The sequence below is a fragment of the Streptomyces angustmyceticus genome (assembly GCF_040701845.1).
Lineage (GTDB): Bacteria > Actinomycetota > Actinomycetes > Streptomycetales > Streptomycetaceae > Streptomyces > Streptomyces angustmyceticus_A.
In genome coordinates, this window is the sequence record NZ_JBFBHQ010000005.1 from 284,458 (window position 1) to 342,128 (window position 57,671).

At 73.4% G+C, this 57,671-nt stretch carries 41 protein-coding genes (2 of these 41 only partly in view); 26 read left to right on the top strand and 15 right to left on the bottom strand.

The features are described from left to right. Window positions 1-1,107: the 3' portion of a S28 family serine protease gene (locus AB0411_RS14500; protein WP_366417612.1), read on the top strand. The gene continues 312 nt to the left of window position 1, outside the view; only the last 1,107 of its 1,419 coding nucleotides appear in the window; the start codon falls outside the window, past its left edge; the stop codon is at window positions 1,105-1,107. Window positions 1,108-1,220: 113 nt separating this feature from the next. Here the strand turns inward: AB0411_RS14500 and AB0411_RS14505 are convergent, their stop codons facing one another. From AB0411_RS14505 to AB0411_RS14515, 3 genes are all read right to left on the bottom strand, one after another. Next, window positions 1,221-3,053: a glycoside hydrolase family 3 protein gene (locus AB0411_RS14505; RefSeq protein WP_366417613.1), complete on the bottom strand. Its 1,833-nt coding sequence runs from the start codon at window positions 3,051-3,053 to the stop codon at window positions 1,221-1,223. A 162-nt stretch (window positions 3,054-3,215) separates the two neighbouring features. Further along, window positions 3,216-4,118, bottom strand: a complete 903-nt coding sequence (locus AB0411_RS14510; RefSeq protein ID WP_366417614.1) for a sugar phosphate isomerase/epimerase family protein — start codon at window positions 4,116-4,118, stop codon at window positions 3,216-3,218. A gap of 183 nt (window positions 4,119-4,301) precedes the next feature. Beyond that, window positions 4,302-5,342: a bifunctional helix-turn-helix transcriptional regulator/GNAT family N-acetyltransferase gene (locus tag AB0411_RS14515; protein ID WP_366417615.1), complete on the bottom strand. Its 1,041-nt coding sequence runs from the start codon at window positions 5,340-5,342 to the stop codon at window positions 4,302-4,304. Window positions 5,343-5,566: 224 nt separating this feature from the next. On the opposite strand from AB0411_RS14515, the gene AB0411_RS14520 reads away from it, so the two are divergent. The 5 genes from AB0411_RS14520 (at window position 5,567) to AB0411_RS14540 (ending at window position 12,838) form a co-directional block, all read left to right on the top strand. Further along, window positions 5,567-6,718: a Gfo/Idh/MocA family protein gene (locus tag AB0411_RS14520; protein WP_366417616.1), complete on the top strand. Its 1,152-nt coding sequence runs from the start codon at window positions 5,567-5,569 to the stop codon at window positions 6,716-6,718. Beyond that, window positions 6,715-7,920 (top strand): dihydrodipicolinate synthase family protein, encoded by a 1,206-nt coding sequence (locus AB0411_RS14525; RefSeq protein ID WP_366417617.1) that lies wholly within the window; start codon window positions 6,715-6,717, stop codon window positions 7,918-7,920. The genes AB0411_RS14520 and AB0411_RS14525 overlap by 4 nt, the downstream gene beginning before the upstream one ends. Next, entirely contained in the window at window positions 7,917-8,774 is an 858-nt protein-coding gene (locus AB0411_RS14530) for a sugar phosphate isomerase/epimerase family protein (protein ID WP_366417618.1), read from the top strand. Before AB0411_RS14525 ends, AB0411_RS14530 begins: the two co-directional genes overlap by 4 nt. Before the next feature lie 310 nt (window positions 8,775-9,084). Beyond that, window positions 9,085-11,370, top strand: coding sequence for an SF1B family DNA helicase RecD2 (recD2, locus tag AB0411_RS14535; protein ID WP_366417619.1), 2,286 nt, complete (start codon window positions 9,085-9,087; stop codon window positions 11,368-11,370). A gap of 178 nt (window positions 11,371-11,548) precedes the next feature. Beyond that, entirely contained in the window at window positions 11,549-12,838 is a 1,290-nt protein-coding gene (locus tag AB0411_RS14540) for a citrate synthase (RefSeq protein WP_086721535.1), read from the top strand. Window positions 12,839-13,321: 483 nt separating this feature from the next. Here the strand turns inward: AB0411_RS14540 and AB0411_RS14545 are convergent, their stop codons facing one another. Then, entirely contained in the window at window positions 13,322-13,609 is a 288-nt protein-coding gene (locus tag AB0411_RS14545) for a heavy-metal-associated domain-containing protein (protein ID WP_366417620.1), read from the bottom strand. A gap of 230 nt (window positions 13,610-13,839) precedes the next feature. On the opposite strand from AB0411_RS14545, the gene AB0411_RS14550 reads away from it, so the two are divergent. Both AB0411_RS14550 and AB0411_RS14555 read left to right on the top strand, forming a co-directional pair. Next, window positions 13,840-14,559 carry a DedA family protein gene (locus tag AB0411_RS14550; protein WP_366417621.1) on the top strand — a complete coding sequence of 240 codons (720 nt, stop codon included), beginning with the start codon at window positions 13,840-13,842 and terminating at the stop codon, window positions 14,557-14,559. After that, the gene (locus AB0411_RS14555; RefSeq protein WP_366417622.1) at window positions 14,556-15,122 is read left to right on the top strand and encodes a GNAT family N-acetyltransferase; all 567 of its coding nucleotides are present in this window, start codon (window positions 14,556-14,558) and stop codon (window positions 15,120-15,122) included. Before AB0411_RS14550 ends, AB0411_RS14555 begins: the two co-directional genes overlap by 4 nt. A 105-nt stretch (window positions 15,123-15,227) precedes the next feature. Here AB0411_RS14555 and AB0411_RS14560 read toward each other — a convergent pair whose 3' ends face one another. Next, window positions 15,228-16,259: a Gfo/Idh/MocA family protein gene (locus AB0411_RS14560; protein ID WP_366417623.1), complete on the bottom strand. Its 1,032-nt coding sequence runs from the start codon at window positions 16,257-16,259 to the stop codon at window positions 15,228-15,230. A gap of 207 nt (window positions 16,260-16,466) precedes the next feature. Here AB0411_RS14560 and AB0411_RS14565 point away from each other — a divergent pair, with 207 nt between their 5' ends. Beyond that, window positions 16,467-17,696, top strand: a complete 1,230-nt coding sequence (locus tag AB0411_RS14565; protein ID WP_437042055.1) for a LacI family DNA-binding transcriptional regulator — start codon at window positions 16,467-16,469, stop codon at window positions 17,694-17,696. A gap of 55 nt (window positions 17,697-17,751) precedes the next feature. Here AB0411_RS14565 and AB0411_RS14570 read toward each other — a convergent pair whose 3' ends face one another. The 6 genes from AB0411_RS14570 to AB0411_RS14595 all read right to left on the bottom strand — a co-directional run bounded on the left by AB0411_RS14570 (window position 17,752) and on the right by AB0411_RS14595 (window position 23,943). Next, the gene (locus tag AB0411_RS14570; RefSeq protein ID WP_366417625.1) at window positions 17,752-18,696 is read right to left on the bottom strand and encodes a 2-dehydropantoate 2-reductase; all 945 of its coding nucleotides are present in this window, start codon (window positions 18,694-18,696) and stop codon (window positions 17,752-17,754) included. Between the two features lie 120 nt (window positions 18,697-18,816). Then, on the bottom strand, window positions 18,817-19,011 hold the full coding sequence (locus tag AB0411_RS14575; RefSeq protein WP_086721239.1) for a helix-turn-helix transcriptional regulator: 195 nt from the start codon (window positions 19,009-19,011) through the stop codon (window positions 18,817-18,819). Between the two features lie 503 nt (window positions 19,012-19,514). Then, window positions 19,515-19,880: a peptidoglycan-binding domain-containing protein gene (locus tag AB0411_RS14580; RefSeq protein WP_366417626.1), complete on the bottom strand. Its 366-nt coding sequence runs from the start codon at window positions 19,878-19,880 to the stop codon at window positions 19,515-19,517. 190 nt (window positions 19,881-20,070) lie between these two features. Beyond that, window positions 20,071-21,486 carry a sugar porter family MFS transporter gene (locus AB0411_RS14585; protein WP_366417627.1) on the bottom strand — a complete coding sequence of 472 codons (1,416 nt, stop codon included), beginning with the start codon at window positions 21,484-21,486 and terminating at the stop codon, window positions 20,071-20,073. 301 nt (window positions 21,487-21,787) lie between these two features. Continuing rightward, window positions 21,788-22,807 (bottom strand): Gfo/Idh/MocA family protein, encoded by a 1,020-nt coding sequence (locus tag AB0411_RS14590; RefSeq protein WP_366417629.1) that lies wholly within the window; start codon window positions 22,805-22,807, stop codon window positions 21,788-21,790. 215 nt (window positions 22,808-23,022) lie between these two features. Further along, window positions 23,023-23,943 (bottom strand): sugar phosphate isomerase/epimerase family protein, encoded by a 921-nt coding sequence (locus tag AB0411_RS14595; RefSeq protein WP_366417630.1) that lies wholly within the window; start codon window positions 23,941-23,943, stop codon window positions 23,023-23,025. Between the two features lie 346 nt (window positions 23,944-24,289). Here AB0411_RS14595 and iolC point away from each other — a divergent pair, with 346 nt between their 5' ends. The 8 genes from iolC (at window position 24,290) to AB0411_RS14635 (ending at window position 35,746) form a co-directional block, all read left to right on the top strand. Beyond that, on the top strand, window positions 24,290-25,282 hold the full coding sequence (gene iolC, locus AB0411_RS14600; protein ID WP_366417631.1) for a 5-dehydro-2-deoxygluconokinase: 993 nt from the start codon (window positions 24,290-24,292) through the stop codon (window positions 25,280-25,282). 181 nt (window positions 25,283-25,463) lie between these two features. Continuing rightward, window positions 25,464-26,351: a Cgl0159 family (beta/alpha)8-fold protein gene (locus tag AB0411_RS14605; RefSeq protein ID WP_366417632.1), complete on the top strand. Its 888-nt coding sequence runs from the start codon at window positions 25,464-25,466 to the stop codon at window positions 26,349-26,351. A gap of 30 nt (window positions 26,352-26,381) precedes the next feature. After that, window positions 26,382-27,275: a 5-deoxy-glucuronate isomerase gene (gene iolB / locus AB0411_RS14610; protein WP_366417634.1), complete on the top strand. Its 894-nt coding sequence runs from the start codon at window positions 26,382-26,384 to the stop codon at window positions 27,273-27,275. Beyond that, window positions 27,272-29,155: a 3D-(3,5/4)-trihydroxycyclohexane-1,2-dione acylhydrolase (decyclizing) gene (iolD, locus tag AB0411_RS14615; protein WP_366417635.1), complete on the top strand. Its 1,884-nt coding sequence runs from the start codon at window positions 27,272-27,274 to the stop codon at window positions 29,153-29,155. Before iolB ends, iolD begins: the two co-directional genes overlap by 4 nt. A gap of 36 nt (window positions 29,156-29,191) precedes the next feature. Continuing rightward, on the top strand, window positions 29,192-30,685 hold the full coding sequence (locus AB0411_RS14620; protein WP_366417636.1) for a CoA-acylating methylmalonate-semialdehyde dehydrogenase: 1,494 nt from the start codon (window positions 29,192-29,194) through the stop codon (window positions 30,683-30,685). 166 nt (window positions 30,686-30,851) lie between these two features. Beyond that, a complete protein-coding gene (locus AB0411_RS14625; protein ID WP_366417637.1) occupies window positions 30,852-32,054 on the top strand; it encodes a hypothetical protein in 1,203 nt (400 codons plus the stop codon). Window positions 32,055-32,192: 138 nt separating this feature from the next. Then, on the top strand, window positions 32,193-34,889 hold the full coding sequence (locus AB0411_RS14630; protein ID WP_366417638.1) for an alpha/beta fold hydrolase: 2,697 nt from the start codon (window positions 32,193-32,195) through the stop codon (window positions 34,887-34,889). Then, entirely contained in the window at window positions 34,886-35,746 is an 861-nt protein-coding gene (locus AB0411_RS14635) for an ABC transporter permease (protein ID WP_366417639.1), read from the top strand. The genes AB0411_RS14630 and AB0411_RS14635 overlap by 4 nt, the downstream gene beginning before the upstream one ends. A 49-nt stretch (window positions 35,747-35,795) precedes the next feature. Here the strand turns inward: AB0411_RS14635 and AB0411_RS14640 are convergent, their stop codons facing one another. After that, window positions 35,796-36,815 carry an alpha/beta hydrolase gene (locus AB0411_RS14640; protein ID WP_366417640.1) on the bottom strand — a complete coding sequence of 340 codons (1,020 nt, stop codon included), beginning with the start codon at window positions 36,813-36,815 and terminating at the stop codon, window positions 35,796-35,798. Between the two features lie 265 nt (window positions 36,816-37,080). On the opposite strand from AB0411_RS14640, the gene AB0411_RS14645 reads away from it, so the two are divergent. From AB0411_RS14645 to AB0411_RS14655, 3 genes are all read left to right on the top strand, one after another. Further along, a complete protein-coding gene (locus AB0411_RS14645; RefSeq protein ID WP_366417641.1) occupies window positions 37,081-39,195 on the top strand; it encodes an FUSC family protein in 2,115 nt (704 codons plus the stop codon). Between the two features lie 234 nt (window positions 39,196-39,429). After that, window positions 39,430-40,509, top strand: a complete 1,080-nt coding sequence (locus AB0411_RS14650) for a rod shape-determining protein (protein WP_366417643.1) — start codon at window positions 39,430-39,432, stop codon at window positions 40,507-40,509. Between the two features lie 200 nt (window positions 40,510-40,709). Then, on the top strand, window positions 40,710-41,792 hold the full coding sequence (locus AB0411_RS14655) for an alpha/beta fold hydrolase (protein ID WP_366417644.1): 1,083 nt from the start codon (window positions 40,710-40,712) through the stop codon (window positions 41,790-41,792). Here AB0411_RS14655 and AB0411_RS14660 read toward each other — a convergent pair. Continuing rightward, a complete protein-coding gene (locus tag AB0411_RS14660) occupies window positions 41,789-42,568 on the bottom strand; it encodes a TetR/AcrR family transcriptional regulator (protein ID WP_366417645.1) in 780 nt (259 codons plus the stop codon). The two genes, AB0411_RS14655 and AB0411_RS14660, sit on opposite strands and share 4 nt — an antisense overlap. A 112-nt stretch (window positions 42,569-42,680) precedes the next feature. On the opposite strand from AB0411_RS14660, the gene AB0411_RS14665 reads away from it, so the two are divergent. Next, window positions 42,681-44,051, top strand: a complete 1,371-nt coding sequence (locus tag AB0411_RS14665) for an FAD-dependent monooxygenase (protein ID WP_366417646.1) — start codon at window positions 42,681-42,683, stop codon at window positions 44,049-44,051. Between the two features lie 339 nt (window positions 44,052-44,390). Further along, the gene (locus tag AB0411_RS14670; protein WP_366417647.1) at window positions 44,391-45,203 is read left to right on the top strand and encodes an IPT/TIG domain-containing protein; all 813 of its coding nucleotides are present in this window, start codon (window positions 44,391-44,393) and stop codon (window positions 45,201-45,203) included. A gap of 92 nt (window positions 45,204-45,295) precedes the next feature. On the opposite strand, the gene AB0411_RS14675 is transcribed toward AB0411_RS14670, so the two are convergent. Continuing rightward, window positions 45,296-46,345, bottom strand: coding sequence for a tyrosine-type recombinase/integrase (locus tag AB0411_RS14675; protein WP_366417648.1), 1,050 nt, complete (start codon window positions 46,343-46,345; stop codon window positions 45,296-45,298). Window positions 46,346-47,776: 1,431 nt separating this feature from the next. Between AB0411_RS14675 and AB0411_RS14680 the strand changes: the two genes are divergently transcribed. The 4 genes from AB0411_RS14680 to AB0411_RS14695 all read left to right on the top strand — a co-directional run bounded on the left by AB0411_RS14680 (window position 47,777) and on the right by AB0411_RS14695 (window position 56,776). After that, complete coding sequence (locus AB0411_RS14680; RefSeq protein ID WP_366417649.1) at window positions 47,777-47,983, top strand: DUF5988 family protein; 207 nt, start codon at window positions 47,777-47,779, stop codon at window positions 47,981-47,983. 79 nt (window positions 47,984-48,062) lie between these two features. Further along, a complete protein-coding gene (locus AB0411_RS14685; protein ID WP_366417650.1) occupies window positions 48,063-49,394 on the top strand; it encodes a beta-ketoacyl-[acyl-carrier-protein] synthase family protein in 1,332 nt (443 codons plus the stop codon). Window positions 49,395-49,429: 35 nt separating this feature from the next. Continuing rightward, window positions 49,430-55,783 (top strand): type I polyketide synthase, encoded by a 6,354-nt coding sequence (locus tag AB0411_RS14690; RefSeq protein WP_366417651.1) that lies wholly within the window; start codon window positions 49,430-49,432, stop codon window positions 55,781-55,783. Between the two features lie 468 nt (window positions 55,784-56,251). Continuing rightward, window positions 56,252-56,776 carry an ATP-binding protein gene (locus tag AB0411_RS14695; protein WP_366417652.1) on the top strand — a complete coding sequence of 175 codons (525 nt, stop codon included), beginning with the start codon at window positions 56,252-56,254 and terminating at the stop codon, window positions 56,774-56,776. A 150-nt stretch (window positions 56,777-56,926) separates the two neighbouring features. Here the strand turns inward: AB0411_RS14695 and AB0411_RS14700 are convergent, their stop codons facing one another. Then, window positions 56,927-57,671, bottom strand: the 3' portion of a protein-coding gene (locus AB0411_RS14700; RefSeq protein WP_366417653.1) for a transcriptional regulator. The gene runs 650 nt beyond the window's last position; 745 of the gene's 1,395 nt are visible here — the last part of the coding sequence; its start codon lies beyond the right edge, outside the window — the gene reads right to left on this strand; its stop codon occupies window positions 56,927-56,929.

Here is a 57,671-nt window from a genome sequence, read left to right on the forward strand (position 1 = left end):
AACACCACGCCGTCCCGCAGCGAACCCACCAAGATCATCGACGGCAACCAGGTGTCCCTGGAGTACCGCTACTTCACCCCGTCGCGGCCGTCGCCCGCCGACTGGAAGAAGCTGGACATCCGGCAGGCCGCCGACGACCAGCACCGCCTCTTCACCGCGTTGCACCGGATCTACGACAAGAACTGGATCGACACCGGCGGCAGCAAGGGCGGCATGACGGCGACGTACTACCGCCGCTTCCACCCGCACGACATGAACGGCACCGTCGCCTACGTCGCGCCCAACGACGTGCGCAACGACGAGGACTCGGCGTACGACCGGTTCTTCAAGACCGTCGGCACCGCGCAGTGCCGCGTCGACCTCGCCGCCATCGAGCGCGAGGCGCTGGTGCGCCGCAAGGAGATGGTCGCCCGCTTCCAGGCCTGGGCCGACAAGGAGAAGCAGACCTTCCGGACCGTCGGCAGCGCCGACCGGGCCTATGAAGTCATGGTCACGGACCTGGTGTTCGGGTTCTGGCAGTACCAGCCGGCCGAGACCGCCTGCGCCGAGGTGCCCAAGCCGACCGTCTCCACCGACGACCTGTGGAAGTGGATGGACAAGGTCGGCGGCTTCGACAGCTACACCGACCAGGGCATGGAGCCGTACACGCCGTACTACTACCAGGCGGGCACCCAGCTCGGTGAGCCCGGCTACCGCTATCCGCAGCTGGCCGGCCTGCTGAAGTACCCCGGGATCAACAACTCCCGGTCGTTCGTGCCGAAGGACATCCCGATGCGCTTCGACAAGCGCGCGATGCCCGACATCGACCACTGGGTGCGCCACCACGCGAACCGGATGATGTTCGTCAACGGCCAGTGGGACCCGTGGAGTTCGGAGCACTTCGAGGTCGGCAGGGGTGCCCGGGACTCGTATGTCTTCACCGTGCCCGGCGGCAACCACGGCTCGAACATCGCGAAGCTGCCGGAGGCCGACCGCACCAAGGCCACCGCCGAGCTCCTGGACTGGGCCGGCGTCCAGGCCCCCGGCGGCCGGGCCACGTCACTGGCGCCGTACGACAAGCAGCTGGACAAGCAGGAGGTCCGGCGGATGCCGATGCTGCGGCCGTGAGGCCGTGAGGCCGTACGTCGCCGCCGGGCCGGAGCGCCCGGTGGCCGCGGTGCGGTGATGCGGGGCGGCGCGCTCCCCGGGGACCAGGGGAGCGCGCCGTGTCCGTCCGCCGGTCAGTACGTCAGGCCGTGGCCGATCCGGTAGAGCTCCTGTGCCGGGGCGTCGGCGCGCGGTATCGCGACGGGCAGCCGGCCCGCCGGATTGCGCCGGCCGGCGATCACCCGGGCCGCGGCCCGCAGCTCGACATCCGTCCACGAGTAGCTCGCCAGGGCCGCCCTGACGCCGTCCAACTGGGCGATGTCGTACGGGTTGCGGACCGCCAGCTGCACCACCGGCTTGCCCGTGGCCAGCAGCGCGGCGACCAGCGCCCGCTGCCGCGAGTCCGCGGTCACGTTGTACGTCGCCACCACCGCCGCGTCCCGCTCGCCGAGCGCCGCCACCGCCTCGTCGATCCCCCGCTGGGTCGGGGCCGTGCCCGTGGAGAGCGCGGTGGCCGTGAAGCCCAGCTCGGTGAGGGTCCTCGCCAGGACGGCGGTGGGCGGTCCGCCGGTGCCGGACGGCGCGGCCGCATCGACGCCCGCCACCAGCACCCGGCGCTCCCGCCGCCGGGACAGCGGCAGGACCCCGCCGTCGTTGCGCAGCAGCGTGGTGGTGCGGTCCGCGATCCGGTCCGCGGCGTCGAGGTGACTGCGGATGCCGACCACCCGGTCCACCGCGCGGTGGGTGGTGTACGGGTCCTTGAACAGCCCGCGTCTCTCCTTGAGCAGCAGGATGCGCATCAGCTTGGCATCGAGCTCCCGCTCGGTCAGCTCGCCGTCCCGCAGTGCCGTGAGGACGGCGGCGTGCGCGACGGCGAGGTCCGGCGGGTTCAGCAGCTGGTCGACACCGGCCTTGAGGGCGAGCACCGGCACCCGGGCGTCGCCGTACTTCTTCCGGACGCCCTCCATGCCGAGGGAGTCGGTCACCACCACACCGTCGTAGCCGAGGCGTTCGCGCAGGATGCCGGTGAGGATCGGCCGGGAGAGGGTGGCCGGGTCCTCGCTCGGGTCGAAGGCCGGCACCACGATGTGCGCCGTCATGATCGAATCGATTCCGGCGGCGATCGCGGCCTTGAAGGGCGGCGCGTCCAGCCGCTCCCACTCCTCGACGCTGTGGTGGATGTACGGCAGTCCGACATGGCTGTCGGTGTCGGTGTCGCCGTGCCCGGGGAAGTGCTTGGCGCAGGAGGCGATCCCGGCGCCCTGATAGCCCTTCACCTCGGCGGCGACCATACGGGCCACGGCCTGCGGGTCCGCGCCGAAGGACCGGACGCCGATGACGGGGTTGGCGGGGTTGACGTTGACATCGGCGTCCGGCGCGTAGTCCTGCCGGATGCCCATGGCGTACAGCTCCTGGCCGGCGAGGGCGGCGGCCGTGCGGGCGTCGTCGCGGGAGCCGCCCGCGCCGAGCGCCATCGCCCCGGGGAGGAGCGTCGCGGGCGCGCCGACCCGGGCCACTATGCCGTGTTCCTGGTCCGTGGAGATCAGCAGCGGGACGGGGACGCGCTGGGCGGCGGCGGCCTTCTGGATGCCGTTGGACAGGTCGGCGATCTGGTGCGGATCACGGGTGTTGTGCGCCCAGCCGAAGTAGATGATGCCGCCGACGTGGTATTTGGCGATCAGCTCGGCGGCGTTGGCGACCCCGATCTCCTTCTGGTTGGCGGTGGCATCGGCCGGGTCGGGGTCGGTGGCGGAGTGCCCGTAGATCCGCATGACGAAGAGCTGTCCGGCCTTTTCCTCCGGTGACATACGGGAGATGAGGCGGCGCAGCCGGGCCCGGGTGGCGGCGGAGGGGGCGGGGGAGTCGGCGGGGGAGGGCGGCTGGGCTCCGACGGCGGGCGCGGCGGCGGTGCCCGCGGCCGCGGCGGCAGCGGCGGCGGTGGTCAGGACGGTACGTCGGGAGGGCATGTGCGCTCCTTCCGGAGGGCTTCCTCGGCTCATTGAAGGAAACTTCCAAGGAGACACGGATAGCCGGAAAACTATTGTCGGTCAATGACTCCATGCGCGGTGGCGCCCAGGTATTGCGCGGCGGGCGGGGATATGTGATGGGGCGTCGGGCGCGGCCCGGGATCAGGAGGCGGCGGGCCGGTCGAGGAGCCGTTGGAGGTGGGCGCGGCCCGGGGCCAGGAGGGCGGGGAGGTCGGCCGCCTCCGGGTACCAGCGCTTCTCGTACTCCCAGCAGAGCCAGCCTCCCGCGCCCTGGTCGTAGGTGCCCTCGGGAGCCGGCACCGGGCCGTGGGCGTCCGCGGGCTCCCGGCTGAGGGTGGCCAGCGCGGCCGCCAGCGGGAGGGTGCCGGCGCCGAGCGGCAGGGGGGTGCGCTCCTCGGCCGAGGCGACGTCCTTGACCTGCACATAGCCCAGATGCGGGGCGAGCGCGGCATGGGTGTCGACGGGCTCCTCGCCGCCGAGCCAGCTGTGCAGCACGTCCCACAGCGCCCCGACCCGGCGATGGCCCACCAGGCCCAGCACCCGGGCGGCGGCCGCGCCGGTCCGGTGCGAGTCATGGGTCTCCAGCAGGACCCGGACGCCCCGCTCGGCCGCCAGCGGCGCCACCGCCGCGAGCCGGCGGGCGGCATCCGCGTCCGCCTCCGCCGCCGGGCGCTCCCCGCCGCCGGGGAACACCCGGACGTACGGCGCCCCCAGATCCGCGGCGAGGTCCACCAGGCCGGCCAGCTCCCGCGCCAGCTCCTCCTCGCCCGCCGCCTCCCGGGCGGCCGCGACCTGCGCATATCCGGCGACGGCGAGGATCTCCACGCCGGCGTCCGCGAACTGTCCCCGCACCGCGGCCCGTTCCCGTGCCCCGAGCCGCGGATGCACGGGCTCCTCCGGATGCGCCCGCAGCTCGACGCCCTGATACCCGGTGTCCGCGGCCAGCTGCAGCACCTCGGCCACCGGCATCCCCGGCACCCCGAGGGTCGAGAACGCAAAGCGCGTCGCGGGGGTCCTGTCGTCCGTGCGGTCCGTGGTGGCCATGGCTGCGCTCCTTCGTGTCGCCCGTGTCGGCTACGTCGTCGCTGTCCTTCCCGTCCTTCCCGGCCTGCGCGCTTTCATCGCCCTCCCGACCGCACCGTCACCCGCCCCTTCGCTGCGTCAGCCGCCTCCCCACGGCGTCGGCCGCCCGGTCACCGCGTCAGCCGCCGTTTGTGTCGGCCCCCGTCACAGCGTCAGCCGCCAGTCCTGGCCGACCAGGTCCTGTCCGAAGCTGTGGTGCGGCGACTCGGAGACCAGCTCGAAACCGGCCCGCTGGTAGATGCCGCGGGCCGCGCCGAGGACGGAGTTGGTCCACAGCACCATCTCGCCGTACCCGGCGTCCCGCGCGAACTCCACACAGCTGTCGACGAGCCGACGGCCCGCGCCGTGGCCCCGGGCGCCCGGCTCCACCAGCAGCAGCCGCAGCCGGGCGACCCCCGGCCTGCCGTCGCGTACGCACATCACCGCGCCCACGCGCTCGCCGCCCAGCTCCGCTATCCAGGTGCGGTCCCAGCGCGGGTCGAAGTCCTCGGCGTACTCCGCGACGATCCGGGCCACCAGCGCCTCGTAGCTGAGGTCGAAGCCGTACTCGTCGGCGTAGAGGGCGGCGTTGCGCTCCACCATCCAGCCGAGGTCCCCGGGGCCGGACGTGCGCAGCGAGACCTCCGGCGCGCGGTCCCCGGGCGGCCGCCGCGCCGCCTCGTCGTGCTGCTGCGCGTCCTCGTCGAGCAGGACGTGGATGGTGCGCATCGCGTCCATCAGGCGGGCGCGGTCGGCGGCCGGCAGTCGCCGCAGCAGCGACCCCGCGGCGTCCTGGGAGCGCTCCTCCAGCAGCCCGGCAGCCTTCCGGCCGCCCTCGGTCAGCGTGATGCGCTGCCGCCGGGGATCCTGCTCGGACCGGCCGCGGGTGATCAGCTTGCGGTCCTCGAACTTGCCGAGCAGCCGGCTGAGGTAGCCGGCGTCCAGCGACAGCGCGGCGCGCAGGTCGGCGGCGTCCACCCGCGACTGGTGGGCGACTTCGTAGAGCACCCGGGCCTCGGTGAGGGTGAACGGGGTGTACAGATGCCGCCCGTAGTCGAGTGCACCGATCAGGTTCGTATAGAAGCGGTTGAATCCGCGCAGTTCACGGACGTCCGCCGGGGCGCCGGGCGGTGCCCCGCGCGAGCCGTCGGGCGGTGTGGCGGATGGCGTGTCGGATGGTGCATCGGATGGCGTCCTGGCGGTCATGGCCGGCCCCTCACCTTTGACTGAGTCAAGAGTAGGTCGCCGGGCCCGATCCGCACATCCCTCGTTCGTGTCATCCGTGCCGTCCCCCGCGCCGGCACCCGCCCCCCGCCCTCCGCTGCGCCCGTCCCGCTGTTCGAGTCCCGCCATGCGGTCTGGCGCCCGCCGTCCGGAAGGCGCTTACTGGAGCGGGACTGCCACCTGCCGTGTGCGAGAGGGGCCGGGCCGTGACACGCACGACCGTACGCATCGCCATGAACGGCGTGACCGGGCGCATGGGACAGCGCCAGCACCTGGTCCGCTCGCTCCTCGCCCTGCGGGAACAGGGGGGTCTCGCCCTGGCCGACGGCACGGTGATCTGGCCCGAACCGGTCCTCGTCGGCCGCAGTGCGCCCAAACTGCGGGCCCTGGCCGAACGGCACGGCCTGGAGCACTGGAGCTGCGACCTCGACGCCGTACTGGGCGACGACACCATCGGCATCTACTTCGACGCCCAGATCACCGCCGCCCGCGAGGAGGCCGTGAAGAGGGCGATCGCCGCCGGAAAGCACCTCTACGTCGAAAAACCCACCGCGAGCAGCCTCGCGGGCGCGCTGGAGCTGGCCCGGCTGGCCCGGGAGGCGGGCGTGAAGAACGGTGTCGTCCAGGACAAGCTCTTCCTGCCCGGCCTGCGCAAGCTCCGCCGCCTCGTCGAGGGCGGCTTCTTCGGCCGCATCCTGTCCGTACGGGGCGAGTTCGGCTACTGGGTCTTCGAGGGCGACTGGCAGGAGGCGCAGCGCCCCTCCTGGAACTACCGCGCCGAGGACGGCGGCGGCATCGCGGCCGACATGTTCCCGCACTGGGAGTACGTCCTGCACGAGTTGTTCGGGCCGGTCGAGACCGTCCAGGCGCACCTGGCCACCCACCTCCCGCGCCGCTGGGACGAGTCGGGCACCCCGTACGCGGCCACCGCCGACGACGCCGCCTACGGCATCTTCGAGCTGGCCGGCGGCATCGTCGCGCAGATCAACTCCTCCTGGGCGGTGCGGGTGCACCGCGACGAACTCGTCGAGTTCCAGGTCGACGGCACCGAAGGGTCGGCCGTCGCGGGCCTGCGCCACTGCCGCGTCCAGCACCGCGCCCACACCCCCAAACCGGTCTGGAACCCCGACCTGCCGGCCTCCGAGCCGTTCCGCGCGCAGTGGCACGAGGTCCCCGACAACGCCGACTTCGACAACGCGTTCAAGGTGCAGTGGGAGCTGTTCCTGCGGCATGTCGTCCGCGACGAGCCCTGGCGCTGGGACCTGGCGGCGGGCGCCCGCGGCGTCCGCCTCGCCGAACTGGGCCGCCGGTCCGCGGCGGAGGGCCGCCGCCTGGCCGTGGCGGAGCCGGGCCGGTGACCGCGCCCCAGGACCCCGCGGGGGCCGCGGCGGACCCCGCGGCCCCCGGGGCGCACCCCGCAGCGACCCGGACGTCCCCCTCCGCGCCGGGCACCGGCTCCGGCGCCCGCCCGGTCTGCGCGCACCCCCCGCCGCGCTCCCGTACGGTCTTCGCCGCCGCCCATGTGGTCGCCGATCCCCACGCCGGCACCCCGGACGGCCCGGCCGCCGTCGACTGGGACGCCACCCTCGCCTTCCGGCACCACCTGTGGGCGCACGGCCTGGGCGTGGCCGAGGCGATGGACACCGCGCAGCGCGGTGCGGGCCTGGACTGGCGCGCCGCGGCCGAGCTGATCCGGCGCTCCGCCGCCGAGGCCAGGGCCGTCGGCGGCCTGCTCGCCTGCGGCGCGGGAACCGACCAACTGCCGCCGCACGAAACCTCCTTGGACCGCATCCGCGGCGCCTACGAGGAACAGCTCGGGCTCGTCGAGGACGCCGGCGCCCGCCCCGTCCTGATGGCGTCCCGCCAGCTCGCCGCGGCCGCCACCGGCCCCGAGGACTACCGCGCCCTCTACGGCCACCTGCTGCGCCAGGCCGCCCGGCCGGTGATCCTGCACTGGCTGGGGCCGGTGTTCGACCCGGCGCTGGCCGGCTACTGGGGCAGCGGGGACCCCGACGCCGCCACGGAGACCCTCCTCGCGATCGTCGCCGGCCACCCCGGAAAGGTCGACGGCGTCAAGGTCTCCCTGCTGGACCCCGCCCGGGAGGTGGCGCTGCGCCGCCGGCTGCCGCGGACCGTGCGCTGCTACACCGGCGACGACTTCCACTACCCGGAGCTGATCGCGGGCGACGACCACGGCGCCAGCCACGCGCTGCTGGGCGTCTTCGACCCGCTCGCCCCTCTCGCCGCCGCTGCCGTGCGCCTCCTGGACGGCGGGGACACCGCGGGGTTCCGGGCCGCCCTGGACCCCACCGTCGCGCTCGCCCGGCACCTCTTCCAGGAACCCACCCGCCACTACAAGACCGGCATCGTCCTGCTGGCCTGGCTGGCGGGCCACCAGCCCCACTTCACCATGGTCGGCGGCCTGCAGTCGGCCCGCTCCCTGCCCCACCTGCGGCGCGCCCACCAACTGGCCGACCGGCTCGGCCTGTTCCCCGACCCGGAGCTCGCCGCCCACCGGATGCGCCGGCTGCTCGCCGTCCACGGGGCGCAGGACGCATGAACGGCGCCACCCCCTGCCTCCTCGACCGGCTCAGCCTCAACCAGGAGACCGTCCGGCAGTGGTCGCTGCCCGAACTGGCCGACGGCTGCGCCCGGGCCGGTGTACGGGGCGTGGGCCTGTGGCGCGCCCCGGTGCGGGAGTACGGGGTGGCCGCGGCCGCCCGGCTCGTACGGGACGCCGGGCTGCGGGTCACCAGCCTGTGCCGGGGCGGCTTCCTCACCGCGACGGACCCGGCAGGGCGGGCCGCCGCCCTGGACGACAACCGGGCGGCCGTCGACGAGGCGGCCGCTCTGGGGACCGACACCCTGGTCCTGGTCTCGGGCGGCCTGCCGCCCGGCAGCCGGGACCTCCCCGGCGCCCGGGAGCGGGTCGCCGACGCACTGGCCGTACTGGGCCCCTACGCCGAGCGGCGGGGCGTCCGGCTGGCCCTGGAGCCCCTGCACCCCATGTATGCGGCGGACCGCTGCGTGGTCTCCACCCTCGCCCAGGCCCTGGACCTCGCCGAGCGGTTCCCCGCTGGGCAGGTGGGCGTGGTCGTCGACACCTACCACCTGTGGTGGGACGACACCGTCGGCACGCAGATCGCCCGCGCCGGCGGCAGAGGCGGCGCCGCGTCCCGGATCGCCGCCTTCCAGCTCGCCGACTGGATCACCCCGCTGCCCGAGGGCGCCCTGCTGGGGCGCGGGCAGCTCGGGGACGGCGCGGTGGACCTGCGGTGGTTCCGCGAACGCGTCGAGGCGGCCGGCTACCGGGGGCCGGTCGAGGTCGAGATCTTCAACCCGGCGCTGTGGGCGCGCAACGGCACGGACGTGCTGGCCGAGATCGTGGACCGCTTCCGCACCCACGTCGCATGACGGGACGGGGCACCGCGCACGCCGCACGACCAGGCCCTGTGCACGCCGCCCGGCGGGACGCGGCGCGCCGCGCACGACGGGGCAGCGTGCACAGCCGGCGCCGGAGAAACAACTCAGCGGATGCGCGCAACCGTTGGCCGTCCACAAAGGTCATAGCTGACGCCGGTCCCGAAGGGGAGGGGCCCGGGGGGGACCCGGGACCGGCGTGGAGGGGGAATCGAGGGGCCCGACCATCGGACGGGCCCCTCGATGGTGCGCCGGAGCTCCCGCCTCCCGGCGCGCTGTCGGACCCCGGCGGTACGGTCGTTCCATGGTCAACGCAGCCGTGGTCGAAGGGGTCCTGGAGCGGATCACCTACGCCAACGAGGAGAACGGCTACACCGTCGCGCGGGTCGACACCGGCCGCGGCGCGGGCGATCTGCTGACCGTCGTCGGCGCGCTGCTCGGGGCGCAGCCGGGCGAATCGCTGCGCATGGAGGGCCGCTGGGGCTCCCACCCCCAGTACGGCAAGCAGTTCACCGTCGAGAACTACACCACCGTCCTGCCCGCCACCATCCAGGGCATCCGCCGCTATCTGGGCTCCGGCCTGATCAAGGGCATCGGCCCGCGGATCGCCGACCGCATCGTCGAACACTTCGGCACGGACACCCTCGACGTCATCGAGACCACCCCCGCCCGCCTGGTGGAGGTGCCGGGCCTGGGCCCCAAGCGCACGAAGATGATCGGCGCGGCCTGGGAGGAACAGAAGGCCATCAAGGAGGTCATGGTCTTCCTCCAGGGCGTCGGCGTCTCCACCTCCATCGCCGTGCGGATCTACAAGAAGTACGGCGACGCGTCCATCTCCGTCGTCCGCAACCAGCCCTACCGCCTGGCCGCCGACGTCTGGGGCATCGGCTTCCTGACCGCCGACCGCATCGCCCGGTCCGTGGGCATTCCGCACGACAGCCCCGACCGCGTCAAGGCGGGCCTGCAGTACGCGCTGTCGCAGTCCACGGACCAGGGCCACTGCTTCCTGCCCGAGGAGCAACTGATCGCCGACGCGGTGAAGTTGCTCCAGGTGGACACGGGCCTGGTCATCGACTGCCTGGGCGAGCTGGCCGCGGACCCGGAGGGCGTGGTGCGCGAACAGGTGCCGGGCGACGCGGAGGGCGCGCCGCCGGTCACCGCCGTCTACCTGGTGCCCTTCCACCGCGCCGAGATCTCCCTGGCCGGCCGGCTGACCCGGCTGCTGCGCACCGGCGAGGACCGGATGCCGGCCTTCCAGGACGTCGACTGGGACCGGGCGCTGGCCTGGCTGGCGCGGCGGACGGGTGCCGAGCTGGCCCCCGAGCAGCAGCAGGCGGTGCGGCTGGCGCTGACCCAGAAGGTCGCGGTGCTCACGGGAGGGCCGGGCTGCGGCAAGTCCTTCACCGTCCGGTCCGTCGTCGAACTGGCCCGCGCCAAGAAGGCCACGGTGGTCCTGGCGGCGCCCACGGGCCGGGCGGCCAAGCGGCTCTCGGAGCTGACCGGCGCCGAGGCCTCCACGGTCCACCGCCTCCTGGAGCTCAAGCCCGGCGGGGACGCCGCCTACGACGCCGACCGGCCGCTGGACGCCGATCTGGTGGTCGTCGACGAGGCCTCGATGCTGGATCTGCTGCTCGCCAACAAGCTGGTCAAGGCGGTGCCGCCGGGCGCCCATCTGCTGCTCGTCGGGGACGTCGACCAGCTGCCGTCGGTGGGTGCGGGCGAGGTGCTGCGCGATCTGCTCGCCGGGGGAGGGGCCGCGCGAGCGGGGTCCCCCCGGACGGAGTCCGGGGCAGTGCCGGACCGGGGTGGCCGGGTGGCGGGAGGGACCGTGCCGGCGGTCCGGCTGACCCGGATCTTCCGGCAGGCCCAGCAGTCCGGGGTGGTCACCAACGCCCACCGCATCAACTCCGGCGTCCCGCCCCTGACGACCGGACTGACGGACTTCTTCCTGTTCGCCGAGGAGGACGCCGAGGAGGCCGGACGGCTGGCGGTGGACGTCGCGGCCCGCCGGATCCCGGCGAAGTTCGGCCTCGACCCGCGCCGGGACGTCCAGGTCCTCACCCCGATGCACCGCGGCCCGGCCGGTGCGGGGGCCCTGAACGGCCTGCTCCAGCAGGCCGTCACCCCCGCCCGCCCCGATCTGCCCGAGCGCCGCTTCGGCGGCCGGGTCTTCCGCGTCGGCGACAAGGTCACCCAGATCAGGAACAACTACGAAAAAGGCCGCAACGGCGTCTTCAACGGCACGGTCGGCGTGGTCACCGCCCTGGACTCCGACGAGCAGCGGCTGACCGTGCGCACCGACGAGGACGAGGAGATCCCCTACGACTTCGACGAACTCGACGAACTCGCGCACGCCTATGCCGTGACGATCCACCGCTCGCAGGGTAGTGAGTATCCAGCGGTGGTGATTCCGGTCACCACCAGTGCCTGGATGATGCTGCAGCGCAATTTGCTGTATACCGCAGTGACCCGGGCAAAGCGCTTGGTGGTGCTGGTCGGCTCCCGTAAGGCGTTGGGACAGGCCGTCCGCACGGTATCCGCCGGTCGGCGGTGTACGGCGCTCGATCACCGGCTCGCCGGTGCGATGTGAGAGGTCACCCCTCTTTCCCATTCGGGGCGAAGGGGGGCAGGATGGGCACCCAGACGGCACTGAGTGCCGCAGACAGGCCCTATGGCCGACCCCGAGTGCACAACCAAGGCCCAAATGGGGGAAGGTATAGGCAGTCAGGGCACCTCGAAGAAGAGGCACAACGTCGGTGAGGGATGACGTGAGCGACAACTCTGTAGTACTGCGTTACGGGGACGGCGAATACAGCTACCCGGTCGTCGACAGCACTGTTGGCGACAAGGGCTTCGATATCTCGAAGCTGCGCGCCCAGACCGGTCTGGTGACCCTGGACTCCGGTTACGGCAACACCGCGGCGTACAAATCCGCGATCACCTATCTCGACGGTGAGAACGGGATTCTTCGTTACCGCGGGTACCCGATCGAGCAGCTCGCAGAGCGCAGCACGTTCGTCGAGACCGCGTACCTCCTCATCAACGGTGAGCTGCCCACCGTCGATGAGCTGGCGAACTTCAAGCAGGACATCACCTACCACACCCTGCTCCACGAGGACGTCAAGCGCTTCTACGACGGCTTCCCCCGGGACGCCCACCCGATGGCGATGCTGTCCTCGGTCGTCAGCGCGCTGTCGACCTTCTACCAGGACAGCCACAACCCGTTCGACGAGCAGCAGCGCCACATCTCCACGATCCGGCTGCTGGCCAAGCTCCCGACGATCGCGGCCTACGCGTACAAGAAGTCGGTCGGCCACCCGGTCGTCTACCCGAGCAACGACCTCGGGTACGTCGAGAACTTCCTGCGCATGACCTTCTCGGTGCCCGCCGCGGACTACGACCTCGACCCGGTGGTGGTCAGCGCCCTCGACAAGCTGCTGATCCTGCACGCCGACCACGAGCAGAACTGCTCCACCTCCACGGTCCGCCTGGTCGGCTCCTCGCAGGCGAACCTCTTCGCCTCGATCTCGGCCGGCATCAACGCCCTGTGGGGCCCCCTGCACGGCGGCGCCAACCAGTCCGTGCTGGAGATGCTGGAGGGCATCCAGGCCAGCGGCGGCGACGTCGACTCCTTCATCCGCAAGGTGAAGAACAAGGAAGACGGCGTGAAGCTCATGGGCTTCGGGCACCGCGTCTACAAGAACTTCGACCCCCGCGCGAAGATCATCAAGGCGGCGGCGCACGACGTCCTCTCCGCGCTCGGCAAGTCCGACGAGCTGCTGGACATCGCCCTCAAGCTGGAGGAGCACGCGCTCTCCGACGACTACTTCGTCGAGCGCAAGCTCTACCCGAACGTCGACTTCTACACCGGCCTGATCTACCGGGCCATGGGCTTCCCGACTGAGATGTTCACCGTGCTCTTCGCGCTCGGCCGGCTGCCCGGCTGGATCGCCCAGTGGCACGAGATGATCAAGGAGCCCGGCTCCCGCATCGGCCGCCCGCGGCAGATCTACACCGGTGTCGTCGAGCGCGACTTCGTGCCGGTCGAGGAGCGCTGACCTCTTCGAGGCCGGCCTCGAAGCAGAAACGAGAAAGCGCCCCGCCTCCGGATCCCCCCACGGGTCCAGAGCGCGGGGCGCTTCCCCTTTTCCCGGTTGGATTCCCCCCACGGGATCCGTCCGGGCGTTCCGGGTTGCACCGCGATCTGCCGGGACGCGCACATTCGGGAGGGCCGCTCAAAGCTCCCCGGGCGCGTCGCCCCGGCCACGCGTAGCCGGGCACGATCCCCCAAGATCTGCACGGCTGTTGCAGTGCAAGCCCCGCCGGGGTGCCTGCACTGCCCGGTTAGACTCACGACCCCCCTCAATGGTTACGTTCCCATGAGTGTGATCTGGGTCTCTTGCCATATGGGGGCGAATGCGGTCAAGGGCCTCGATTTGGAGATCGAGGCCCTTGGGTATGGGTGTTGTGTCAGTTGTAAGGGCCGTGTGAAATTTTCCGGGCACGGGCCGCCGGCAACTGCGGAGGCCGCGGGCGACGCCTCAGGCCGCCTGCCCCACGAGTTCGTAGCCGGCCTCGTCGACGGCCGCCCGCACCGCGTCCTCGTCCAGCGGCGCCTTGGACGTGACGGTCACCAGGCCGGTGGCCGCGACCGCCTGCACCGAGCTCACCCCGGCGAGTTCGCCGATCTCGGACGACACCGCCCCCTCGCAATGGCCGCAGGTCATGCCGGTGACCCGGTAGGTGGTGGTCACCTCGCCGACCTGGACGTCGGTGCCGCCGGAGTGGCAGGAGTCTTCGGGGGTGCAGCAGGAGCTGTTCTCGGCCATGGGGGATTCTCCTTGTGGTGCCGATGTGTTCCGTGTGGTGCCACGCGCCGGGAAGCCGCGGCGTGCCGTGAGTGGCTCCGGCGACTGCCGCCGGCTCCCCACCCTCGGCACTCTATACCCCTAGGGGGTATCAATCCAGCATCCGTGGCGCGCTCACCACGTTGCCGCACGCCCCACCACGCGTCAGCCTGGGGATGACGGGCTCGGGGCGGATCCGAGGAGGCGGCCGTATGGACGTACTCGCCCTCTACGGCCTGCTGGTGCTCACCACGCTGCCACCCCTGATCCCCAACTCCGCCCTCCTTGTCACGACCGGAGTACTCGCCTCCCGGGGCGAGGTGTTCCTTCCCCTCGTCCTCGTCGTCGTCGGGGGCAGCGCCCTGCTCGGGGACCTGCTCATGTACCTCGCCGCACGGCGCTTCGGCGGGCCCGTGCGCGCCTGGATGCGCCGCAACCCCCGCCGCCGCGCCCTGCTGGCCTGGACCTCCCACCGCATCCAGCGCTACGGCCTGCCCTTCGTCATCGTCGTACGGTTCCTGCCCAGCGGCCGGATCGTCGGCGCCCTGGCCTCCGGGGTCCTGCGCTACCCGCTGCGCACCTACGCGCTCGGCGCCGCCGTCGCCGAGGCGACCTGGGCCACCTACTCGGTCGGCCTCGGCTACCTGGGCGCCGCCACCACCGGCCGCCCCCTCTACGCCGTCGTCATCGGCTTCGGCGTCTCCTGCGCGGTCGCCGCCGTCGGCGCCGCGATCCAGTGGGCCACCCGTCGCCGCGCCCTGCACGAACCGCCGGAGGAGGGCGGCGAGGACGAGGGCGGTGGAAGGGCCGAAGGGGGCGGCGGAGGCCGGGGCGAGGGGCCGGGTGAGGGATGGGGTGAAGGGCGGGGCGGCCGGGCCTCGGCCATGGTGTCGGCACGATTGTCAGTGGGCGGCCCTACAGTGCAGACATGACGCTGATTACGGAGAGTGAGGGCTCTGATGTGCTGCGGGTGCGCATCGAACCGTGGACGCCGGCCGATCTCGCACTGCTGCGCAGGACCAACGCACCCGAGATGACCCACCACCTGGGCGGCCCGGAGACCGAGGAGCAACTGCTCGCCCGGCATGCCCGCTACCTCGACCTGTGCGGGGCGGGGCAGATGTTCCGCATAGTCCTCGGCCCCGAGGACACGGTGGTCGGATCCATCGGCTTCTGGGAGCTGAACCTGCGGCAGGAAACGGCACACGAGCGGGCGGACCGGTCGGCGTGCGAGACGGGCTGGGGCGTGCTGCCGGAGTTCCAGGGCCGGGGCATCGCCGTGGCGGCGGCGCGCGAGGTCATCGCGGCGGCCGGAGCCGAGGGCCGCTACGGCTCGCTGCACGCCTTCCCCTCGGTCGACCACGCCGCGTCCAACGCCGTCTGCCGCAAGGCGGGCTTCGCACTCGTGGGGGAGCGCCCCTTCGAGTACCCGAAGGGGCGCATGATGCGGTCCAACGAATGGCGGCGGGATCTGGCGGGAGAGGGGGAACGGTAGGGGCGGCGGCGCCGGCGGGCGGGGCGCGGGCGGCGGCGGCGGGCGCCCCGGCGGCGGACCGGCGTCAGAGACGGCCCGCCCGGACGGGCCCCGCCCGGACGGGGCTCACCCGGCCGGGGCCGCGCTCCCGGACGGGGCCCGGACGTCCGCCACCATGACCGGCTCGCCGGTGCGTCGCGAGCGCTCGCACGCCTCGGCGACGTAGAGCGCCTCCAACGCCTCGGCGGGCGAGCACGGGCTCGGTGCCCGCCCCGCCGCGACCTCGGCGAAGACACCCAGCTCGGCGACGTACGCGTCGTGGAAGCGCTCCATGAACGTCGCGTACGGGTCGGCCGCCCGTCGCCACGACAGCTTCGCCTCGGCGGACGGCAGCGGAGCCCGGTCGTCGAGGCCGACGAAGCGGGCGCCCTCGGAGCCGCACACCTCCAGCCGGACATCGTGGCCCGCCCCGTTGTAGCGGGTGGCCGTGACGGTGGCCAGGGTGTCGTCGTCGAAGCGCAGCAGCGCCGCGCAGGTGTCCACGTCGTCGCCGTCGGCGAAGAAGGGCGCGCCGCGGTTGGCGCCCTGCGCGAAGACCGAGACCACCTCGCGGCCGGTGAGCCAGCGCAGGATGTCGAAGTCATGGATGCTGCAGTCCCGGAACAGCCCGCCGGAGGTGGGGATGTACGCGGCGGGCGGCGGCGTCCGGTCGCTGGTGCAGGCGCGCAGGGTGTGCAGCCAGCCCAGCTCGCCGGAGCGCAGCGCCTCGCGGGCGGCGAGGTAGCCCGCGTCGAAGCGGCGCTGGAAGCCGATCTGCACGGGCACGGAGCCGGCCCGGGCCCGCTCCACCACGGCGACCGTGCCCGGTACGTCCAGCGCCACCGGCTTCTCGCAGAACACCGGCACCCCGGCGTCCAGGGCCTGGTGGATCAGCGCGGCGTGTGCGCTGGTCGCGGCGGTGATCACCACGCCGTCGAGGCCGTCCGCGTACATCTCGCCGATGCTCGCGGCGGACCGTACGCCCAGGGCCTCGGCCAGCGACGCGGCGCGTGCGGTGTCCGCATCCGCGACGACGAGGTCGGTGACGCCCGGGACGCCCCGCAGGGTGCGGGCGTGGAACGCGCCGATGCGCCCGGTGCCGATCAGGCCGATCTTCATGCCTCGGTTCCTTTCCGGGAGGGACGTGCGGACGCGCGCACCCGCACCTTTGGAACGGTCCAACGCTCACCGTCACGGGCACCCTGCATGTCCTGATGTCCGCATGTCAACCGTTCACCACCGTTCACCACCGTTCAGCAGGGGAGCATGGGTGGGGGTGGGTGCGCGCGTTGACGCCGCTCTGGCCCGCTGCGAGGATTGCCGTCCATGGAACGGTCCAACGCGCAACCCGGCGGACACCTCGGCGCAGCGACCGGCGAACACGCCGACGGACGCCCCGCCGGGAGATCCGAGGAGAGTCACGGCGAGCGGCCGGGCGCACGGTCCGGACAACCGCCCGCTGAGCCTTCCGCGGCGCCTCCCGTGGCACGGCCCGCGGAACCCACCGGTGCGCGGACCGGGGCCGCGGACCGGCACCCGACGATCCGCAGCGTCGCCGAGCGGGCGGGCGTCTCCAAGTCCCTGGTCTCGCTCGTGCTGCAGGGCTCGCCGCGGGTCAGCGATGCCCGGCGGCAGGCTGTACTGGCGGCCATCGAGGAGCTGGGCTACCGCCCGAACGCCGCGGCCCGCAGCCTCGTCGCGCGCCGCACCCACACCGTCGGCGTGCTGCTGCACGACATGCGCAACCCCTGGTTCGTCGAGGTCCTCGACGGCCTGAACTCCCTGCTGCAGGCGCACGGCCTGCGGATGCTGATGATCGACGCCCGGCTGGACCGCCGGGCCGGCCAGGACTTCGCCCGCACCTTCCAGGAGCTGCGGGTCGACGGCATCGTCGTCGTCGGCACGCTCCCGGACACCGAGGGCCTCGCCGAGGTCGCCGCGCGACTGCCGACCGTGGTCGCGGGCAACCACGAACCCCGGCTGCCGCACGTCGACCTCGTCGCCAACGACGACGAGCGCGGCGCCCGGATCGCCACCGAGCACCTCATCGGGCTCGGCCACCGCCGGCTCGCCCATATCGCCGGCCGGGGAATCGTCGGCGAGCTGCGCCGCCGCGGCTTCGAGACCGCCGTACGCGCCCACGGCCTGACGTCGGGCGCCGTGGTGGAGAGCGGCGACGGGACCGAGGAAGGCGGCTACCGCGCGGCCGTCCGGCTGCTCGCCCCGGCGCGCGGCACCGGGCGCCCCGCCGCCGAACGCCCCACCGCGCTCTTCGCGTTCAACGACATCTCCGGCGTCGGCGCGCTGTCCGCCGCCCAGGAAATGGGCCTCGCGGTCCCCGCCGACCTCTCCCTCGTCGGCTACGACAACACCTACCTCGCCCGCATCCGCCACCTCTGGCTGAACTCGGTGAACAACGCCAGCCACGAGGTCGGCCGACGGGCCGCACGCTGCCTCCTCGCCCGCATGGAGCGCCCGGACGCCCCGGCCGGGCAGCAACTCGTCACCCCGGAACTGGAGATCAGAGGCTCGACGGCGCCACCCCGCCCCGCCTGAACCGCCCCGGGACGGGCTCCGGTCCCCGGCCCCGTTGCCCTGCCCTCCCGCGCCCCTACGCCTTCCCCTCCCGCGCCCCTACGTTCCCCTCCCGCAGTTCCCGGTCCACCGCCCGCAGCAGGGTCAGCAGCATCCGGTTCAACGGCGTGGCGATGCCGTGCCGTTCACCGGCCCTGACCACCGCGCCGGTGAGGAACTCATGCTCCAGGGGGCGGCCCGCCAGCCGGTCGTAGAGCATCGAGGAGCCACCGTCGCGAGGCGCGGTCGCGTAGAGCTCCAGCGTCCGGGTGATGTCCGTCTCGCCGATGTCCGCGCCCTCGGCACGCGCGACGACGGCCGCCTCGTCCAGCAGATCGCGGGTGAGCGCGGCCATCTCCGGCTCGGCGAAGATCCCGATCCGCTGCTGGAGCAGGGCCGTGATCGGATTGGCCGCGAGGTTGGTGAACAACTTGCGCCAGGCGGCCGTCGTGAAGTCGGCCACGCGGTGCACCCGCAGCTCGCTGCCGTCCAGCAGGGCGGCGAACCTGTCGGCCAACGGGCCCTCGGGCACATGCAGTTCGCTGGCCACATGGTGCAGGACCCGGCCCGGAGCGGTGCGCTCCGCCGAGATGTAGACCACGGTGGGCAGGATGCGGGTGCCCCGGGGGACGAGCGGCGCGACGCGCTCCGCCAGGCCGATGCCGTTCTGCAGCACCGCGACGGCGGTGTCCCGGCCGCACAGCCGCCGCAGCCAGCCCTCGGCACCCGCGGTGTCCTGCGCCTTGGTGGTCAGCAGCACCCAGTCGACCGGCGTCACCTGCGCCGGATCCGTGACGATGCGCACCGCGGCGGGCCGCACCACCCCACCGCTCTCGACGCTCAGACTCTCCAGCGGGCTGCGGACGCACAGCGTGACGTCGAGGCCGGCCCACCGCGCGAGGGCGGCGGTGTAGCCGCCGATCGCACCGCCGCCGATCACCGCGATCCGGGCGGGCGCCGCTGCTGGGGACGTCCGGGGCATACCTCGATCGTAGAGCCGGGATCGCAGCGCCGGGGCCTGACGGGCGGGTGCCGCCGGTGCCCCGGCGCCCGGTCCACGGCGTCGCCCGGGCGCCGGGGCCCGGGCCGGTTCCGGTGGCTCTCAGCGCCGGCCGCGTTGGCCCGGCCGCTGCGCCACCCACGCTCTGACCGTGTCGGCGAACCAGTACGGTTTTCCGCCCTCCACCAGATCCGGTTCGGGCAGCAGCCCGTGCTTGCGGTAGGAGCGCACGGTGTCCGGCTGCACCTGGATGTGCGCGGCGATCTCCTTGTACGACCAGAGCTTGCGGTCGGTCATCTCTGCCACCTCCTGAGCGCCGTACGCAGGATCGGCCCGGGGGAGCCGGCAGGGGGCTGCGTACGGCCTGGTGATCACTCACCCTGTGCCTGGACAACGACACCGAGTAACCATGAGGGAGGGGCTGTTGATCGGCTGTGACGGAAACCCCGCGTAACGGTGACAGCCGTGACGCGGGGCGGATGGCTGTGACGGGGGCGGGACGGTCGGCAGGCGGGGGAGGGACGGGCCGCGGACAAGGGCGGAGGCGGCTGTCGGCGGCACCGCCCGTGGGACGGTCCCGCCCCTCCGGAAGCCGCGTCCGGTCCGGGGCGCGCAGCGCACACAGCCGTGTGGCGGGCCGCTTCCCCAGCAGGGGAACCGGCCCGCCACACGTACACGTGCACCTGTCTCAACTCCGCGGACCTGCCGGCGGGCCGCAATCCGGCCCGCCCGGAGCGGATCACCCGGAGCGGATCACCCGGCCGCAGTCGCTCGGGCAGGGAGCGCCCGCCCGCCGCGGCTCAGGCGTACAGCGCCCGCCAGGTCTTCTTGTCGACCTTGCCGTTGGCGGACAGATGGTGCCGGGACTGGAACTTCTTCACCGCGGCCCGGGTCCTGGGACCGAAGTACCCGGTCACATCTCCCCACGGGAGATAGCGGCGGTTCGCCAGCAGGCACTGCACCTGCGAGACGCGGTCGCCGCGCTGACCGTAGACGGTGAGGGCGGTTCCGTTGTAGTACGCGCAGGCGGCCAGTGTGCCGGGCCGGGCGGCGGCCGGACTGTCGGCGGACGCCGGACCGGTGAGCAGTCCGGCGGTCAGCAGCCCGGCGGTGGCGGCCAGGACGGCCGTGCGCTTGACGGCATGGCGGAGAGCATGGGCATTCACGAATTCCACCGTTTCCCCCGTTGGATGCGTTGGATGTGATTCCACCCGTTGTGACGCCGGGGGAGCGCCGCGCGGTTCCGGCGAATCCCGTGCAATTGCCGCGCGGCGCCGTACGGTTCCCCGGCCCCGCCCCGCCCCGCCGGAGCCGCAGTCCTTCGCCGGCGTCACCTCCTGCGCGTCGTCACCGCCCTCAACTCCCGCTCGTCGTCGCCGCCCTGCGCAGCTCGTGCTCCAGGTCCTCCAGGGCCAGCCCCTTCGTCTCCGGGGCGAACCGCTTGCAGAACACCAGGGACAGCACGCACATCAGGCCGAAGAACCAGAACGTGGTGCCGGCCCCGACCGCGTCGAGCAGCAGCGGAAAGGCGAGCGCCACCCCGAAGTTGACCAGCCACATCATGAACACCGCGGCGCCCATGGCCAGTCCGCGCACCTTGAGCGGGAACATCTCGGCGAGCAGCAGCCAGACCCCGGTGTTGAGGGTGGCCTGCATGAACGCCATGTAGAGCACCATCAGACCGAGAACGAGAGCGCTGACGGCGGGGGAGTGCGGCAGGCGGAAGGCGGCGCCGAGCAGGGCGAGCGAGCCGGCCATTCCGGTCAGGCCCCACAGCAGCATGGGGCGCCGGCCGACCCGGTCGATCAGGGACATCCCGATCGCGGTGGCCAGCACGGAGATCGCGCCGACCGCGATGGTGGCGGTGATCGAGGCGCCGGTGCCCAGCCCCGTCGACGCCAGGATCTTGGGCGCGAAGTAGACGACGGCGTTGACCCCGGTGATCTGCTGCACGGCCGCCAGACCGATCCCGACCAGCAGCAGCCGCCGCACCCACGGCGTGCGCAACTGCTGCCAGGCGCCACGCCGGGCGTCGGCCTCCAGGGCCCGGGCGTGATCGATACGGGCCAGCTCGGCGGGGACGTCCTCGGCGGGCAGCGTACGGTGCAACACCCGCGCCGCCTCGTCCGGCCGGCCCTTGCTGATGTACCAGCGCGGCGTGTCGGGCAGGAAGAACAGCCCGGCGAACAGCGCCACGGCGGGCAGCGCCGCAAGGCCCAGCATCCAGCGCCAGGCCGCCCAGTGCGCCAGAACGGCATTGATGAGGTAGGCGAGCAGCTGACCGCTGACGATCATCAGCGAGTTGAAGGAGACCAGCCGGCCGCGGATGTGCGGGGGCGCGATCTCGGACAGATACAGCGGGGTGATGACGGAGGCGCTGCCGACGGCGAGCCCGAGGACGAAGCGCGCCACGGTCATGAACGCCACGCCCGGGGAGAGCGCGACGGCCAGCGCACCGCCGATGAACACGACCCCCGCCCACAGCAGCGCGTCGCGCCGGCCCAGCGCATCGGACATCCGCCCGCCGATCAGCGAACCGAAGGCCGCGCCGATCAGCAGCGCGCTGGTGATGATGCCCTCCCCGAGGGAGGTGAGGCCGAAGTGCTCCTCCATGAAGGGGAGAGCGCCGGAGATCACTCCGGTGTCGTAGCCGAACAGGGCGCCGCCCAGGGCGGCAATGGCAGCGATGCCGACGATGAAGCGTTTGGCGCTGCGGGCCCGCACGCTCTCGCGCGGGCCGGCGGACGCCACCTGGCTGGTCGGAGCGGCCATCGTCAGCTCCGGCACGCCGCGCGGGACGACCCCGCGGCCGGGGCAGGGCCCGACGGGGCCGGGGCCCGGCGGGCCGGTGTGCGAGGGGTCGGTGCGGGGCGGGCGGGCGCGGGGCTCGGGGATATGCGGCCGGCGCGGAGCCGGCCGGCGACAGGAGCGACGTACATGGTGCGGGGCCTTTCGGTGGAACGGGCCTTTCAGCGGGGCGGGCTGCCGGTGCGGTGGCCTTTCGACGGGACGGGCCTCGGGGGCCGCCTTTCGGCGGGACGGGCCTCGGGGGCGGCCTCTCGGGGGACGACCCCTAGCGGTACAACGCCGGCCGCTCGATCAGTTCGACGGGCACCCGCTCGCCGGTGGTCTGGGCCCGTACGCCCGCCTCGCACACCGCGGCCGCGGCGTAACCGTCCCAGCAGCTGGGGCCCTCGACCTCGCCGCGCCGGGTGGCGTTCACCCAGTGCTGCACCTGCCGGTCGTAGGCCTCCTCGAAGCGCTCCACGAAACCGGGGGGAACGGCGCCGCCCCAGCGGCCCGCGGCATTGCTGAACACGCCGTGGTCGTCACCGATCCGGGCGGTGCCGTGCTCGCAGACCGCCTCGCAGCCGACCTGGTAGCCGAAGCCGCAGTTGACGAAGATCTCGGTGTCCACGACCTGGCCGCCGGCGGTCTCGAAGAGGACCAGCTGGGGATCGCTGAGGCCCTCCGGGGCGTTGCCGGTGGGGGCCGGGCGCAGCACCCGGACCGCGGTGATCTCGTCCTCCAGCAGCCAGCGCGTCACATCGATCTCGTGCACCACCGAGTCGTTGATCATCATCGCGTTGGTGAACCCGGGCGGGGTGTCGGCGTTGCGGTGCTTGTTGTGCAGCATCAGCGGGCGGCCGTAGGCGCCCTGCTCCAGGAGGGACTTGAGGGAGCGGTAGTCGGCGTCGTAGCGGCGCATGAAACCGACTTGGACGCGCCGGTGCCCCAGCGCCCGCTCGGCCTCCAGGACCCGCAGCGCGGAGGCGGCGTCCGGCGTCAGCGGCTTCTCGCACAGCACGGGCAGATCCCGCGCGAACGCCTCCAGCAGCGCCGCCTCGTGCGCGGGCCCCGGCGAGGCGATCAGCACGGCGTCCACCGCGGGGTCGTCCATGGCGGCGGCCGGGTCGGTGTACGGGGTGCACCCGGTGATGCCGTCGGCGAGGCGCTTGATGCGGTCCGCGTCGATGTCGACCACGGCCGCCACCCGGGCACCGCTGATCACCTCGTTGATCCGGCGTACGTGGTCGGCGCCCATCCGGCCGGTGCCGATGACCGCCACACCGAGCGTTTCGTGCGAAGTCATGTCGTCCTCGAGTCCTTACGTGCTACGGAGTGTGATGTACCCTGGGAACTGATTACTCTCCGTAATCGTTGCCGGGGTGTGAGGAGGCGTCGTGAGGCATCCGCATGCGAGACATACCTGCACGGGACGCCCGCATCAAGGCGCGCCGCCGAAGCCCGGTCCGGCCGTGCGGCTCCCGGGTGCCGGACGTCGGGCGCGCATGAGCTGCGAGCGGCTCAGGCGCCGCAGGAGCGCAGGAAGCGGCGGGTGCGCTCGGCGATGGGGAACGGCTGGTCGGGCGGACAGGGGTACATGTCCTGCTCGACGATGGCGAAGAGGTCGACGTCCAGTTCCTGGGCGGCCTGCAGGACGGGCGGCAGCGCGGGCACGCCGAGCGGCGGCTCGCACATCACGCCCTGCTTGACGGCCGGCCCGAACGGGGTGCCCTTGGCGACGACGTCGCCGAGGATGTCCGGGTCGACCTGCTTGAGGTGGAGGTAGCCGATCCGCTCGCCGTAGGTGCGGATGAGCTTGACGCTGTCGCCACCGCAGTAGGCGTAATGGCCGGTGTCCAGGCAGAGGTTGACCAGGTCGGAGTCGGTGACGTGCAGGAACCGCTCGACGTGTTCCTCGGTGTCGATGTGGGTGTCGGCGTGCGGGTGGACCACGATGTCCAGCCCGAACTCGTCCCGCACCCGCTTGCCCAGCCGCTCCATGCCGGTGGTCAGGTGCTTCCACTGCTCCACCGTCAGCTCGCGCGGCTCGATCTCCTCGGCGGTCTTGTCGTCCCGCCAGAAGGACGGGATGACCACGAGGTGTTTCGCGCCCATGGCCTGGGTGAGGGTGGCGACCTCGGAGACGTGCGCCCAGGTCTTGTCCCATACGGACGGGCCGTGGTGCAGCGAGGTGAAGATCGTGCCGGCCGAGACCTTCAGGCTGCGGCGGGCGACCTCGTCGTGCAGGACGGCCGGGTCGGTGGGCAGGTAGCCGTACGGGCCGAGCTCGATCCACTCGTAGCCGGCCTCGGCGACCTCGTCCAGGAAGCGCTGCCAGGGGACCTGCTGGTCGTCGTCGGGGAACCAGACTCCCCAGGAGTCGGGTGCGGAACCGACGCGGAGGCGGTCCAGGACGGGCGGGGCGGCATGGGGAACGGACATGCTGCGGCTCTCCTCTCGCCGGTCGGCGGTGACCGGGAGGCGCTGGGGTGGGTCGTTGGGGCGGTTCGTGGGGCACAGCCTCGCTGTCGCCCCGAGGGGTGTCAAGACTTCGTCCTGACATAAGGACTTAAGGACTTTGTCGCTTGAGGGGGCTCGGGAAGGGGGTGGCTTGAGTGGCTCGGGAGGGAGGAGGGGGAGGGGCGTGGGGGAGGTCTTCGGGTGGGCTGTTCTGTTGACGTCAGTATGTAAGGACAAACTGTTGACAGGGTCTGGTTGTCCCCGTTAGACCTTTCCTCGGAGCCGAACCTGTCGAACCCGCCGCGCCGGCCGACCCGAAGGGGCGCACATGACCGAGCCGTACGACCTGATCACCATGGGGCGCATCGGAGTCGACATCTATCCGCTGCAGACCGGTGTGTCGCTGGCGCAGGTGGAGACGTTCGGGAAGTTCCTCGGGGGGTCGGCCACCAATGTGGCGGTCGCCGCGGCCCGGCTCGGCCGGCGGAGCGCGGTCATCAGCCGTACGGGGAGCGACCCGTTCGGCGACTACGTCCACCAGGCGCTGCGCGACTTCGGGGTGGACGACCGCTGGGTGACCCCCGTCGACGCCTATCCGACGCCGGTCACCTTCTGCGAGATCTTCCCGCCGGACGACTTCCCGCTCTACTTCTACCGCCGTCCCAAGGCCCCTGACCTGGTCATCCACCCCGAGGAGCTGGACCGGGACGCGATCGCGGCCGCCCGGATCTTCTGGATCACCGGCACGGGCCTGTGCGAGGAGCCCAGCCGCACCGCCACCCTCGCCGCGCTGGAGGCCCGCGCCAAGGCGGGCACGACCGTCTTCGACCTCGACTGGCGGCCGATGTTCTGGGGCGGCGAGGGCGGGGCCTCCGGGGACGGCGGCGCGAGCGGTGCCGCGGCGATGGCGGCCGCCCGCCCGTATTACGAGGCCGCCCTCCGGTACGCCACCGTGGCCGTCGGCAATGTCGACGAGGCCGAGGTCGCCACCGGGCTGCGCGATCCCGAGGCCTGCGCCCGGGCGCTGCTGGACATGGGGGTGGAGCTCGCCGTCATCAAGCAGGGCCCCAAGGGTGTGCTCGCCGTGCACCGCGACGGCCGCACCGCCGAGGTCCCGCCCACCCCCGTCGAGGTCGTCAACGGCCTGGGCGCCGGCGACTCCTTCGGCGGTTCGCTCTGCCACGGTCTGCTGGCCGGCTGGGACCTGGAGCCGATGATGCGCTACGCCAACGCCGCCGGCGCCCTCGTCGCCTCGCGCCTCGCCTGCTCCTCCGCGATGCCGACGGCCGACGAGGTCGAGGCGTTCCTCGCGGGCCGGTGACCCATGGCCGTGACCGCCCCCTGCTCATCCCCTCGGCCACCCTCACCTCCCCGGCCGCCCCGGCGTCACGGTCGCTCACCCCGTCGGTCACCCGGTCCCGTCGGTCACCCGGCCCCCGCGGCCCCGCCACCCCCTCACCCCCGCCCCTCCCCGTCCGTGCCCCCAGAAGGTGAGTTGAGCCTTGAACCCTCGGATCAGTGACCTCGCGACGCTTCGGGCCCGGCATCCCGAAGCCGTCGCGGAGGCCGCCGCGCGCCGCACCCGGCGGCCGCTCATCGGCGACAGCGGGCGGCTGATGATCATCGCGGCCGATCATCCGGCCCGCGGCGCGCTCGCCGTCGGAGACCGGCAGCTCGCCATGGCCAACCGTCTCGATCTGCTGGAGCGGCTGGTCCTCGCGCTCTCCCGGCCCGGCGTGGACGGGGTGCTCGCCACCGCCGACATCCTGGAGGACCTGCTGCTGCTCGGGGCCCTGGAGGGGAAGGTGGTGATGGGCTCCATGAACCGCGGCGGTATCGCGGGTGCCGCCTTCGAGATGGACGACCGGTTCACCGGCCACCGCCCCCAGGACCTCGTCCGGCTCCGCTTCGACGCCGGCAAGCTGCTGCTGCGCATCGACTACAGCGACCCCGGTTCGCTGACCACCCTGGAGACCACCGCCCGCGCGATCGACGCGATGGCCGAGCGGCACCTGCCCGTCTTCGTGGAGCCGTTCCTCTCCTCCCGGACCGAGGGCACGGTCCGCAACGACCTCAGTGCCGAGGCCGTCACCCGCTCGGTGGCCATCGCCTCCGGCCTCGGCGGCACCTCCGCCTACACCTGGCTGAAGCTGCCGGTCACCGACGACCCGGACGCCATGGCCCGGGTCTGCGAGACCACCACCCTGCCGACCGTGCTGCTCGGCGGCGACATCGGCGGCACCGTCCGGGAGCAGGAGGCCGCCTACGAGAAGTGGCGCAAGGCGCTGCGGCTGCCGACGGTGCAGGGCCTGGTCGTCGGCCGTTCGCTGCTCTACCCGGCCGACGGCGATGTCGCGGCCGCCGTGGACACCGCCGTCGGCCTGCTGTGAACACCGCGATTTCCGCAGGAGACTCGAGATATGAGCACTGAATTCCACCTGACGGCCGCAGCGGCTGCCGACGGCCCGTATGTGCTGGACATCGACCCGAAGCGGGCGGGCTGGGGGTACTCCTCGCTGCGCGTCCTCGACCTGCCGCCCGGTGGCCGGCACTCCTTCGCCGCCGGCGACAGCGAGTGGATCGTGCTGCCGCTGTCCGGCGGCTGCACGGTGCTGACCGACGACGGTGAGGTGTTCGAACTGACCGGCCGGGAGAGCGTGTTCAGCGGGGTCAGCGACTTCGCGTATGTGCCGCGCGACGCGCATGTGCAGCTCGCGAGCGGCGCCGGCGGCCGCTTCGCGCTCACCGGCGCCCGCTGCGAGCGCCGGCTCCCCGCCCGCTACGGCGCCGCGTCCGACGTGCCGGTGGAGCTGCGCGGCACCGGCAACTGCTCCCGCCAGGTGAACAACTTCGGCGCCGCCGGCACCTTCGAGTGCGACCGGCTGATCGCGGTGGAGGTGCTCACCCCGGGCGGCAACTGGTCCTCCTACCCGCCGCACAAGCACGACGAGTGCCGGCCCGGCGAGGAGTCCGAGCTGGAGGAGATCTACTACTTCGAGGTCGAGCCCGCCCACGGCACCGAAGGGGTCGGCTACCAGCGTGTGACGCCCTCGGGGCACGGCCGCGGCACCGATGTGCTGGCCGAGGTCCGCAGCGGTGACGCGGTCCTGATCCCCGACGGCTGGCACGGTCCGTCGATCGCGGCGCCCGGCCACGCCCTGTACTACCTCAATGTGATGGCCGGGCCCGGCGAGACCCGTGAGTGGCTGATCTGCGATCACCCCGACCACGGCTGGATCCGCTCCACCTGGCCCGAGCAGCCCGTCGACCCCCGCCTCCCCCTCTACGAAGCGCCCGCAGGAGACGCCCGATGAACGCTCCGACGACCCGCCGGCTGACGGTCGCCCAGGCCCTGGTCGAGTTCCTCGCCCACCAGTACACCGAGCGGGACGGCCGCCGGCACCGCCTGATCAACGCCTGCTGGGGCATCTTCGGCCACGGCAACGTCGCCGGCATCGGCCAGGCGCTGCTGGAGTCCGGCGACGCGCTGCCCTATCTGCAGGGCCGCAACGAGCAGGCCATGGTGCACGCCGCGGTCGGCTACGCCCGGCAGCGCGACCGGCTCGGCGCGCAGGCCGTCACCACCTCCATCGGGCCCGGCGCCACCAACCTCGTCACCGGCGCCGCGCTGGCCACCGTCAACCGGCTCCCGGTCCTGCTGCTGCCCGGTGACGTCTTCGCCACCCGGCCCGCCGACCCCGTCCTCCAGCAGCTCGAAGTGCCCTTCGCCGGCGATGTCTCGGTCAACGACGCGCTGCGCCCGGTGTCCCGCTACTTCGACCGGGTCACCCGGCCCGAGGCGCTGATCCCGGCGGCGCTGCAGGCCATGCGGGTGCTGGCCGACCCCGTCGACACCGGTGCCGTCACCCTCGCGCTGCCGCAGGACGTGCAGGCCGAGGCGTACGACTGGCCGGCGGAGTTCTTCGCCGACCGGGTCTGGCGCGTCCCCAGGCCCGCCCCGGACGCCGACGCCCTCGCCGAGGCGGTACGGGTCCTGCGCGGTGCCCGCCGGCCCCTGGTCGTCGCGGGCGGCGGGGTCCATCACAGCGAGGCCGAGGACGCGTTGTGCGCGTTCGCCGACGCCACCGGCATCCCCGTCGCGTCCACCCAGGCCGGCAAGGGCGCGTTGCGCCACGACCACCCGGCCGACGTGGGCGGCATCGGCCACACCGGCACCGCCACCGCCGACGCCCTCGCCCGCGAGGCCGACGTGGTGCTGGGCGTCGGTACCCGTTACACCGACTTCACCACCGCCTCCTCGACCCTGTTCGCCGCGCCCGGCGTCCGCTTCGTCAACCTCAACATCGCGTCCTTCGACGCCCACAAGCTCGGCGCGCTGTCCCTGGTCGCCGACGCCCGCGCCGGGCTGGAGGCGCTCACCGAGGAGCTGTCCGGCGCGCGCGTCGACGCGGAGTACGAGGCCGCCTACCGGGAGGCGAAGGCCGGCTGGGAGCGGCGGGTGGACGCCGCGTACGGCGCCGCCGACCCCTCGGCGCGGCCCTCGCAGACCCAGGTGCTCGGCGCCCTGGACGCCGTCGTCGACGACACCGACGTGATCATCAACGCGGCCGGGTCCCTCCCCGGTGACCTGCACAAACTCTGGCGCTCCCGGTCCCGCAGGCAGTACCACCTCGAATACGGCTACTCCTGCATGGGCTACGAGATCCCCGCCGCGATCGGTGTCCGGCTCGCTGCCCCCGACCGGCCGGTGTGGGCGCTGGTCGGCGACGGTACGTATCTGATGAACCCCACCGAACTGGTCACCGCGGTCCAGGAGGGCATCCACATCAACGTCGTCCTCGTCCAGAACCACGGCTACGCCTCGATCGGCGGGCTGTCCGGGGCCACCGGCGGTGAGCGCTTCGGCACCGACTACCGCTTCCGCGCCGCGGACGGCACGTACACCGGTGCGCCGCTGCCGGTCGATCTCGCGGCCAACGCCGCGTCGCTGGGCATGCAGGTGCTGCGCGCGGCCACCGTCGGTGAGCTGCGGGCCGCGCTCGCCGAGGCGCGGGGCGCGAACCGGCCCACATGTGTCTATGTCGAGACCGAAACGGCCGACACTGTGCCGGGCGCGCCGGAGGCCCAGGCCTGGTGGGATGTTCCTGTTGCCGAGACCGCGACACGTCCGGCGGCGGTGGCCGCTCGTGAGGCGTACGACCGGCAGGCCGCCGGGCGGCGCCGCCACCTCTGACTCCGCTCGAAGTCGTCACCCAGAAAGGCCCTCCGCATGAAGACCATCAGCCACTGGATCGGCGGGAAGCCCGTCGAGGGCGTCTCCGGCAACTTCGGCCCGGTCTACAACCCGGCCACCGGTGCCCAGGAGAAGCAGGTCGCCTTCGCCTCGGTCGACGAGGTCGACGCCGCTGTCGGCGCGGCGAGGGAAGCCTTCCGGACCTGGGGCACCAGCTCCCTGGCCAAGCGCACCTCGGTGCTGTTCAAGTACCGCGAGCTGGTCGACGCGCACCGCGAGGAGATCGCCCGGCTGATCACCGCCGAGCACGGCAAGGTGCACTCCGACGCGCTCGGCGAGGTCGCCCGCGGTCTGGAGATCATCGAGCTGGCCTGCGGCATTCCCGAGAAGCTCAAGGGCGAGCTGTCCACCCAGGTCTCCACCCGGGTGGATGTGGCGGCGATCCGCCAGTCCCTGGGTGTGGTCGCCGGCATCACGCCGTTCAACTTCCCGGCGATGGTGCCGATGTGGATGTTCCCGCTCGCCATCGCCTGCGGCAACACCTTCGTCCTCAAGCCGAGCGAGAAGGTGCCCGGCGCCGCGTTCAAGCTGGCGGAGCTGGCCGCCGAGGCGGGGCTGCCCGACGGCGTGCTGAACGTCGTCAACGGCGACAAGGTGGCCGTCGACGCCATCCTGGAGCACCCGGACATCGCGGCGGTGTCGTTCGTCGGCTCCACCCCCATCGCCCGCTACATCCACACCACCGGCACCGCCAACGGCAAGCGCGTGCAGGCGCTGGGCGGCGCCAAGAACCACATGCTGGTCCTGCCGGACGCCGACCTCGACCTGGCCGCGGACTCCGCGATCAACGCCGCGTACGGCTCGGCCGGCGAGCGCTGCATGGCGATCTCGGTCGTCGTGGCCGTCGGGGAGACCGCCGACCCGCTGATCGGCAAGATCAAGGAGCGCGCGGACAAGCTGCGGATCGGCCCCGGCGACGACCCGGCCTCCGAGATGGGCCCGCTGATCACCAAGGTCCACCGCGACAAGGTCGCCTCGTACGTCACGGGCGCCGCGGCCCAGGGCGCCGATGTCGTCGTCGACGGCACCGGCTACACCGTCGAGGGCTACGAGGACGGGCACTGGATCGGCGTCTCCCTGCTGGACCGCGTCACGCCCGAGATGGACGCCTACCGTGACGAGATCTTCGGCCCGGTGCTGTCCGTGGTCCGCGTCGACACCTACGACGAGGCCATCGCGCTGATGAACAACTCGCCGTGGGGCAACGGCACCGCGATCTTCACCCGGGACGGCGGCGCGGCCCGCCGCTTCCAGATGGAGGTCGAGGCCGGCATGGTCGGCGTGAACGTGCCGATCCCGGTGCCGGTGGGCTACCACTCCTTCGGCGGCTGGAAGGACTCGCTCTTCGGCGACCACCACATCTACGGCAACGACGGGGTGCACTTCTACACCCGCGGCAAGGTCGTCACCACCCGCTGGCCCGACCCGTCGGACGGCGGCATCAACCTGGGCTTCCCCAGCAACCACTGACGGAGCCTTCGACGGACCCCCTGCCGGCGCCCGCCGGCGGGGGGTCCGGCGCGTCCGGGAAGCGGCGGCCGCCCGGGGCGCAGGAGGGTGCAGGTCCGGTGGGAGCGGGCGGACCTGCGCGTTGCTACGGTGCTGCCTCGCGCAGCACCGACAACCGGGGGACGTAATGCCGCAATCCATGGCGCTCGCCAAGGGCGCCCGTATCACCGGCGGGATCTTCTGCCTGCTGTTCTTCCTGTTCACGGCCTACTGGCTGGCCGTGGACCTCGGCGAGTTCGGCCCCGGCGGGCTCTGGGAGTCCTGGACCTTCCAGCACCGCGGCGGCACCGACCAGGTCACCGCCCCCTTCCACGTGGGCCTGGCCGCGGTCCAGTTGGCGGCGGTGTTCGCGGCCTTCGCCGGGCAGCGGGTGGCGGGCGGACTGCTGGCGGTCGCCACCACCCTCACCTTCGCCACCGCCCTGCAGGCCGCCGTCAGCACCGGCACCCACACCGGCGACAACCGCTGGTTCCTGCACGCCGACAACACCTCCACGACCTTCGAGGGCGTCTTCATCGGCAGCGTGCTGCTGTTCCTGCTGACGCTGCCCGCCGGCCTCGTGCTGCTCGCCGGGATGCGCTCCTGGCCGCGCCGCACCCCCAGCGACCCGCCGATGCGGCCGGCCCGTACGGCCTCGGTGGTGGCCGGGCTGCTGCTGGGGGCGATGGTGCTGTGCAACCTGGCCTGGCAGGTGTACATGCTGGTCCAGGGCGGCACCGGCTCGTTCACCATGTTCTACCTCGGCAAGGGCGTCCTCGGCTCGCTGCTGAGCATGGCCCCGGGCTGGTCGGCCGTGTTCTTCCTCGTGCTGACGGTGGTGGCCGGGCTGAGCAGTGTGATGCGCGGTCCGGCGGCCCGCGGGCTGGCCTTCGGGCTGGCGATCGTGTCGCTGCCCGGCGCCCTGGTGTCGGTGATCGGGCTGGCCGGCAACGGCTCCCTGTTCACGCTGGCCGGCGCCACGCCGGGCCTGACCGTGATCGGTGACCTCGGGCTGCTGCTCGACCTGCTCGGCTCGCCCGCCCTGCTGTTCCTGATGGCCCGCGGTGAGCCGGTCGCCCCCGCCTGGTTCCCGCCGGCGCCGGGCCCGCGGTTCGCCGCGCCCGGCTTCGTGCCGCAGGCCGGACCGCCGGCCGCGCAGCCGGGCTTCCCGGCCCCGCAGCCCGGTTTCCCGGCCCCGCAACCCGGCCCGCAGGCCCCGCCGGCCTGGCAGCCGCCGGCCGGCCCGGTGCCCCCGGCCGGCGGTCCGCCGGTGCCGCCCCCCGGTACCCCGCCGATGCCGCCCGGCACCCCGGCGCCCCCGCAGGGCGGGTTCGGGCCGCCGCAGTACTGAGGGGCGCACGCACACGGCAGGCACCGGCGGCGTACCGCAGCCGCGGCAGGGGGGCGCGAACCCTACTCCCCGGGGAGGCCGCCGGGGTCGCCCCGGGGTACCGGCCGCCCGCCGCGGCCCCTCCCTAGGATTCACGGTATGGATCTCCGAGGCCTCAGACCGCGCGCCCGCCGCCTGTACGCCGCGGCGGGCGCACTGGCCGTCCTCATAGGAGGCGGCACCTGGGCGGCCGCCTCCTCGGACGCCGCGCCCGCCGTGCACCGCGCCGACCGGGTGATGACCATGCCGGACCGGCCGGGCAGCTCGAAGCAGGTGCGGATCGACACCTCCTACTTCACGGCCGGGAGCTCCGCGCGGCGGCGGCCCGCGGTGCTGCTCGCCCACGGCTTCGGCGCCACCAAGGACACCCTCCGCCCCCAGGCCGAGAAGCTGGCCCGGGACGGCTACGCCGTCCTGACCTGGTCGGCGCGCGGCTTCGGCCGGTCCACCGGGAAGATCGGGCTGAACGACCCGCACGGCGAGGTCGCCGACGTCCGCCGGCTGATCGACTGGCTGGCGAAGCGCCCCGAGGTGCGGCTCGACAAGGCCGGCGACCCCCGGGTGGGCGTCGCCGGCGGCTCCTACGGCGGCGCGATCTCGCTGCTGGCGGCCGGCTACGACCGGCGCGTGGACGCCATCGCCCCGCAGATCACCTACTGGAACCTCGCCGACGCGCTCTTCCCCCACGGCGTCTTCAAGAAGCTGTGGGCGGGCATCTTCTTCACCACCGGTCCGGCGGGCACCACCGGCTCGCCGACCGCCGCGCCCTCGGCCCCCGGCGGCTGTGTGCGGTTCGAGCCGGAGCTGTGCCGGACGTACGAGCGGGTCGCCGAGAAGGGGCGGCCCGACGAGGCGGCCCGCCGGCTCCTGGAGTCCCGCAGTCCCGCCGCCGTCGGCGACCGCATCAAGGTGCCGACCCTGATCATGCAGGGCCAGACCGATTCGCTCTTCCCGCTCGGCCAGGCCGACGCCATGCAGCGGGCGATCCACAAGAACGGCGCACCGGTCGACGTCGACTGGATCGCCGGCGGGCACGACGGCGGCGACCGCGAGCTCGGCCGCCTGGAGGCCCGTACCAAGGACTGGTTCGACCGCTATCTGAAGGGCGACGAGCACGCCGCCACCGGACCCGCGTTCCGGATCAGCCGCACCGGGGGAGTGGACTCCACCGACGGCGCGGCGCGGCTGCGCGGCGCGAGCGGGGGCCGCTACCCCGGCCTGGACAACGACCCCCGGCGGGTCCGGCTCGCGGGCCGCCCCCAGACCTTCAGCAACCCGGCCGGCGCCGGACCGCCCGCCATCTCCGCGGTGCCCGGCGTCGGCGCGCTCGGCAACCTCTCCTCGATGGGCGCCGGCGGCCTGTCCGTGGACTTCCCCGGCCAGTACGCGGCCTTCCTCTCGGCGCCGCTGCGCACCCCCGTCCACCTCACCGGCAGCCCCACCGCCACCGTGCACGTGCGCGCCGGCTCCCGGGACGCGGTGTTCTTCGCCAAGGTCTACGACGTCGCCCCGGACGGCCGCCGCCAGGTGCTGCCGTCCCAGCTCGTCACGCCCTACCGCGTCGAGGACGCCCACGACGGCAGGACGGTGCGGCTGCACCTGCCCGCCGTCGACCACGAGCTGGCGGCCGGCCACCGGTTGCGGCTGGTGCTCTCCGCCACCGACCTCGGCTACGCCTCCCCGGTCGAACCCGCCACCTACCACGTCGCGCTGCGGGGCGGCGCCCTGAACGTGCCCACCGCGCCCCAGGTGCGCAGCGCCCCCGCCCCGCTGCCGTCGTGGACCTGGCAGCTGCCCGCGGCGGCCGCCGTGGTGGCCGCGCTGCTGCTGCTCACCGCCCGTCGCAGGGCCGCGGCGCCCGCCCCCGACCCGGCGCTCGCCGAGGTCCCGCTGCAGATCAGCGGCCTGAGCAAGCGCTACGCGAAGTCCGCCGACAGGTATGCCGTCCAGGATCTCGGCTTCCGCGTCGAGCGGGGGCAGGTGCTCGGACTGCTGGGGCCCAACGGCGCCGGCAAGACCACCACCCTGCGCATGCTGATGGGGCTGATCACGCCCGACGAGGGGGAGATCCGGATCTTCGGGCAGGCGGTCCGGCCGGGTGCCGAGGTGCTGTCGAGGGTCGGCGCGTTCGTCGAGGGCGCCGGATTCCTGCCGCATCTGTCCGGCCGCGCCAACCTGGAGCTGTACTGGCAGGCGACCGGGCGCCCGGCCGCCGACGCGCACCTCGACGAGGCGCTGGAGATCGCCGGTCTCGGCGACGCCCTGCAGCGCGCCGTCCGCACCTACTCCCAGGGCATGCGGCAGCGGCTCGCGATCGCCCAGGCCATGCTCGGCCTGCCGGATCTGCTGATCCTCGACGAGCCGACCAACGGGCTCGACCCGCCGCAGATCCGGGAGATGCGCGAGGTGATGATCCGCTACGCCGCCGCCGGACGCACCGTCATCGTCTCCAGCCATCTGCTGGCCGAGGTCGAACAGAGCGCCACGCATCTGGTCGTCATGGACCGCGGCCGGCTGGTGCGGGCCGGTCCGGTCGCCGAGATCACCGGCTCCGGCGACACCGTCCTGGTCGGCGCCGCGGAACCGGTCGCCGACGCCGTGGTGGAGAAGATCGGCGCGCTGCCGGGGGTCGCCTCGGCGGTACGGGCCGACGGGGGCCTCCTGGTACGGCTGGACGGGGCCACCACCACCCATCTGCTCACCGAACTGCTCCGGCTGGAGGTCGCCGTGGACCGCATCGGGCCGCACCGACGCCTGGAGGACGCCTTCCTCACCCTGATCGGAGGGGACCGATGACCGCACCGGCCACCGCGCGGGCGCCGGGTTACCGCCCGCGCCGCACCCTCCCGCTGCGCGTCGAGGCGCGCCGCCAGTTGCGGCGCCGCCGCACCCTGGTGATCGCCGCGATCCTGGCGCTGCTGCCGTTGGTGCTGGTGGCCGCGTTCGAGCTCGGCGGCGGCCCGCAGGGGCGCGGCACCGGCCGGATCACCCTCATGGACGCCGCGACCGCCTCCGGCGGGAACTTCGCCGCCACCGCCCTGTTCGTCTCCGCGGGCTTCGTGCTGGTGGTGCCGGTGGCCCTGTTCTGCGGTGACACGGTCGCGTCCGAGGCGAGCTGGTCCTCGCTGCGGTACCTGCTGGCCGCGCCGGTGCCACGGGCCCGGCTGCTGCTGAGCAAGCTCACCGTCGGGCTGCTGTTCAGCGCCGCCGCGATGGTGCTGCTGCCGCTGGTGGCGCTGGGCGCGGGCACCGCGGCGTACGGCTGGGGCCCGCTGCAACTGCCCACCGGCGGCGCGCTGTCCGCGGAGGCGGCGCTGCCGCGGCTGGCGGTCGTGGTCGGCTACCTCTTCGTGAGCCAGCTGGTCACCGCGGCCCTGGCGTTCTGGCTGTCGACGGTGACCGACGCGCCGCTGGGCGCGGTGGGCGGCGCCGTCGGGCTGACCATCGTCGGCAATGTCCTCGACCAGGTCACCGCGCTCGGCACCTGGCGCGAGGCGCTGCCCGCCCACTGGCAGTACGCCTGGGTGGACGCCCTGCAGCCGCGGATGGAGTGGGCCGGGATGGTGCAGGGGGCGGCGGTGTCGGTGTCGTACGCGCTGGTGCTGTGCGCGCTGGCGTTCCGGGGGTTCGCGCGCAAGGACGTGGTGTCCTGACGGGCCCGGCCGGCCGCCGCGGCCGGGCGGCCGGCCCGGGGCGCGGCGGTCAGGCGGTCGGCCCCTGCATGCGGGCGCTGACCCAGCGCATCGTGCCCTCGCCCAGGCCCTGTACATAGGTCGCCGCGCTGTGCGTGCCGTCCGGGACGACCTGCAGCCGGGTGTGCACGGGGCCGTGCCCGTAGCGGGCGATGAACTTCCGTACCTTCGGCAGCACCGTGTTCTCCCGGGAGCCGTCCTGGAAGGCGAGGTAGACCGGCGGTCCGCCGCGGGCGATCAGCCGGCGGGCGAGCACCTCGGGGTTGTTCTCCTGCTCCTGCCGGGCGTGGGCGTTCCACAGCGGTGAGTCGGGCACGATGTCGGGCCCGTTGGGGATCGCCACCTTGAACGTGTCCGGGTGCTGGAGGACGTTCTTCAGGGCCGCGAAGCCGCCCGAGGAGGAGCCCATGATGGCCCAGGCGTCACGGGTCTTGAGGGTGCGGAAGTTCTGCCGTACGAGATCGGGCACGTCCTGGCTGAGCCAGGTGCCGATCTTGGGCCGGCCCGGTATGTCGCTGCCGTCGTAGTAGTGCTTGTCGTCGGGGTTGAGCACCGGCATGACGACGATGAACGGCAGGCTGCCGCCGTCCTGCGACCACTGGGCGAGGCTCTCCTCCAGCTTGAGGTCGGAGCCTGTCCAGTAGTTGACGGGGAAGCCGTACGAGCCGGGCAGCGCCTCCATCACCGGGAAACCCTTGTGGGCGTTGCGCTTCTCGTAGTACTCCGGCGGCGCCCACACCCACACCTTCCCCGTGAAGCCCGACTTCGGGCCGTGCAGGGTGGTCACGCCTATCGGGGTGTCGCGGCCGGCCCCGCCGACCCGGCTCTCCTCGGCGAAGCTGATGGGGCGGGTGGGCCACTGCACCAGCGACCGCTTTCCCGGGGGCACGGCATGCAGGGCGGCGCCGGCCTGGGGGCCGCCGAACCGGATGGGGGAGGCCTGGGTGGCGCCGGTGCCGCAGCCGGCCGTACAGACGAGAACGGTCAGGGTGATCAGCGCGATCACCGGACGGAACAGGGCTTTGCGCACGGGGCCTTCTCCTTGCCGAAACCCGGGAGCACTCCCGGCTGACCAGCTAGAGGGCACCGGTGCGGGCGGCGGTTTCCGTCCGGGGGTGTCGCCTTGGTCGCACCGCCGCGCGGAATCCGGGCATCCCCTTCGTGACCTGCGGCGCTTTACGCGCGCGGGAAGGGGGGTTTACCGGGATTTTCCCGGTGGCGGGGCGGCGGGACGCGCCCGGGCCCCGCGCCCGCGGCAGTCCAAAACGCCCGTACGTGGCCCGTATCCTCTCGCTATGACCTGGTCGCGTGCGCTCAAGGAAGCCGCTCGCTCGGGGGTGACCATCGAGCGGACCAAGCTCACCCCGCTGATCGCCCTCCGCGGCACGGCCGGCGTCGCCCTCGTCATCGGCCTGTGCCTGTGGCGCGGCGACCCGTCCCTCGCGGTCTCCTCCGCCTTCGGCGCGTTCTCCTCCGGCATCGTCACCTTCCAGCGCAGCATGCGGCCGCGCCCGCTGCTCGCCCTCGCCGTCGCCGGCGCGCTGGCCGTCTCCACCTTCCTCGGCTATCTGGCCGCCGCCCACCTCGTCGCCTTCGTCCTGCTGCTGGCCGGCTGGACCCTGCTGGCCGGGATGGCCTGGGCGATCGGCCCGGTCGCCGGGCTGATCGGCACCCAGACCGTGGCGATCATGCTGGTCACCGTCACCCTGCCGACGTCCGTCCTCGGCGCGCTGGAACACGCCGCCCTGATCTTCTTCGGGGGGCTCGTCCAGGCCACGCTCATCGTGGTCCTCCCGGTCCGCCCCTGGGGCACCCAGCGCGACGCGCTCGCCGACGCGCTCGCCGACGAGGCGGACTACGCCCGGCGGCTGCGGCACGACCCGGTCGCCCCGTTCGACCCCTCCCCCCTGATGGACGCCCGGCTCGCCTCCGCCGTGACGCCCCGCCAGGCCCGGCGCCGCCCCGTCCAGCTGCACGGCCCCCGGGGGCTCGCCGAACGCGTCCGGCCGGTCCTCGCCTCCCTCGCCGACCCGGTCGTCGGCGCCCCGCTGGAAGGGCCCGAACGCGACCGGGCCCGCGATCTGCTGGCCGCCGCGGCCACCGTGCTGGACGCCGTCGCCCACGCGGTACGGCACGCCCGGCCGGTCCGGCTGCCCCCCGAGGCGATGGCCACCCTCGAAGTGCCCGCCACCGGCCCGATGCTGCACGGGGCGGCCCGGCGCTCCGCCTACCGGCTGATCTCGCTGCTCGCCGACGCCGTCGAGCTCACCGACGAGCCGGTCCAGGCCACCCGCCCGACCACCGGGGCCGAACGCGGCCACCTGCTGCGGCCCAGCGTGCCCCGGCTGGTGCCGGGCGCGCTGCGCTCGCTGCACCGCGAGGCCCGCTGGTCCTCGCACATCCTCCGGCACGCCCTGCGGGTCTCCGCGGTCGCCGGGGCCGGCTATCTGCTGGGCACCGTGCTCCCGTTCGGCCACGGCTACTGGGCGCCGCTGGCCTCGGTCGTGGTGATGCGCCCCGACTTCGCCCAGACCTACTCCCGCGGCATCGCCCGCTTCCTCGGCACCCTCGTCGGCGTCACCGTCGCGGGCGCGCTGATGGCCCTGGCGCACCCGGGCACCTACGTCAGCGCCGGGCTCGCCGTGGTCTGCGCGGGGCTGATGTACCTGCTGATGCGCACCGGCTTCTCGGTGACCTCGGCGTGCGTGGCGGCCTATGTGGTCTTCCTGCTCGGCATCGCCGGTGCGGGCTGGGAGCAGACCGTCCAGGAACGCCTGGTGCTCACCCTCCTCGGCGGGCTGCTCGCGATGCTGTCGTACGCGCTGTTCCCCGCCTGGGAGACCCCCAAGCTCCGCGACCGGCTCGCCGAGTGGCTGGCGGCCAACGGGCAGTACGCGCTGGCCGTGTTCGACCTGTACGCGCAGCCCGCCGAACGCCGGCCCCGGCAGGTCCGCGACGCCCTGCTGGACTCCCGCGCGGCCCGCGCCGCCTGGGAGGAGAGCGAGGCCCGCGCCGAGAAGGAACCGGTGCGCCACCGCGGCCTGTCGCTCGCCTCGGCGAACGCGGCCAGCACCGCGCTGGCCACGATGGGCCGGGTCACGATGATCCTGGAGGTGCACCTCCCGGAGCGGGACGCCGCGTCCTCGCCCGGTGCCACCGCGTTCGCCTTCGAGCTGCGCGCCGGCTTGGAGGAGGCCACCCGCGCCGTACGCGAGCGGGGCGAAATGAACTGGAGCGACCTGCGCGCCGTATGGGAGAGGTGGGACGCGGAGGACGAGAGCCGCGGTGTCGCCCTGCGCGTGGCGGACCTGCAGCTCGACGCCCTCGACGACCTGGCGGAGGCGCTCTCCCGGGAGCCGCGCACGGACCCCGGGGAGGACGAGGAGCCACCGGGGGAGGCCGGCCGGTGAGGGCCGGGACGAGGAAGGGAGCGACGATGCGGGACGGGCCCGGCCGGAGGGTGCGGCGCGCGGGCGCGAGGAGGGCGGCCGCGGTGCCGCGCGGGGCCGGGTGGAGGGAACCATTCCGGGCCCTGAGTAGTCTTATTGAGTGCCCGCAATGAACGCCATTGCTCGCCCATGGGGTTGTCTGCGGGGCAATGTCCCAGGATCCCACTCCGTCGCGAGAGAGCACACGAACCCCCCATGGCGTCCAGCACTTCGTCCGGTACGTACGACATAGGCATCGACCTCGGCACGGCCAACACCCTGGTGTACGCCCGCGGCAAGGGCGTGGTGCTGAACGAACCGTCCGTCGTCGCGGTCAACGCCGCCGGCGAGGTCATCGCCGTGGGCGCGGACGCCAAGCGGACCATCGGCCGCACCCCCTCCGGGATCACCGCGATGCGCCCGCTGCGCGACGGCGTCATCGCCGACTTCGACGCCGCGGAGCGGATGCTGCGCGCCCTGATGAAGAAGGCCCTGCCCAGCCGCCGGTTCTCCCGGCCGCGGGTGGTCATCTGCGTCCCCTCCGGCGTCACCGGCGTCGAACGGCGCGCGGTCATCGACTCCGCCCGGAGCGCCGGCGCCCGCGAAGTGCACCTCATCGAGGAGCCGATGGCCGCCGCGATCGGCGCCGGCCTCCCCGTGGACGAGCCGGTCGGCTGCATGGTGGTGGACATCGGCGGCGGCACGACCGAGGTCGCCGTCATCTCCATGGGCGGGCTGGTCACCGCCCAGTCCGTACGGGTCGCCGGCGACGCCCTGGACGCCGCCGTCGCCGCCCACATCAAGAAGCAGCACTCCCTGACCATCGGCGAGCGCACCGCCGAGGACATCAAGATCGCGATCGGCTCGGCGGTCTGGACCCCGGTCGACCTCGACGAGGACGGCGCACCCGACCGCCCCTTCTCCTACACGGTCCGCGGCCGCGACCACGTCAACGGCCTGCCCCGGGTCCAGGAGATCAGCGAGGAGGAGGTCCGCGACGCGCTGGCCGAGCCGGTCGACGCGATCGTCCGCGCCGTCCACCGCACCCTCGACGAATGCCCCCCGGAGCTGTCCGGCGACATCGTCGAGCAAGGGATCGCCCTCACCGGCGGCGGCGCCCTGCTCCGCGGCCTGGACCGCCGGCTGCGCCAGGAGACGGGCGTCCCCGTGACGGTCGCCGACGATCCCCTGGACTGCGTGGTCAACGGCACCGCCAAGTGCGTCGACGAATTCGCCTCCCTGCACGGCCTGCTGACGGGCGCGAAGGAACAACCGCGGCGGACGGTGCGGTTGTAGGGAGAGGCCGAGGGCGCGGGGGCCGCGTCCGGCCGGTTTGCCGTCCCGGCAAGATTCCTTGCGCGCGGTGGGACACCGCCGTGATCGTGGGGGAGCGGTCGCGGGGACCGCGGGCCGCGCCGGACCGGGGCCCGCGCGCCGTGGCCGCCGCCCGCAGGCGTCGCCACCACCGGCGCCGCCGCACTCCCCGAGGAGGATGCATGCCGCAGTCCGCCAAGACGCCGTCCACGCCCCCCACTTCCCCGGCCGCCCCGGTGCCGCAGCCGCCGGCCGGCCCGCTGCCGGAGGCCGTCCACCGCACGGTCGAGGTCCCCGGCGGCCGCATCCACCTCGTGGAGCAGGGCAGCGGACCCCTCGTCCTGATGGTCCACGGCTTCCCCGAGTCCTGGTACTCCTGGCGCCACCAGCTCCCCGCGCTCGCCGCCGCGGGCTACCGGGCGGTCGCCATCGACGTCCGGGGCTACGGGCGTTCCTCGAAACCCCGTGACGTGGCGGCCTACCGGATGCTCGCCCATGTCGCCGACAACGTCGCGGTGGTGCGCGCCCTCGGCGAGGAGACCGCGATCATCGTGGGCCACGACTGGGGCTCGCCGATCGCCGCCAACACGGCGCTGCTGCGGCCCGATGTCTTCACCGCCGTGGCACTGCTGAGCGTTCCGTACGCGCCCCGCGGCGGTATCCGGCCCACCGAGGCCTTCGCGCGGCTCGGCGGCGGGGGCGAGTTCTACATCAACTACTTCCAGGAGCCGGGCCGGGCGGAGGCGGAGATCGAGCCCGCCGTCCGCGACTGGATCGCCGGGTTCTACGTCGTGGCCTCGGGCGACGCCAAGCAGGACGCCACGCGGTCCGACGCCGCCCAGGACCACGTCGGGCACTTCTCGGTCGCCCCGGGCGGCAAGCTCTCCGACCGCTTCCCCGAGAAGCTCCCCCTGCCGCTGCCCTGGCTCACCGAGGCCGATCTCGACTTCTACGCGGGCGAGTTCGAGCGCACCGGCCTGACCGGCGGTCTCAACCGCTACCGCAACATCGACCGGGACTGGGAGGACCTCGCCGCCTGGGACGGGGCGCCCCTCAGGCAGCCGTCGCTCTTCATCGGCGGGGAGCACGACGCCCCCACCAACTGGATGGCCGACGCCATCAAGGCGTTCCCGCACACCCTCCCGGGCCTGTCCGCCTCCCACATCCTCGACGGCTGCGGCCACTGGGTCCAGCAGGAACGCCCCGAGGAGGTCAACCGCCTGCTGACCGACTGGCTGGGCTCGCTGCCCGGGGCCGCGGCCTAGGAAGTGCCGCCCCGCGCCCTGCCCGTATAGGCCTCCAGGCCGTCGAGGATCCGCTCCAGGCCGAACTCCCAGGCCTGGTCGCGGGAGGCGCCACCGGAGTCGGCGACGGCCGCGGCGACCGCGGGAAAGCGGTCGGCGCGGCCGGCGAGCAGCTCGTTCAGCGCCGCGCTCATGGCCTCTTCCGGCCCCTTGGCCCGCGTGCTGCCCAGCCCCGTCGACGCCGCCACCCGGGCGAGGGTGCGGACATGGCCGGTCACCACGACCACGGCGTCGAGCCGCTCGCCGCCGGTCAGGCCGGTGCCGGCGAGCGCGGCGAGGGCGCCGTCGATCCAGCCGAGCTCGTGCGGGCCCATCACACGCGGGCCGACGGCGGCCTCCAACAGCCAGGGGTGGCGGTGGTGGACCGCCGCGAGCGCCTCGGCCCATGCGCGCAGCGCCGCCCGCCACCCGCTCCCGTCCCGGCCGGATCCCGCGGGCGCCTCCGGGGCGGGCGGCTCGCCCAGCGCCGTGTCGATCATCAGCGCGACCAGCTCGTTCTTCCCCGGCACATAGCGGTACAAGGACATCTTGGTGAAGTCGAGCTCGGCCGCGACCCGTTGCATGGAGACCGCCCCGAGCCCGCCGGTGTCGGCGAGGGCCATGGCCGTGTGCGTGATCCGCTCCAGGCTCAGCGCGGGTTTGGGGCCGCGGCTGGGCCGCCCCCGCCCGCCCCACAGCACCTCGACGCTCCCCGCCTGATCTCCGAACACGCTGCGCTTGCCGTCGTCTCCCGCCATCCCCGCATCCTAAAACCGTGTCCGGGGTACACAGAACCGTGTCCACCGGATACAGTTTCTCTGTCGGTACGACGAGCGGGATCCGGGTGACGGACCCACGGGGGAGCGTGTGATGACGTACGGAACGGCAACGGAGCGCGGGGGCGCCGTCAGGCCCGGCCGGGAGCGGGGGAGGCGGACGCCGCCGCAGGGGTGCTCGGTTCTGGTCTCCGGCGCCAGCGTGGCGGGCCCGGCCCTGGCCCACTGGCTCGGCCGCTACGGCTTCCGGGTCACCGTGATCGAGGTGGCGCCCGCCCTGCGGCGTGGCGGCTTCGCGGTCGACTTCCGCGGAGCGGCGCAGCTGACGGTCCTGGAGCGCATGGGCGTCCTGGACGAGATCAGGCACCACGGCACGGGCGGAGGCGACCCCCTCACCTTCATCGACGCACAGGGCCGCCCGCTGGCCGCGCTGCCGCCCGAATTCACCGGCGGCGAGGTCGAGATACTCCGCTCGGACCTGTCCCGCATCCTCTACGAGCACAGCCTGACCCCACCCGGCGTCCCCCGCGCTCCCGGTCCTCCGCCCACAGGTCCCGAGGCGCCCGAGCACCTCCCCGGACCTCCTCCCGAGTACCTCTTCGGCGACTCCGTCGCCGCCCTCGCCGAAACCGCCGACGGCGTGCACGTCACCTTCGAGCGGGGCGCGCCGCGCACCTTCGACCTCGTGATCGGCGCCGACGGTCTGCACTCCACCGTGCGCCGGCTCGCCTTCGGCCCCGAGAGGGACTTCGTCCGCCACCTCGGGTACTACGTCGCCGCCTGGGACCTCCCCGAAGAGGCCGGGGACCTCGCCGCCCGCCCGGTCGGCTACGGCGAACCCGGCCGCCTGGCCACCGTCGGCCGCACCCCCCGCCGCGCCGGGGAGCCGGACTACGCGGGCGAGGCATTCTGCGTCTTCGCCTCCGACGAGGAGCCGGCCCACGACCGGCGCGACCCGCGTACACAGCGGCGGGCCATAGCGCAGGCCTTCGACGGCGCAGGCTGGCGGACACCGGAACTCCTCGCCACCCTCGGGCAGGCCGGCGACCTCTACTTCGACTCCATCAGCCGGGCCGATGTCCCGAGGTGGTCCACGGGCCGGATCGCCCTCCTCGGCGACGCCGCATACGGCGCCACGGTCGGCGGCATGGGCACCGGCTCGGCGGTCATCGGCGCCTATGTCCTCGCCGGTGAACTCGCCCTCGCCGGGGGCGATCACCGCACGGCCTTCGCCCGCTACGAAGACCGGCTCCGTCCCTATGTGACGCAGTGTCAAGAAGGTGGCCGCGGCGCCGGCGCCTTCCTCGCCCCGGCCACCCAAGAAGCCCTCGACGCCCGCAACGCCGCCCTGAACTCCCCGCCCACCGTCGCCGCCATGCTGCGGCAGGGCCACGACATATCGGCCGCCCTCGCGCTGGACGACTACCCGGCGGGGATCGCCGCCGCGGTCCGCGCCCGGTGGTGAACGGGCCGGTCCGCACGCTGAGCCGAACGGGTGCTTCGGCGTCAACGTGATTGTCCGCCGTCACCTCTTCTGGGTTACTGGTGGGGCCTGGTCGGTGGCCGTCCATCCCCCTCGGGCTTCAGCAGTCGGCCACCCTCCAGCCCTCTTCGCTGTGGGGCCCGAAGGACGGCCGGCCGCACGACGGCCCCCGGCCCCGCCCCGGGCGCGACCGGCCGCCGTGCGCCGTGCGGGCCGTCCTCCTGTCCGGCCGGCTGCTGCCAGTGCTCGGGCCCCGGCGTGTGCGCCAAGTCCGTCACGAGCGGGCCCGGCAGCAGCGAGCTCACACAGCAGGAGGACTCCATGTCCACACCCACCATCCAACCGGCCCTTCCGGCCCTGCCCTTCGGGCCGGTGCTGCTCGGCGTCGTGCCGAACTCGGGGCCGACCACGGGCGGCAACACCGTCCAGCTGATCGGGCTCGGCCTCGGCGGCGCCACCAGCGTCCTCTTCGGGACGTCGACGGCGACCATCGTCGGGCAGGACCCGCTGGGGCTGACCGTGACCGTCCTGGCCCCCGCACACGCCGCCGGCGCCGTGCAGGTCACCGTCACCACCAGCAGCGGGACCAGCAACCCGGCGTCGTACGTGTACGTGGCGCCCGTCCCGCCGACGGCCGCGGTCATCACCCCCAACTCGGGCCCGGTCGCGGGCGGCACGTCCTTCATCATCGTCGGCTCCGGCCTGCAGGGCGCCAGCGTCACCATCGGGGGCAACGCCGCCACCGTCGTGGGCACGGACCCCTCCGGCAGCGTCCTGTTCGGCGTCACCCCGGCGGGACCGCCCGCAGGGGGCAACGTCCCGGTCGTGGTGACGACCCCGGGCGGCACCGCGACCGTCCCCGGCGGCTACACCTACCTGGCGGCGCCTCCGACGGTCACCGGAACGGTCTCGCCGTCCTCGGCGGCGGCGGGCGCCTCCTTCACCATCGTCGGGACCGGTCTCCTCGGGGCGACCGTGCTCTTCGGGGCCACCCCGGCCACCGGCGTGGTGGTCAACGCGGGCGGCACGTCCCTGACCGGTACCGTCCCGCCGGGCACGGTCGGATCGACCGTGCAGGTCACCGTCCAGACGGCGGCCGGCAGCGCCAACGCCGGTTCGTTCACCTACCTGTGACGGACCCTCCCACCGGGTGACGGTCCGGCGCCCGGCCGGGGTCGGCGGGCCGCACCCGGCCCGCCCGGACCCGCCCGGGCCACCCGGCGCCGTCACCCCGCGGGGGGACGGCGGAAAGCGGTTCGGCCCCCGCCCGTCGTACGGGCGGGGGCCGAACTCGCCGGTGGCTCCCCGGGGCGCTCCGCCGGCCTCACGGCCCGGTCGGGCGGCAGGTACCCCCGGGCCTCCTGCGGAGGGCGCCCGGCGGCGCCGCACAGCAACGGCAGCGGAAGCCCGGCGTCCGCCATCCAGGTCAGCCCGGTGTGGCGCAGGTCCTGGCGCCGGAGGTACTCGTGCCCGAGTTCGGCCACCACATCGTCCCAGCGGGTCGTGTCCCGCAGCACCGCGGCGGTGAACCGCCTGCGGTGCGGTCCGGTGAACAGCCGGGCCACGGGCGTGTGCCGCGCCGCCTCCAGCCGGGCGGCCGCCAGTTCGCGCGCGGCGGGGCGCAGCGGCACCACCCGCTGGTGCCTGCCCCGGCAGGCGCGGTCGTCCAGGCCCCCGGGCCCGGACACGGTGAGGCGCTGGACCTGCCAGGTCCAGGTGCTGATGTCGATGTCCTGGGCCTGCAGGGCGGACACCTCGCTGAAGCGGGTACCGGTCCAGGCGGCGAACCGGACGATGTCGCCCCATCCTGCATAGCCGTCCGAGGACCGCTGCACGAGGGTGGTCGCCAGCCGCTCCAGCGCCTGCACGTCCGGCAGGGCCAGCGCCCTGGGCGTGGTGCGTTCGCTCTGGGCACGCTGGTACTCCTGCTGCCAGCCGGCCACCCGCGCGGGATTGGCGTCCAGCACCCCGTCCCGTACGGCCTGTTCCAGGACCCGGACGAGGACGGCGAGACTGTTCTTCACCGTCGACAGGCCGCACTCGTCGGCGATCCAGCAGTGCAGGGCACGGTTGACGACGCGGCGGGTGACGTCCCGCACGAGGACGTGCCCGATGCTGGGCACGACCCGCAGCCGCCACCCGGCCTGGTAGGGGGACATGGTCAACTCCTCCAGGCCGTGCATCGCCGCCGGCCATCTCCGTTCCCCGTAGTCGGCGAGCGACATCGCGGGGATGCCGGCCTCCTCCGGAATCCGGCACCCCGTGTTTTTGTTCATTATCGAATCACCCTTGTCTGCTGAGGAGTTATTCGGCCGCCCGGTACGGATGATGTGATTCGCTCTTGAGCGTGAAACCGGCGTCGGGGGAAACGTGCGGACTTCATGCCCGTGGACGGTGCGGTGAACTGCGGTCCTCGGCGGAGCGCTTTGGTGCGCGGTCCGCCGAGGCCGGGAACAACAACCCGGCCGAGATCGACGAAAAAGGACCGGACTCTGCGCCGGTGGCGACCCCGTACCGGCGGCCTCCCGCGACTCCGTCGCCCGCACAGAAGAATATGGAAATCTTCTTCAACTGGGTTATGGGGAAGAGGAGTTGCGCATGCGGCGCGGGCGTTTGCCGATGCCGCAGAGACTTCCGGTGTCCCGTCGGTCCCGGTCGCTGCCGGTTCCTATCGGCAGAACGTCGGTTGCCGTCGCGTTCCACGCACAAGAATGACAAGCGACGAGCTCGCTGCGGCGCACGGTTCTCCTGCACGACCGAGCAGGAGCAGTGAGCAATCAAACGCTTCATCAGTCATGAGTCGAATAAAGGCATCTCCTCAGGCCATTGCGCAAGTTGGTACGAGTTCCTTCTTTTCGCGCTGCTCCGAACGGGTGGCCTTATCCGTTGACTGTTGTAGCTCGCCGAGCCGCATGGATAACTAGTCGCATCCAACCGGTGGGCCGCCCATCCTCTCCGGGGAGCGGCACCTGGCCTACCCGTTGGCCCGGCCCAGCGCCTGGTTGCGGTCAGACCGAGATGCCGTATGGGCGTCCCCGGTAGAGGGTTTTGGATCCGTCAGCCGGTGCCGATTCGTCGGCACCGGCTGATCGGCCCCCACATTCGGTCAGGGGGCGTCATGCGAATCATTTCCATCCTTCGCTGGGTCTGCGGTCTACGCGCCTCGACCCCGGCCCTCACCACGACATCGCAGGTACTTCCCCGGTCCGCCGGTGACGCGACCCGCACGATCCCGGCCCCCGGCACCCCACCCGTGCCCGCCGCCGCGGACCATGTGCTCCCCGCGCCCGGCCGCTCCGCGCGGCTCCCGGCACCGTTCCGCAGCCGCCCGCCCCATGCTCCCCGCGACGGGGGCGGCGCGCACCGCGCAGGGCTCCCGCACGGCACCACGCAGGTTGCGCCGCCGGAGCCGAATCCCGCCCCCGCCGTCCCCGCAGTCCCAACGGCCCCGGGCGGCACCCCGCACACGGCTCCCCGCCCCGCCGGCGCCCCCCTGCCCGTCTTCCTCCACGGGGCACGTCCGGCCCACTGAGGCGGGCCACGCCACCCTTCCACCGCGCCCCGGGGCGACCCGGCCCCTTCCCACGGCAGGCCCGGCCCCGGGCCCTGCCCGGGCCGTCGCACCCGCGGTGAGCCGCACCCGGGTTCCCCGGCCACATCCGAAGCCTCCCCAGAAATCCCACTGGGACAGAACACCGGAGGACAGCATGGCGCAACGAAAAATGGTGATCCTCGTCGACGGGCCGGAGGGAAATGGCCTGCCGGAGCACGCGCGCGACAACGCGAGCGATCCGATAAGGATCCTGCGGGGCAACGGGTACGAGCGTTTCGAATTCTACGGCGAGTACGCGGACTTGGGCGGAGAGCCGGTCCCGGTCTATCGCTGGTGTTACCGCACACGAATCGCCGAATAGGCGCTGTGCGTCCAGAGGAAGAAAGCGATGTGCAGAGGAGAACAACCATGTGGAACCTCGTGAGGGACGGAGTCCTGTCGTGAACCGAGAATCTGGTAAAGAAGAAAACCGAAGCGGCCGGGACGTGGTGGTGACCGGCGTCGGATTCTGCCTGCCCGGTCGCAGGGAACCGGTCTTCACCGCCGACGACATGTGGGACGTCGTCTCCAACGGCCGGTCCTGCCTCAAGCGCGACGAGGTCTACTACGGCTCCGTCGAGCTCACCCAGGAGATGTTCGACGAACGCCTCCCGGACGTCCCCCCGTTCTTCTCCCAGCATTACACCTCGGCACACCGGTTCGGGCTGGTGTCGATGGCGGAGGCCACCACCGACGCCGGGCTGACATTCAGCGGAGGTGCCCTGGGAGAAGCCGCGATTCTGGTCGGGCGCGGGGGAGTCGACTCGAATGTCGAGAGTTATCTCTCGGTGCTCAGTGCCGATCCCGCAAAGACCTCCGCACCGGACGCGATGGAATTGTTCGTCGCGGCACAACAGGCCGTGACACCCTCCGATGTCGCCCTGGTGCAGGCGGCGCTGACGCAGTCCAACGGCCCCTGCTACACCGTCTCGTGCGGCTGCGCCTCCTCCGCCGTCCAGATCGGCAACGCCCGTCGGCTCATCGCCCACGGCGAGGTCGACATCGCGGTCGTGACCGGCGTCGACGTCTTCAACGTCCACCTCATCCAGAACATCCAGCGGCTGCTGAGCGGGGCCCAGCAGACCTACGACGCCCTCCGCACGACCGACATGCCGGAGCTGCTGCCGTCCTTCACCTCCCTGATGCGCCCCTACGACCGCCGGGCGGACTGCATCAACCACGGCGAGGGCGCGGCCACCGTGATCATGGAGAGCCGGGAACACGCCGCCCGGCGCGGCGCGCACGTCTACGGCCAGGTGCTGGCCACCGCCATGACCCGCGACGGGCTGGCCAACCCCCTCGCCTGCGACGAGACCGGCGCGGAACTCGTCAGCGCCGTCCGCCGCTGTCTCGGCGACCGCTGGCGGATCGGCGATGTGCCGTACGTCCACGGCGGCAGCGACGGCAACGTCATCGTCACCGCCTTCGAGGCGAACGCCATCAAGGAGCTGTACGGGCCGCAGAGCGATGTGCTGGTGACGTCGCAGGAAGGCTGCTTCGGCCACAACGGCGCACCGGCCGGCTGCCTGGGCGTCGCCATGACGCTGATGATGATGGAGCGCGGGCAGGTCTGCCCCACCGCCAACTGCGAGCAGCCGGCCGAGGAGCTCCCCTTCGACCCGGTCCCCGGCGTGCGGCCGCGGCCGCTCGACTTCGACTACGCGCTGAGCTTCAACTACCAGGTCGGCGGCGTGAAGAACGCCATTCTCCTCGGCAGTCCGGAAGCCGTGTGACCACGGGCAGATCACCTCCCACGTACGGAGCCCCGATGAGCAACGACATGCACGGCTCGAGAGCCGAGATGCGAACCACCCACGAGACAGAGCAGATCGCCGTGATCGGCATGGGATGCCGGCTGCCCGGCGACACCGACTCGCCCGCGGCCCTGTGGCGCCTGCTGGTCGAGGAGCGGGACGCGGTGGGCGAACTGCCCGCCGAGCGCCGGCGCCTCGTCCCGGAGGACTCCCTCGACTCCCCGGGGCCGGGGAGCCGGGCGCCGACCCCCCGCCAGGGCGGCTTCCTGCGCGAGGTCACCGGCTTCGACGCCGCCTTCTTCGGCGTCTCGGGCCGGGAGGCCGACGTCCTCGACCCCCAGCACCGCCTGCTGCTGGAAGTCACCTGGGAGGCCCTGGAACACGCCGGCCTGCCACCGGACCGGATGAACGGCACCCCGACGGCCGTCTTCGCCGGCATCAGCTACAGCGACTACATGGACCGGCTGGCCGGGCAGCCCCAGGAGCTGGAGGGGTCGATCCTGACCAACGGCCACTGTGTGGCCGCCGGCCGGATCTCCTACCTGCTCGGCCTGCAGGGCCCGTGCGTGGCGCTGGACACCGCCTGCTCCTCCTCGCTGGTGGCGGTGCACATGGCACGCCGGGCGCTGACCGCCGGGGAGTGCGACCTCGCGCTCGCCGGCGGCGTCACCCTGAGCTTCCAGCCGCGCATCACCCGCTCCTTCGCCAGGATGGGCATGCTGTCGGCCGGCGGGCGCTGCCGGACCTTCGACGCCGGGGCCGACGGATTCGTACGGGGCGAGGGCTGCGGCGTCGTGGTGCTGAAACGTCTCTCCGACGCCGTACGGGACGGTGACCGGGTGCTCGCGGTGCTGCGCGGCTCGGCCACCAACCAGGACGGCTCGTCCGAAGGACTGGCCGCCCCGTCGGTGACCGCGCAGGCGGCCCTCTACCAGGAGGCCCTGGCACAGGCCGGCGTCGACCCGCGGGACGTGGGCATGGTCGAGACCCACGGCACCGGCACCCCGGTGGGCGACCCGATCGAGTTCGCCAGCCTCGCCGAGGTCTACGGCAACGGGCCCGGCCGCTGCGCCCTGACGTCCGTGAAGACCAACGTCGGGCACCTCGAACCGGCCGCCGGCATCACCGGACTGATCAAGAGCGTGCTGTGCCTGCAACGCGGCACCATCCCCGCCAACCTGCACTTCCGGCGCTGGAACCCGGCCATCTCCGCGGCCGGCACCCGCTTCTTCGTCCCCACGGAGCTGTCGTCCTGGCCGCTGCGGACCCCCACCCGGCTGGCCGCGGTGTCCTCCTTCGGCTTCTCGGGGACCAACGCCCACGTCCTGCTGGAACAGGCCCCGGAACGCCCGGCGGCCCGGCACCGGGACACCGGCCGGCGGTCCCAGGGGACCTCCGAGGTCTTCCTCGTGCCGGCCGGCTCGCCCGACGTGCTGCCGGCCGCGGCCGGCCGGCTCGCGGACTGGATGGAGGGCGACGGCGCGAACGTGCCGCTGCGCGACCTCGCGCACACCCTCGCCCTCCGCCGCTGCGCCGGGCACGGGCGGCTCGGCGTCGTGGCCTCCGCCCGCCGCGAACTCCTCGCCGCCCTGCGGTCCTTCGCGTCCGGGCAGCGGCACCCGGCGGTCGTCACCGGCGCCGTGGGCGCCGCCGTGGAGCGGCAGCCCGTATGGGTGTTCTCCGGCCAGGGCTCCCAGTGGCCCGGCATGGGGCGCGGACTGCTCACGACCGAACCGGCCTTCCTCGACGCGCTGACCGAGGTCGACGAACTCATCCGGGCACAGAGCGAGGTCGCGGTCCTCGACGTGGTGCGGCGCGGTCAGCCGGTCCACGGCTGCGGCACCGTGCAGCCGGTCCTGTTCGCCCTGCAGATCGCCCTCGCCGCCACCTGGCGCTCGTACGGCGTCGAACCCGCCGCGGTCATCGGGCACTCGATGGGCGAGGTCGCGGCCGCGGTGGTCGCCGGGGCGCTGACGCTGGCCGACGGGGTCCGGGTGATCTGCCGGCGCTCCGGACTGCTGAGCGACATCGCGGGCTCCGGCAGCATGCTGAGCGTCGGCCTCGACGCTCAGACGGTACGGGCGGAACTCGCGGACAGCGCGGCCGACACCGTGTCGGTCGCCGTCCTGTCCGCGCCCGACTCCACCGTCGTGGCGGGGCGGACCACGGAGGTGAGCCGGCTGGCCGCCGCCTGGGAGGCCCGGAAGATCCCGGTCTTCCCGATCGCCGTGGACGTCGCCTCGCACTGCCCGCTGGTGGACCCGGTGCTGCCGGCCCTGCGCTCGGCCCTGGCCGGCCTGGACCCGCGGTCGCCCAAGGTGCCGTTCTACTCGACGGTCGTCGAGCCCGGTGAGACGCCGGCCTTCGACGCCGACTACTGGTGCGACAACCTGCGCCGCCCGGTGCGCTTCGCCGAGGCGGTGGCGGCCGCGGCCGCCGACCGGCACGTGGTCTACACCGAGATCTCACCGCACCCCGTGGTCACCCACTCCGTCGAACGGAGCCTGGCCGGACTCGTCGCGGAGCCCGTGGTGCTGCCCACGCTGCGCCGCGAGGAGGACGAGCAGGCCACGTTCCGCACCCAACTCGCCGCGCTGCACTGCGCCGCCGTGCCGGTGGACTGGCGGCGCCTGTACGGCGAGGGCGGCCTCGTCGACGCCCCCACCGTCACCTTCGACCGCCGCCACCACTGGGCCGACGCCGCCGCCCCGCCCGCGCCGGCCCCCGAGGCCCCCCGGGCCCAACTGCCCGGCCACCACACCGAGTTCCCCGGCGAGCCCGCCCGGCACTGCTGGCGCGCCGACGCCGGCACCGACGCACTGCCCTGGCTCGCGGACCACCGGGTGCACGGCAACGCGGTCCTCCCGGGGGCGGCGCACTGCGGGCTGGCGCTCTCGGCCGCCTGCGAGGTCTTCGGCGCGGCACCGCACGAAGTGGAGGTCACCGACGTCCACTTCACCCAGCTGCTGCGGCTCGGCCCGGACACCGAGATCTCCACCGCCGTCACGATGACCGCACCGGACCGGGCGCACTGCGAGATCCTCGCCCGCAACGAGCAGGGCGACTGGGAGGTGCAGGCCGACGCCGTGCTGCACCGGCTGAGCGTACGGCCCGACCTGCGGCCCAGATCCGTCGACGCGATGAGCCTGCGCCACCCGCTGCCGCTGGATCCGGCCGCGCTCTACGAGAGCCTGCGCCGGCGCGGCCTGGAGCACGGCCCGGCGTTCACCGGCGTCCTCGACCTGCACACCGGCCGCCACAACGACAGCTTCTGGGCCAAGGTCGCGGTGCCGCCCCAGGCCAGCACCCCGCCACCGGGCCTGCCGGTCCACCCCGTGCTCCTGGACCTGTGTGCCCAGCTCGCCGTGGCGCCGCTGATCAACGAGGACGACCCGGCGCTGGTGCTGCCGGTGGGCATGCAGGCGGTGCGCGTCCTGGGCGATCCCACGACCGCGGTGTACTGCCACGCGCACGTCAGCGAGATCACCGCGGAGGCCATCGTGGCCAATGTGCGCCTCCTGGACGACAACGGCGCCGTGGTCCTCCTCGTCAACGGTCTGCGCTTCGCACGGCGGGCCAAGCGCGACACCCCGGAGGTCGACGACTGGCTCCTGGACATCGCCTGGCGCTCCGCACCCCGTGCGGCGCCGGACGGCGGCCGGGCACCGGGGAGCTGGGTGGTCGTCGGCGAAGCGGACGGCTCGGCCCAGGCGCTGGCCGCCGCGCTGCGCTCCCGCTGCGCCCGCACCGTGGTCTGGGACCGTGCGCTGGACGACACCTCCCTCGGCGGGTTCCGCGACGCCCTCACCGGCCGCCTGGCCGCCACCCTCGAAACCCCGCGCGCGGTGGTGCTGGTGTGCGGCCGCGCCCAGGGCGGGGAGCCGACCGTGCAGTCCCTGTGGCGCACCCGCCGGCTGCTCGGCGCCGTCCAGGCGATCGCCGCCACCTCCTCGTCCCCGCGCCTGTACGTCGTCACGCGGGGTGCCCGCGGGGTGCTGCCGGCCGACGAGGTCGACCTCGGGCAGACCGCGGTGCGCGGACTGCTGCGGGTCGCCGCGCTGGAACACCCCGAGATCCGGCCGGTGCTGGTGGACGCCGACCCGCACGACGCCGACCCCGAGGAGGTGGCCCTGGAGCTCCTGGCCGACGCGGACGACGACGAGGTCGCCCTGCGCGCGGGCGACCGGCACGTCGCCCGCCTGGAACACGCCGCGCCCGACGACGGACAGGACCGGGCCGCCACCCCCTGCACCGTGCGGTACGGCGCGGACGGCTTCCGGCTGCGCGCGAGCCGGCTGGGCGACCTGTCGAGCCTGGAGTACGCCGCCACCGGCCGGCGGGCGCCGGGGCCCGGTGAGGTCGAGGTGCGGGTCACCGCGGCCGGCCTGAACTTCCGCGACGTGCTCACCGCCATGGGCCTGCTCCCCGGCGACCTGGACGTGCGCTACCGGATCGGTTTCGAGTGCTCCGGTGTGGTCAGCGCGGTCGGCGCCGGGGTGGAACGGCCGCAGGTCGGGGACGAGGTGATCGCCGTCGATCTGCGCGGCGGAGCGTTCGGGTCGTTCCTGACGCTCCCCGCCGACGCGGTCGCCCCCGTCCCGTTCGGCATCGAACCGGTCGCCGCGGCCGGACTGCCGATCGCCTTCCTGACCGCCTGGTACGCGCTGCGTTCGGTGGCCCGGCTGGCCGCCGGGGAGCGGGTGCTGATCCACTCCGCCACCGGCGGCACCGGGCTGGCGGCGATCGCGGTGGCCCGGCTGCTGGGCGCCGAGGTGCTGGCCACGGCCGGCAGCGAGGACAAGCGCCGCTTCCTGCGGAGCATGGGCATCCGCCACGTCATGGACTCCCGCACGCTGGAGTTCGGCGAACGCACCCGCGAGGCGACGAACGGCGAGGGCGTCGACGTCGTCCTCAACTCGCTGTCCGGCGCGGCCATCCGCACCGGCCTGGAGACGCTGCGCCCCTTCGGCCGGTTCGTGGAACTGGGGGTGCGCGACATCATGGCGGACGCCCCGCTGGGGATGCTGCCGCTGCGGCACAACGTGACCCTGAGCACCGTCGACCTGATCGAGCTGCACCGCAACCGTCCCGACACCTTCGCCGCGGTGTGGAAGGAGGTGCTCGGCGCGTTCGAGGAGGGGCGGCTCAAGCCCCTGCACTGCACGGAGTTCCCGCTCGCGGAGGCCACCACGGCCTTCCGCACCATGGCGGCCGCCGACCACATCGGCAAGCTGGTGCTGACCGTGCCCGGCGAGGGCGAAGCGCCCGCGGTGCTGCCCGAGATGGACATGCCCGTGGAGGAGGGCGGCGCCTACATCGTCACCGGCGGACTGCGCGGCCTGGGCCTGGCCACGGCGAAATGGCTCGCGGCCCACGGCGCCGGGCATGTGGTGCTCAACGGCCGCAGCGCCCCGGAGCCCGATGTCGCGCAGACGCTCGCCACGGTGATCGGCAGGACCGCGAAGGTGTCGGTCGTCCTGGGCGACATCGCCGACCCGGACGTTTCCCGGCGGCTGGTGTCCACCGCGGTGACCGACGGGTTCCGGCTGCGCGGTGTGGTGCACTGCGCCATGGTCCTGGACGACGCCGTGATCACCAATGTGCAGGACGACCAGCTGGAACGGGTCTGGCTGCCGAAGGTCGTCGGCGCCTGGCATCTCCACCACGCCACCCAGGACCATCCGCTGGACTGGTTCGCGGCGTTCTCCTCGATGGCCTCGCTGCTGGGCAACCCCGGCCAGGGCGCCTACGCGGCGGCGAACTCCTGGCTCGACGGGTTCGCCGGGTGGCGCTCCGACCAGGGGCTGCCCACCGTCGCGGTCAACTGGGGCCCGTGGGGCGAGATCGGTGTCGCCACCGACTTCAGCCGCCGCGGATACCGCACCATCCCCACCGACCACGGCCTCGCGGCCCTGCGGACGCTGCTGGCCCACCGGAAGGTGCAGACCGGGGTGATCCCCGGCCCGCCGGACACCTGGGTCCCGGCCGCCGGCCGGCATCTCCCGTTCTTCAGCGCGGTGTCGGGCCAGGCGCCGCCGGACCGGACCCCGCCGCCCGAGGAGGAGACCGACGACATGCGCGCCCGGCTCGCCGCACTGCCGGCCGGCCTGGCGAGAAGGGCGGCGCTGGAGGAGCATCTGGCCGGACACGTCCGGGACGTGCTGCGGCTGGGGGAGAGCGCGCTCGACCCGCAGACCCCGCTGAAGTCCCTGGGATTCGACTCCCTCCTGACGATGGAGCTGCGCGTCCGCATCGACCGCTCCTTCGGCATCTCCCTGCCGAGGAACTTCGTCTGGGAACACCCGACCCTGGCCGCGCTCGCCGCCGGTATCGCCGAGCACCTGGGCCTGGAACTGACGGCGAACTAGCCCCGGGGCCCTCGGGGACCGCGGACGCCCGGCGGACTGCCCACCAGCCCGCCGGGCGTCCGCATGCCCGCCCGGGACCGGCCCGTCCGCCACAAACGGATGCCGCAATTCCGAACTGCCGCAATTTCTGGTAAATTCTTGCTGCCGCACCTCGGGCCCCACGTCGCGCATTACCGGTAATTCTCTCATCGGTAATGCGCAACCGTTTTTTTATGGTCATAGTATTTCGCGTCGCGAAAAGCCCCGCCCGCTCCCGCCGCCGCACTGTGCGCCTTCCCGGCCGGACTCCCGAACTGCTTGAATTATCAGGGAAAGTGAAGGTCGGAAAGCGGCCCGGTAGGCACCGGGAGGCGACGCGGCGCACTGCGAAGGCCGCCGCCAGGACAGTTCGAGCGATGGCGCTGGCCGTGCTTCATGAGGCGAGAGCGGCATCGAGGTCCGTGAGGCACGTCTGAAAGGGGTAGTCGCATGTTACCCACCACCACGCATTCGGCCGAAGTCATGGTGACTGCCCGGCACATCGCGAGCTGGCCCCGGGAAAGAAACACCTTGATTCCCGCCGACTGCTGGCGCTCCGCGCAGCGCGTGACATTTCGTCTGCCGGCCGTGCGGCGGGCGGTGCCGGTCTGCCGGAACCTGGCCCGCGCCTGGCTCGACGGACAGGGAATCGATGACGACGACACGCGTTATCCGGTGTTGCTCGTGTTGTCGGAACTCTTCACCAATGCCGTCCAGTATTCCGCCGGCCGACGTGTCACCTGCCGGATATGGAGGTCGGAGAGCCTGCTGCACATCGAGGTCCACGACCGCGGGGGCACCGCCTCCGTTCCCCTGATGCGCAGCCCCGGCCAGGCCCAGGAGCACGGCCGCGGCCTGGCGCTGGTCGCCGGTTCCTCCTCGTGGTGGGGCCGCAGGACCGAGGACGACGACAGCTGCACGGTGTGGGCGGCGATACCGCTGGCAGCCGGCGTGCCGCACCCCATGGCGCCGTAACCCGCACCGCCGTCACCCCCCGCCCCTCGGGGGCTCCCTGCCGCCGACGGCCGCGCAGGCACCGGCCCGCACCTCCCCGCGGGACCGGACGACCGCCCGGCCGTCGGCACCCGTACGACAAGCGGCCCCGCGCGGCCCGCCGGCCCCGCGTCACCGGGGCACCCGCACCCCGCTCTCCTGGACCAGGGCGTCGAACTCGCGCACCGGCTGCGCCTCCGCGTACGGCCGCAGCTCGTCCCGGAAGTTCTGCAGGTACCGCTCGCCGAGCGCCGACCGCAACCGGCTGAGCAACGCCACCGCCTGCGTCCCCGCCCGGCACGCCTCCTCGACATCGCCGGCCTGCGCCAGCACGCAGGCGAGCAGCAGCAGATCGAGGGTGCGGCGGCGCACCCGGGTCCGCGGATGCCGGGCGAGCGCTTCCTCGGCCCGGCGCGCGGCCGGACGCGGCTGCTGGAGATCCCGGTAGCAGTGGGCCAGTTCGTCCGCCAGGTAGGCGCGGTCGAAGTGCGCGATCCACTCCGGGCCGTCCCCCGGGACGACATGCGCCATCGCGTCCGATGCCTTGTCCGCCAGTATTTTGCACATCCGGGCGTCCCCGAGCATGGCGTAGCCGCGGGCCTCGGCCGCGTAGAACAGGGCCTGGGCGGCCAGCGGGGCCCGCCCCCGGGTGCCTTCCTGCGCGGCCCGTGCCAGCTGCACCGCCTCCCTGGAGCAGCCGGCGCCGACGGCGAGCCGGCTCAGGCCGGCCGCCAGCACATAGCCGCCGTAGCAGCGGTCGTCGGCGGCCTGCGCGAGCCGCAGCGCCTGGATGTAGTAGCGCTGTGCCAGGCCCGCCTGCCCGGTGTCCAGGGCCGTGTACCCGGCGAACTCCGTCAACCGGGCGGCCGCGGCGAAC

Coding starts and splice junctions, on each gene's coding strand:
- AB0411_RS14645 (WP_366417641.1), top strand. CDS start 37,081: ATGACCTGGTCGCGTGCGCTCAAGGAAGCCGCTCGCTCGGGGGTGACC.
- AB0411_RS14680 (WP_366417649.1), top strand. CDS start 47,777: ATGGCGCAACGAAAAATGGTGATCCTCGTCGACGGGCCGGAGGGAAAT.
- iolB (WP_366417634.1), top strand. CDS start 26,382: ATGAGCACTGAATTCCACCTGACGGCCGCAGCGGCTGCCGACGGCCCG.
- AB0411_RS14550 (WP_366417621.1), top strand. CDS start 13,840: ATGGACGTACTCGCCCTCTACGGCCTGCTGGTGCTCACCACGCTGCCA.
- AB0411_RS14695 (WP_366417652.1), top strand. CDS start 56,252: ATGTTACCCACCACCACGCATTCGGCCGAAGTCATGGTGACTGCCCGG.
- AB0411_RS14635 (WP_366417639.1), top strand. CDS start 34,886: ATGACCGCACCGGCCACCGCGCGGGCGCCGGGTTACCGCCCGCGCCGC.
- AB0411_RS14590 (WP_366417629.1), bottom strand. CDS start 22,807: ATGACTTCGCACGAAACGCTCGGTGTGGCGGTCATCGGCACCGGCCGG.
- AB0411_RS14670 (WP_366417647.1), top strand. CDS start 44,391: ATGTCCACACCCACCATCCAACCGGCCCTTCCGGCCCTGCCCTTCGGG.
- AB0411_RS14690 (WP_366417651.1), top strand. CDS start 49,430: ATGAGCAACGACATGCACGGCTCGAGAGCCGAGATGCGAACCACCCAC.
- AB0411_RS14530 (WP_366417618.1), top strand. CDS start 7,917: ATGAACGGCGCCACCCCCTGCCTCCTCGACCGGCTCAGCCTCAACCAG.
- AB0411_RS14665 (WP_366417646.1), top strand. CDS start 42,681: ATGACGTACGGAACGGCAACGGAGCGCGGGGGCGCCGTCAGGCCCGGC.
- AB0411_RS14655 (WP_366417644.1), top strand. CDS start 40,710: ATGCCGCAGTCCGCCAAGACGCCGTCCACGCCCCCCACTTCCCCGGCC.
- AB0411_RS14515 (WP_366417615.1), bottom strand. CDS start 5,342: ATGACCGCCAGGACGCCATCCGATGCACCATCCGACACGCCATCCGCC.
- AB0411_RS14560 (WP_366417623.1), bottom strand. CDS start 16,259: ATGAAGATCGGCCTGATCGGCACCGGGCGCATCGGCGCGTTCCACGCC.
- AB0411_RS14675 (WP_366417648.1), bottom strand. CDS start 46,345: ATGAACAAAAACACGGGGTGCCGGATTCCGGAGGAGGCCGGCATCCCC.
- AB0411_RS14545 (WP_366417620.1), bottom strand. CDS start 13,609: ATGGCCGAGAACAGCTCCTGCTGCACCCCCGAAGACTCCTGCCACTCC.
- AB0411_RS14650 (WP_366417643.1), top strand. CDS start 39,430: ATGGCGTCCAGCACTTCGTCCGGTACGTACGACATAGGCATCGACCTC.
- AB0411_RS14585 (WP_366417627.1), bottom strand. CDS start 21,486: ATGGCCGCTCCGACCAGCCAGGTGGCGTCCGCCGGCCCGCGCGAGAGC.
- AB0411_RS14630 (WP_366417638.1), top strand. CDS start 32,193: ATGGATCTCCGAGGCCTCAGACCGCGCGCCCGCCGCCTGTACGCCGCG.
- recD2 (WP_366417619.1), top strand. CDS start 9,085: ATGGTCAACGCAGCCGTGGTCGAAGGGGTCCTGGAGCGGATCACCTAC.
- AB0411_RS14660 (WP_366417645.1), bottom strand. CDS start 42,568: ATGGCGGGAGACGACGGCAAGCGCAGCGTGTTCGGAGATCAGGCGGGG.
- AB0411_RS14555 (WP_366417622.1), top strand. CDS start 14,556: ATGACGCTGATTACGGAGAGTGAGGGCTCTGATGTGCTGCGGGTGCGC.
- AB0411_RS14565 (WP_437042055.1), top strand. CDS start 16,467: ATGGAACGGTCCAACGCGCAACCCGGCGGACACCTCGGCGCAGCGACC.
- AB0411_RS14575 (WP_086721239.1), bottom strand. CDS start 19,011: ATGACCGACCGCAAGCTCTGGTCGTACAAGGAGATCGCCGCGCACATC.
- AB0411_RS14510 (WP_366417614.1), bottom strand. CDS start 4,118: ATGGCCACCACGGACCGCACGGACGACAGGACCCCCGCGACGCGCTTT.
- AB0411_RS14570 (WP_366417625.1), bottom strand. CDS start 18,696: ATGCCCCGGACGTCCCCAGCAGCGGCGCCCGCCCGGATCGCGGTGATC.
- iolC (WP_366417631.1), top strand. CDS start 24,290: ATGACCGAGCCGTACGACCTGATCACCATGGGGCGCATCGGAGTCGAC.
- iolD (WP_366417635.1), top strand. CDS start 27,272: ATGAACGCTCCGACGACCCGCCGGCTGACGGTCGCCCAGGCCCTGGTC.
- AB0411_RS14595 (WP_366417630.1), bottom strand. CDS start 23,943: ATGTCCGTTCCCCATGCCGCCCCGCCCGTCCTGGACCGCCTCCGCGTC.
- AB0411_RS14505 (WP_366417613.1), bottom strand. CDS start 3,053: ATGCCCTCCCGACGTACCGTCCTGACCACCGCCGCCGCTGCCGCCGCG.
- AB0411_RS14625 (WP_366417637.1), top strand. CDS start 30,852: ATGCCGCAATCCATGGCGCTCGCCAAGGGCGCCCGTATCACCGGCGGG.
- AB0411_RS14620 (WP_366417636.1), top strand. CDS start 29,192: ATGAAGACCATCAGCCACTGGATCGGCGGGAAGCCCGTCGAGGGCGTC.